Source organism: Pseudomonas putida (assembly GCF_030159595.1).
In the GTDB taxonomy this organism is placed as follows: domain Bacteria; phylum Pseudomonadota; class Gammaproteobacteria; order Pseudomonadales; family Pseudomonadaceae; genus Aquipseudomonas; species Aquipseudomonas putida_AC.
In genome coordinates, this window is the sequence record NZ_BSKJ01000007.1 from 166,586 (window position 1) to 223,353 (window position 56,768).

At 62.6% G+C, this 56,768-nt stretch carries 49 protein-coding genes and 1 pseudogene (1 of these 50 cut by a window edge); 30 read left to right on the plus strand and 20 right to left on the minus strand.

All coding sequences use genetic code 11. The features are described from left to right. Positions 1-129: 129 nt before the first annotated feature. Positions 130-699 (minus strand): DJ-1/PfpI family protein, encoded by a 570-nt coding sequence (locus QQL85_RS17235; protein ID WP_284354675.1) that lies wholly within the window; start codon positions 697-699, stop codon positions 130-132. 89 nt (positions 700-788) lie between these two features. Here QQL85_RS17235 and QQL85_RS17240 point away from each other — a divergent pair. From QQL85_RS17240 to QQL85_RS17250, 3 genes and pseudogenes are all read left to right on the plus strand, one after another. Then, positions 789-1,043: pseudogene (locus QQL85_RS17240) on the plus strand (TonB-dependent siderophore receptor); the annotation flags it as partial. Positions 1,044-1,102: 59 nt separating this feature from the next. Continuing rightward, entirely contained in the window at positions 1,103-1,597 is a 495-nt protein-coding gene (locus tag QQL85_RS17245; protein WP_284354674.1) for an isochorismatase family protein, read from the plus strand. A 70-nt stretch (positions 1,598-1,667) separates the two neighbouring features. Further along, positions 1,668-3,518 carry a DUF3857 domain-containing transglutaminase family protein gene (locus QQL85_RS17250; RefSeq protein WP_284354673.1) on the plus strand — a complete coding sequence of 617 codons (1,851 nt, stop codon included), beginning with the start codon at positions 1,668-1,670 and terminating at the stop codon, positions 3,516-3,518. Positions 3,519-3,569: 51 nt separating this feature from the next. On the opposite strand, the gene QQL85_RS17255 is transcribed toward QQL85_RS17250, so the two are convergent. From QQL85_RS17255 to QQL85_RS17275, 5 genes are all read right to left on the minus strand, one after another. Next, entirely contained in the window at positions 3,570-6,020 is a 2,451-nt protein-coding gene (locus QQL85_RS17255; RefSeq protein ID WP_284354672.1) for a TonB-dependent siderophore receptor, read from the minus strand. A gap of 84 nt (positions 6,021-6,104) precedes the next feature. Next, the gene (locus QQL85_RS17260) at positions 6,105-7,052 is read right to left on the minus strand and encodes a FecR domain-containing protein (protein WP_284354671.1); all 948 of its coding nucleotides are present in this window, start codon (positions 7,050-7,052) and stop codon (positions 6,105-6,107) included. 2 nt (positions 7,053-7,054) lie between these two features. Beyond that, positions 7,055-7,585, minus strand: a complete 531-nt coding sequence (locus QQL85_RS17265; RefSeq protein ID WP_284354670.1) for a sigma-70 family RNA polymerase sigma factor — start codon at positions 7,583-7,585, stop codon at positions 7,055-7,057. A gap of 97 nt (positions 7,586-7,682) precedes the next feature. After that, positions 7,683-10,457 (minus strand): amino acid adenylation domain-containing protein, encoded by a 2,775-nt coding sequence (locus QQL85_RS17270; protein ID WP_284354669.1) that lies wholly within the window; start codon positions 10,455-10,457, stop codon positions 7,683-7,685. A gap of 137 nt (positions 10,458-10,594) precedes the next feature. Continuing rightward, positions 10,595-12,283 (minus strand): sigma-54-dependent Fis family transcriptional regulator, encoded by a 1,689-nt coding sequence (locus QQL85_RS17275; RefSeq protein ID WP_284354668.1) that lies wholly within the window; start codon positions 12,281-12,283, stop codon positions 10,595-10,597. Positions 12,284-12,657: 374 nt separating this feature from the next. Between QQL85_RS17275 and QQL85_RS17280 the strand changes: the two genes are divergently transcribed. The 7 genes from QQL85_RS17280 to QQL85_RS17310 all read left to right on the plus strand — a co-directional run bounded on the left by QQL85_RS17280 (position 12,658) and on the right by QQL85_RS17310 (position 18,253). Next, positions 12,658-12,915: a phenol hydroxylase subunit gene (locus QQL85_RS17280; protein WP_019097312.1), complete on the plus strand. Its 258-nt coding sequence runs from the start codon at positions 12,658-12,660 to the stop codon at positions 12,913-12,915. A 55-nt stretch (positions 12,916-12,970) separates the two neighbouring features. After that, positions 12,971-13,966, plus strand: a complete 996-nt coding sequence (locus tag QQL85_RS17285; protein WP_284354667.1) for an aromatic/alkene monooxygenase hydroxylase subunit beta — start codon at positions 12,971-12,973, stop codon at positions 13,964-13,966. Continuing rightward, on the plus strand, positions 13,963-14,232 hold the full coding sequence (locus tag QQL85_RS17290) for an MmoB/DmpM family protein (protein WP_019097310.1): 270 nt from the start codon (positions 13,963-13,965) through the stop codon (positions 14,230-14,232). Before QQL85_RS17285 ends, QQL85_RS17290 begins: the two co-directional genes overlap by 4 nt. A 32-nt stretch (positions 14,233-14,264) precedes the next feature. Next, positions 14,265-15,779, plus strand: coding sequence for an aromatic/alkene/methane monooxygenase hydroxylase/oxygenase subunit alpha (locus tag QQL85_RS17295; protein WP_284354666.1), 1,515 nt, complete (start codon positions 14,265-14,267; stop codon positions 15,777-15,779). A gap of 65 nt (positions 15,780-15,844) precedes the next feature. Next, the gene (locus QQL85_RS17300; protein ID WP_284354665.1) at positions 15,845-16,204 is read left to right on the plus strand and encodes a phenol hydroxylase subunit P4; all 360 of its coding nucleotides are present in this window, start codon (positions 15,845-15,847) and stop codon (positions 16,202-16,204) included. 11 nt (positions 16,205-16,215) lie between these two features. Beyond that, on the plus strand, positions 16,216-17,277 hold the full coding sequence (locus QQL85_RS17305) for an NADH:ubiquinone reductase (Na(+)-transporting) subunit F (RefSeq protein WP_284354664.1): 1,062 nt from the start codon (positions 16,216-16,218) through the stop codon (positions 17,275-17,277). Positions 17,278-17,353: 76 nt separating this feature from the next. Further along, positions 17,354-18,253 (plus strand): SphA family protein, encoded by a 900-nt coding sequence (locus tag QQL85_RS17310; protein ID WP_284354663.1) that lies wholly within the window; start codon positions 17,354-17,356, stop codon positions 18,251-18,253. 152 nt (positions 18,254-18,405) lie between these two features. On the opposite strand, the gene QQL85_RS17315 is transcribed toward QQL85_RS17310, so the two are convergent. After that, the gene (locus QQL85_RS17315; protein WP_274080585.1) at positions 18,406-19,104 is read right to left on the minus strand and encodes a pirin family protein; all 699 of its coding nucleotides are present in this window, start codon (positions 19,102-19,104) and stop codon (positions 18,406-18,408) included. Between the two features lie 175 nt (positions 19,105-19,279). On the opposite strand from QQL85_RS17315, the gene QQL85_RS17320 reads away from it, so the two are divergent. After that, positions 19,280-21,796: a UvrD-helicase domain-containing protein gene (locus QQL85_RS17320; RefSeq protein WP_284354662.1), complete on the plus strand. Its 2,517-nt coding sequence runs from the start codon at positions 19,280-19,282 to the stop codon at positions 21,794-21,796. A 7-nt stretch (positions 21,797-21,803) separates the two neighbouring features. On the opposite strand, the gene QQL85_RS17325 is transcribed toward QQL85_RS17320, so the two are convergent. After that, positions 21,804-26,678, minus strand: coding sequence for an NEL-type E3 ubiquitin ligase domain-containing protein (locus QQL85_RS17325; protein WP_349816487.1), 4,875 nt, complete (start codon positions 26,676-26,678; stop codon positions 21,804-21,806). Between the two features lie 181 nt (positions 26,679-26,859). Here QQL85_RS17325 and QQL85_RS17330 point away from each other — a divergent pair, with 181 nt between their 5' ends. The 4 genes from QQL85_RS17330 (at position 26,860) to QQL85_RS17345 (ending at position 31,012) form a co-directional block, all read left to right on the plus strand. Next, the gene (locus QQL85_RS17330) at positions 26,860-27,786 is read left to right on the plus strand and encodes an alpha/beta fold hydrolase (RefSeq protein ID WP_284354661.1); all 927 of its coding nucleotides are present in this window, start codon (positions 26,860-26,862) and stop codon (positions 27,784-27,786) included. 75 nt (positions 27,787-27,861) lie between these two features. Further along, positions 27,862-28,281: a VOC family protein gene (locus QQL85_RS17335; protein WP_284354660.1), complete on the plus strand. Its 420-nt coding sequence runs from the start codon at positions 27,862-27,864 to the stop codon at positions 28,279-28,281. Beyond that, on the plus strand, positions 28,278-29,057 hold the full coding sequence (locus QQL85_RS17340; RefSeq protein WP_284354659.1) for an alpha/beta fold hydrolase: 780 nt from the start codon (positions 28,278-28,280) through the stop codon (positions 29,055-29,057). The genes QQL85_RS17335 and QQL85_RS17340 overlap by 4 nt, the downstream gene beginning before the upstream one ends. 275 nt (positions 29,058-29,332) lie before the next feature. Further along, positions 29,333-31,012, plus strand: a complete 1,680-nt coding sequence (locus QQL85_RS17345; RefSeq protein WP_284354658.1) for an MFS transporter — start codon at positions 29,333-29,335, stop codon at positions 31,010-31,012. A 130-nt stretch (positions 31,013-31,142) separates the two neighbouring features. On the opposite strand, the gene QQL85_RS17350 is transcribed toward QQL85_RS17345, so the two are convergent. Next, on the minus strand, positions 31,143-31,712 hold the full coding sequence (locus tag QQL85_RS17350) for a hypothetical protein (RefSeq protein WP_284354657.1): 570 nt from the start codon (positions 31,710-31,712) through the stop codon (positions 31,143-31,145). Positions 31,713-31,747: 35 nt separating this feature from the next. Beyond that, positions 31,748-32,134, minus strand: a complete 387-nt coding sequence (locus tag QQL85_RS17355; RefSeq protein ID WP_284354656.1) for a VOC family protein — start codon at positions 32,132-32,134, stop codon at positions 31,748-31,750. A 146-nt stretch (positions 32,135-32,280) separates the two neighbouring features. Between QQL85_RS17355 and QQL85_RS17360 the strand changes: the two genes are divergently transcribed. Together QQL85_RS17360 and QQL85_RS17365 are read left to right on the plus strand one after the other, a co-directional pair. Further along, a complete protein-coding gene (locus QQL85_RS17360; RefSeq protein WP_284354655.1) occupies positions 32,281-32,466 on the plus strand; it encodes a hypothetical protein in 186 nt (61 codons plus the stop codon). Between the two features lie 149 nt (positions 32,467-32,615). Further along, positions 32,616-33,521, plus strand: a complete 906-nt coding sequence (locus tag QQL85_RS17365; RefSeq protein WP_013972086.1) for a LysR family transcriptional regulator — start codon at positions 32,616-32,618, stop codon at positions 33,519-33,521. A gap of 50 nt (positions 33,522-33,571) precedes the next feature. Here QQL85_RS17365 and QQL85_RS17370 read toward each other — a convergent pair whose 3' ends face one another. Then, positions 33,572-34,045 carry a YMGG-like glycine zipper-containing protein gene (locus QQL85_RS17370; protein ID WP_284354654.1) on the minus strand — a complete coding sequence of 158 codons (474 nt, stop codon included), beginning with the start codon at positions 34,043-34,045 and terminating at the stop codon, positions 33,572-33,574. 145 nt (positions 34,046-34,190) lie between these two features. Between QQL85_RS17370 and QQL85_RS17375 the strand changes: the two genes are divergently transcribed. Genes QQL85_RS17375 through QQL85_RS17390 form a run of 4 tightly spaced genes read left to right on the plus strand, consistent with a single transcriptional unit; the run spans position 34,191 to position 37,601 of the window. Next, a complete protein-coding gene (locus QQL85_RS17375; RefSeq protein WP_284354653.1) occupies positions 34,191-34,787 on the plus strand; it encodes a paraquat-inducible protein A in 597 nt (198 codons plus the stop codon). Further along, positions 34,784-35,413: a paraquat-inducible protein A gene (locus QQL85_RS17380; protein WP_284354652.1), complete on the plus strand. Its 630-nt coding sequence runs from the start codon at positions 34,784-34,786 to the stop codon at positions 35,411-35,413. Before QQL85_RS17375 ends, QQL85_RS17380 begins: the two co-directional genes overlap by 4 nt. Further along, positions 35,413-37,053, plus strand: a complete 1,641-nt coding sequence (locus QQL85_RS17385) for an intermembrane transport protein PqiB (RefSeq protein WP_284354651.1) — start codon at positions 35,413-35,415, stop codon at positions 37,051-37,053. The genes QQL85_RS17380 and QQL85_RS17385 overlap by 1 nt, the downstream gene beginning before the upstream one ends. Positions 37,054-37,064: 11 nt before the next feature. Then, complete coding sequence (locus QQL85_RS17390; RefSeq protein ID WP_284354650.1) at positions 37,065-37,601, plus strand: PqiC family protein; 537 nt, start codon at positions 37,065-37,067, stop codon at positions 37,599-37,601. Positions 37,602-37,619: 18 nt separating this feature from the next. Here the strand turns inward: QQL85_RS17390 and QQL85_RS17395 are convergent, their stop codons facing one another. The 3 genes from QQL85_RS17395 to QQL85_RS17405 form a co-directional block, all read right to left on the minus strand. Continuing rightward, on the minus strand, positions 37,620-39,134 hold the full coding sequence (locus QQL85_RS17395) for an MDR family MFS transporter (RefSeq protein ID WP_284354649.1): 1,515 nt from the start codon (positions 39,132-39,134) through the stop codon (positions 37,620-37,622). Between the two features lie 10 nt (positions 39,135-39,144). After that, positions 39,145-39,813, minus strand: a complete 669-nt coding sequence (locus tag QQL85_RS17400; RefSeq protein ID WP_284354648.1) for a TetR/AcrR family transcriptional regulator — start codon at positions 39,811-39,813, stop codon at positions 39,145-39,147. 141 nt (positions 39,814-39,954) lie between these two features. Beyond that, entirely contained in the window at positions 39,955-41,709 is a 1,755-nt protein-coding gene (locus tag QQL85_RS17405; protein WP_284354647.1) for a phosphoethanolamine transferase CptA, read from the minus strand. 192 nt (positions 41,710-41,901) lie between these two features. On the opposite strand from QQL85_RS17405, the gene QQL85_RS17410 reads away from it, so the two are divergent. The 4 genes from QQL85_RS17410 to QQL85_RS17425 all read left to right on the plus strand — a co-directional run bounded on the left by QQL85_RS17410 (position 41,902) and on the right by QQL85_RS17425 (position 46,094). After that, positions 41,902-42,417 carry a sigma-70 family RNA polymerase sigma factor gene (locus QQL85_RS17410; RefSeq protein WP_284354646.1) on the plus strand — a complete coding sequence of 172 codons (516 nt, stop codon included), beginning with the start codon at positions 41,902-41,904 and terminating at the stop codon, positions 42,415-42,417. Then, positions 42,414-43,337 carry a FecR domain-containing protein gene (locus QQL85_RS17415; protein WP_284354645.1) on the plus strand — a complete coding sequence of 308 codons (924 nt, stop codon included), beginning with the start codon at positions 42,414-42,416 and terminating at the stop codon, positions 43,335-43,337. Before QQL85_RS17410 ends, QQL85_RS17415 begins: the two co-directional genes overlap by 4 nt. A gap of 104 nt (positions 43,338-43,441) precedes the next feature. Next, the gene (locus QQL85_RS17420; protein ID WP_284354644.1) at positions 43,442-45,850 is read left to right on the plus strand and encodes a TonB-dependent siderophore receptor; all 2,409 of its coding nucleotides are present in this window, start codon (positions 43,442-43,444) and stop codon (positions 45,848-45,850) included. A gap of 88 nt (positions 45,851-45,938) precedes the next feature. Continuing rightward, positions 45,939-46,094, plus strand: coding sequence for a DUF2986 domain-containing protein (locus QQL85_RS17425; RefSeq protein ID WP_284354643.1), 156 nt, complete (start codon positions 45,939-45,941; stop codon positions 46,092-46,094). A 63-nt stretch (positions 46,095-46,157) separates the two neighbouring features. On the opposite strand, the gene QQL85_RS17430 is transcribed toward QQL85_RS17425, so the two are convergent. From QQL85_RS17430 to QQL85_RS17440, 3 genes are all read right to left on the minus strand, one after another. Continuing rightward, complete coding sequence (locus QQL85_RS17430; protein ID WP_284354642.1) at positions 46,158-46,514, minus strand: hypothetical protein; 357 nt, start codon at positions 46,512-46,514, stop codon at positions 46,158-46,160. A 183-nt stretch (positions 46,515-46,697) separates the two neighbouring features. After that, positions 46,698-46,889, minus strand: coding sequence for a hypothetical protein (locus QQL85_RS17435; RefSeq protein ID WP_284354641.1), 192 nt, complete (start codon positions 46,887-46,889; stop codon positions 46,698-46,700). A gap of 1 nt (position 46,890) precedes the next feature. Further along, positions 46,891-47,751, minus strand: coding sequence for a hypothetical protein (locus tag QQL85_RS17440; RefSeq protein ID WP_284354640.1), 861 nt, complete (start codon positions 47,749-47,751; stop codon positions 46,891-46,893). Between the two features lie 94 nt (positions 47,752-47,845). On the opposite strand from QQL85_RS17440, the gene QQL85_RS17445 reads away from it, so the two are divergent. After that, a complete protein-coding gene (locus QQL85_RS17445; RefSeq protein ID WP_284354639.1) occupies positions 47,846-48,925 on the plus strand; it encodes a helix-turn-helix transcriptional regulator in 1,080 nt (359 codons plus the stop codon). Positions 48,926-48,965: 40 nt separating this feature from the next. Here QQL85_RS17445 and QQL85_RS17450 read toward each other — a convergent pair whose 3' ends face one another. Next, positions 48,966-50,276, minus strand: a complete 1,311-nt coding sequence (locus tag QQL85_RS17450) for a PLP-dependent aminotransferase family protein (RefSeq protein WP_284354638.1) — start codon at positions 50,274-50,276, stop codon at positions 48,966-48,968. Positions 50,277-50,540: 264 nt separating this feature from the next. Between QQL85_RS17450 and QQL85_RS17455 the strand changes: the two genes are divergently transcribed. Genes QQL85_RS17455 through cydB form a run of 4 tightly spaced genes read left to right on the plus strand, consistent with a single transcriptional unit; the run spans position 50,541 to position 55,462 of the window. Beyond that, complete coding sequence (locus QQL85_RS17455; RefSeq protein ID WP_284354637.1) at positions 50,541-52,550, plus strand: DUF2849 domain-containing protein; 2,010 nt, start codon at positions 50,541-50,543, stop codon at positions 52,548-52,550. Further along, positions 52,540-53,016, plus strand: coding sequence for a DUF934 domain-containing protein (locus QQL85_RS17460; RefSeq protein WP_284354636.1), 477 nt, complete (start codon positions 52,540-52,542; stop codon positions 53,014-53,016). Before QQL85_RS17455 ends, QQL85_RS17460 begins: the two co-directional genes overlap by 11 nt. A gap of 2 nt (positions 53,017-53,018) precedes the next feature. Continuing rightward, positions 53,019-54,440: a cytochrome ubiquinol oxidase subunit I gene (locus QQL85_RS17465; RefSeq protein ID WP_284354635.1), complete on the plus strand. Its 1,422-nt coding sequence runs from the start codon at positions 53,019-53,021 to the stop codon at positions 54,438-54,440. 14 nt (positions 54,441-54,454) lie between these two features. After that, a complete protein-coding gene (cydB, locus tag QQL85_RS17470) occupies positions 54,455-55,462 on the plus strand; it encodes a cytochrome d ubiquinol oxidase subunit II (RefSeq protein ID WP_284354634.1) in 1,008 nt (335 codons plus the stop codon). A gap of 9 nt (positions 55,463-55,471) precedes the next feature. Here cydB and QQL85_RS17475 read toward each other — a convergent pair whose 3' ends face one another. Both QQL85_RS17475 and QQL85_RS17480 read right to left on the minus strand, forming a co-directional pair. After that, positions 55,472-56,062, minus strand: a complete 591-nt coding sequence (locus QQL85_RS17475; RefSeq protein WP_284354633.1) for a biliverdin-producing heme oxygenase — start codon at positions 56,060-56,062, stop codon at positions 55,472-55,474. A gap of 78 nt (positions 56,063-56,140) precedes the next feature. After that, a protein-coding gene (locus QQL85_RS17480) for an MFS transporter (RefSeq protein WP_284354632.1) crosses the window boundary here: on the minus strand, positions 56,141-56,768 show its end. The gene runs 701 nt beyond the window's last position; the window shows 628 of its 1,329 coding nt (coding positions 702-1,329); its start codon lies beyond the right edge, outside the window; it ends in the stop codon at positions 56,141-56,143.

A 56,768-nucleotide genomic window follows, 5' to 3' on the forward strand; every position in this document is an offset into this window, starting at 1 on the left:
AGGTCTCATATGAGAATTTATCGCAATAGTAGGCCAGGCATGACCGCTACGGCAACCAAGGGCGGTTGGTTCAGCCGGGTGGTCGGGCAGGCCTCGCGCTTGTAGGGTGTTGCCCCGGATAACCTCGGCTCAAGCGTGTTCAGCGGCCAGCATTGACCTGAAGTGCGCGACGACTTCCGGGGCTACGCCGGCACTCTGCAACACCGCACAGGTGAAACTGACCGGGGCCGGGCCCGGGGCCGTGATGATGCGTTCGGCAACCACCGCTGCGGGGCTGCTCTGATAATGCGCTTGCCCGGCATAGTTGACGGCGTGCTGTTGCAGGTATTGGGGATTGTTCGACGTGTGCGCCACCGCGTCGAGAAGCCCGGCGCGCGCCAACGCCACGGTGCCACCACAGATACCGGCCAGGGTCGCGCCGCGGGCATGGCAGGCGTGCAGGAAACTGCGCAGGTCGGGGGCTTGCTCACCTTCCCAGAGCATGCCGCCGATCACCGCGACGACGTCGGGTTGCCAGGCCAGGCATTGCTGCAGGTCGCGGTCTACCGTGACTGCCAGCCCGCCTTGGGAGCGAAACTGCCCAGGCGAGGGCGCAAAGAAGTCCACCTCCAGGCCGTAGAATGGCGCGCCGGTGCCGGCAATCAGTGCGTATTCCCAATCGGCAAATCCCGGAGTGAGGAGCAGTGCTACGCGGGCCATGTGTTCAAATCCTCCATGATTGAAAGCGGTGCATGGTAGACGTAAGCCAGGGTAAACGTTAAGCCTCTCAGCGCCACAACACGTTCGCAGGCGCCGGTGCCCGTTACACCGGCCACAAACCGGGTAACTCGGCCAACACGTTCGATGTACCGGCCTTTGCCGTGTACGACGCTACCGTCAGCTACGACCTGGGCAAGCTCGACCCAGGCCTGCGCGGCCTGCAGGCCAGTGTGAATGTGCAGAACATCTTCGACCGCGAATATGTATCGGACTGCAACTACGCGTTCGGCTGCTATTACGGGCAGGAGCGGGTGGCGTCGGTGGAGATGACCTACGACTGGTGATCAAGCCCCCACGCCACGCGTTATACTCCGCGCCATTTTGCCAACGGCCGGAGTACGCTATGCGCCAGGTTTTGCTTATCGTCGATGTCCAGTCCACCTTCAGCCCGCCCGAGTGGTTGGTCGATGGTTTGCGGCGGTTGTCAGCGAATATCCCTACCATTGCTTCGGTCGAGTTGCATGACGAGCGGGTCACACCGTTCGAGCGGCAACTCGGCTGGCACCCGGCGGCTGAGGATGAAAGCCTGATCGAAGCCGACCAAGTGTTCGTCAAGCATGGCTATGGGCAGAGTGCCGAGGCGATCGAGCACATCCGGCAACTGGGCGTGGAGCGGGTGCTGGTGTGCGGCCTGCAGACCGAAACCTGCGTGCTGGCCGCCGGCTTTGCCTTGTTCGATGCGGGGCTGATGCCCACCCTGGTGACGGACATGACGGTGGGCTCTTCGCTGGACCGGTCGGGCAAGCTGGGCATCGAGCTGTGGCAGCATCATTTCCGCCAGGTCACCACCTCGGTCGAGGTGCTGGCCGAACTGTCCAGGCAAGGGCAGCACATGTAATCACTTTGCCATCAGGCGGCGCCAATGCGTATCATTGTCGATTGTAAACCGCTGATCGAGAAGGATCTCCATGCTGAAAATGCGTCGCCTGGCAGTTGTTCTGCTGCCTGCAACAATGACCTGGTGTGGCCTTGCCCACGCCTTCACCGACGGCACCGACCAGTCCGTCACCCTGGAAAAGATCGCGCAGACGTTCGTGGTGCAGAAGGACGGCAGCTTCAGTCTGGATGTCGACAGCGTCTTGCTGATCAACGAAGAACGCGCCATCAAGACCAATGCCGAGCAGCCGCTAAGCTACAACCGTTCGCTGGAAACGCTGGAGGTGCTGGAGGCCTACACGCAAAAGCCCGACGGCCGCAAAGTGCAAGTCGATGCCGCACACATCAAGGAGCAGCAGGAGCTGGCATCTGCCCAGGCGCCGATGTTCCAGGATTCGCTGAGCAAGGTGGTCATATTCCCGGAGGTGGCGGTGGGCGACCGGCTGGTGTTGCGTTATCAGCGCAACCGCTCCACACCCCTGTTCCCGGGGCAGTTCGAAGACATCACCGTGCCGAGATTCCACCCGGTTGGGCAGTTCGCGCTGACCTACGACTTGCCCCAGGGCATGCCGTTGCAGGCCGATACACGCGGCTTCAAGGCGTCACAGCCAGCCACGCGTGATGGCCGCACGGTGTATCGCTGGGAGTATGTGCCGGCGGCGCGGGCACGGATCGAGGCCGGTGCGGTGTCGTATCTGGATTACGGCCATTACCTGGCGGTTTCGACCTTTTCCGGTTTCAAGGACTTCGCCCAGGCCTACCAGGCCAGGGCCACGGTCGAGGTCACCCCACCGATCAGCGAGCTGGCAAAGCGTCTGACTGCCGGTTTGCCCACTGCCCGGGAAAAGGCCCTGACCCTCAGTGACTGGGTGCGCCAGAACATCCGTTATGTGGCGGTGTATGTGGGGGCTGGCGGGGTGGTGCCGCATGCTGCGCAAACCGTGCTGGACAACCGCTACGGTGACTGCAAGGACCATGTGGCGCTACTGGAAGCATTGTTGAGCGCGGCGGGAATCAAGAGCACGCCGGCGATGGTGAACCAGGGCAATGCCTACATGTTCCCCAAAGTGCCGACCTTGGGCGTACTGAACCATGTGATCACCTATGTGCCAAGCCTGGACTTGTACCTGGACTCGACCGACCCGTCGATAGCGGCGGGTTACCTGCCGCTGACCGTGCTGAACAAGCGGGTGCTGCTGACGGCCACTGGCGAGTTTGGCAAAACCCCGGCCATGCAGCTGAACCAGGTATCCAGTGACTTGCTGTTCAAGGTCAAACCCGATGGCGCCGCCGACTTCACCCACGTTTCGACGGTGAAGGGCTGGGCCAGCGAGATGAGCCGCTTTGGCTTGAAACAGATGAAGCCGACAGACCGCGACATGCTGGTGGAAAGAGTGCTGGCCGCATACGGCCAGCGTGGCAGTGGTTCGTTCAAGGTCGCACCGCCTGCAGCCAACGGCGACTTTGTCAGCACCGTGGACGGGCGCACCGAAAACCTGGTCAACCTGCCAGGGCCGGTGGGCGTGGCGACCCTGACCAGCCTGGCGGGCGGTATCTCGCAGAGCGTGTACAGTTTCACGCTGGAGAAGGAACGCAGCCAGCGCTTCGTGTGCATTTCCAACGATGTGGTGGAAACCTCGCGCTTCGAGTTCCCGGCCCAGGTCAACGTGCTGGCGATCCCCAAGCCTGTGAAGTTGCAGGATGGCAATGTCGACTACAGCGCACGCTACACCCAGGATGGCAATGCGGTGGTGGTGGAGCGGCGTTTCAAGTTCAGCCGACCGGACGTGGTGTGTACGCCTGAGGACTTCACGGCCATGAAACCGGCGCTGGAGGCGATGATCCGCGACCTGCAGAGCCAGATCATCGTGCAGGCGGGGTAGGCCATTTGAGCAACTGGGGCCGCAGAGCGGCCCCGAAGTCGATCCTGTGTACTAGAAATCCCAGCGGGTGGTGACCATCAGATTGCGTGGTTCGCCATAGTATGTGGTATCGAAGTTGCCCAGCCCGGTCAGGTAGACCTTGTCGAACACATTGTTGGCATTGACGGTGAAGCTCAAGTGCTCGCTGTACTGGTAGCGGGCCATCAGGTCCACCAGGGTGTAGCCACCTTGCTTGATGCGGGTGTAGTCATTGGCGACCGGGCTGTAGATGTTGCCGTAGAAGCCGCTTTGCCACCTCAACCCACCGCCCACGGTCACCTGGTCGAAAGCGCCAGGCAGGCGGTAGGTATTGAACAACCGCACCACATGCTCAGGCTTGGTGGTTGCCAGCGGGAAGCCGAAAATCCGCTGGTCGTCAGCGTCGCGGGTACGGGCGTAGGTGTAGCCGGCCGTGACGTTCCAGCCAGGGGTCAGCTCGCCCGCCAGTTCCAGTTCGACGCCCTTGGTGGTGGCGCCGTCGATGGCTTTGTAAATGCCTTCATTGGTGTCTCGGTCGGTGCCGATGTTGGAGGCGACGTTGTCTTGCTCGATGCGGAAGAACGCCAGGGTGCCGTTCAGCCGACCATCGAACCAGGCGGCCTTGAAGCCTGCTTCATAGCCATCGCCTTCAACCGGTGCCAGGGTGGCGCCGTTGATGTCCTTGTACACCTGCGGCTGGTAGATCGACGTATAGCTGGCATAGACCGAGTAGGTGTCGTCCAGGTCGTAGACCACGCCCGCATAGGGGGTGACCACACCGTGCTCCTTGTAGCTGGCGTGGGTGTCCTTCAGCGAAGACGTTGGGTAATAGTCTTCATCATCGTTGTACTTGAAGGTGCTGACCCGGGTGCCGACGATGAGCGACAGTTTGTCGGTCGGCTTCAGGCGGGTGGCCACATAGGCGCCGTTCTGGCTTTGCGTGGTGGTGTAGTCGCCGTTTTTCGGGAAGTTCTGTTCCGCCAGATTGCCGTTCCAGTCGAAGATGGAGCCCGGCACCAGGGCGAACGCGCTGCCGTCGTAGGTATCGCCGGTCTGCTTCGAATGCGAGGTCATGAAGCCTGCCACCAGGTCGTGCTCGCGCCCGAACAGGGTGAACGGGCCGGATACATTCACGTCGGCGGTGTTTTGCACACGGTGGCCTTCCCAGCGCCCCCAGTACAGGAACATGCCCTCGCCGGTAACCGGGTCCGGGTTGCCGCCGCTGGCAGACGCCAGGCGCGTGTCATGATCGCTGATCATGTGGTTCAGGCTGAGCTTGACCTTCCAGTCGTTGGCCAGGGCCTGCTCCAGCGAAGTGAAATAGGTGGTCGACTGGAAGTCGCGGCGGCTCCAGTCGGCTGCCGGGTTGTGCGAGCGCGAAAAGTCGGTACGGCTGCCGTCGGAAAAGTACGTCGGGTTACCGGTCCAGGACGATCCGCGCGGGGTAGTGGCCTGGTTGTCGATGCCGAACGTCAGCAGGGTGTCGGGCGTGAGGTCGGCTTCGACAATGCCGTAGTAAACGTCTTTTTTCTGCTTGTAGTGATCCAGGTACGACTTGCGGTCCTGGTAGGCACCCACCAGGCGGCCACGCACACTGCCACTGTCGTTGAGCGAACCGGAAATGTCACCTTCGGTGCGGTAATTGTCCCAGGACCCGGCGCTGGCGGTGATCGAAGCCTTGAAGTCGTGAGTGGGCTTCTTGCGCACCAGGTTGACCGTCGCCGATGGGTCGCCCGAGCCGGTCATCAGCCCGGTCGCCCCTTTGATGACTTCGATGCGGTCGTAGGCGGCCATGTCGACGTGCGTCACGCCCTCGTCGTAGACCCCGTCATAGATGGTGTTGATGCCATCGTATTGGTAGTTGGTAATGGCAAAACCTCGCGCGGAATACTCCATGCGTTCGCTGTCGTAAGCCTGGACTGAAACCCCGGGCGTGTTGCGCAGTACGTCGCCGATGTCCTGCGAACCGTGGTCGTCGATTACCTGGCGGGTGATGATGCTGACCGACTGCGGTGTTTCACGCAGGGTCAGTGGCAACTTGGTTGCAGTGGTGGAACCGCCGGTGGTGTAGGCACCGGTACCCTCGGTGACGTAACCCAGCCCCAGGGCATCGACGCGGCTGGGGGCCAATTCCACCGCATCACCTCCGTGGGTGCTCAACAGCAGCGAATAGCGCCCGTCACTTTCCTGTGTGGCCTGCAGCCCGGTGCCACGCAGCAGAATCTGCAAGGCCTGGCCGACGTCATAGCGCCCGTCAAGCGCAGGCGAACGTTTACCGCGCGTCAACTGGGTGTCGAACGAGAGCACGATGCCAGACTCTGCGGCGAACTGAGTCAGCACTTCGCCCAGGTCGCCCTGTGGCAGGTGGTAATCATGGGCTTGGCTGGCGCAGGCAGCGCCAGGCCCACCGAGCAGGGCGGCCAGCATCAGGCAGGTGCGCAGGCCTGGCGCAGTGAAAGGCCTGGGGTTGAGGCGGCGGGTCATCTTCGCGTTTCTCTTGTAGGTAAGCGTCGGGTTACCTATGAGTCGGATAAGCCGCAGCAAAGTGATCAGGCAGCCGGCTTTTTTTTACGCCGCAGTGAGGGTTATCCAGAAACGGGTGCGGGCCTGTACCTGCACCGGCAGGGAGGTGCTCAGGGCACGGAGGATCTGGTCGGTGTCATCGAGCCTGTAGGTGCCGCTGATGCGCAACCCTGCCACCGAGGGTGCGCAGCGCAGCCAGCCCGACCGGTAGCGCGACAGGTTGTTGATGAACGCGTCGAGGCGCTGGTCATTGGCAATCAGCAAGCCACGGCCCCAGGCATCGGCTGCGTGCGCGACCGCTTCCACTGGGGAGAAGCCCTGCTCGTTGAACCGGCAGCGCTGTCCGCTGTTTACCTGCAGGGTCTGGCCTGAAGCCAATGTCACCCGTGCCTGCTGGCCAAATACCTCAAGGCTGCTGTCGTCATCGAACAGCCGCACGGCAAAACGGCTTTCGCCCGCCTCGATGGTGCCGTTACGCGTAACGACCCTGCAGGTCTGGCGTACCGGCACCGTCACCATCAATTCACCTTGGCGCAGGCGCAGCCACGGCACATCGCGCAGGTCATCCAGATCCACGGCAGACGCGGTATTGAGTACCACGGCAGTGCCGTTTTTCAGCATCAGCGAACGTTGTTCGCCCACGCCGGTATGTACGTCTGCCAGTAAGGGAGACTGCTTGATTTCTTGGTAGCCACCCAGGCCCAGGGCGCTGCCGCCCAGCAGCAGCAAGCCAGCTTTGACCACCTGCCGACGGCTGGCGTGCCGACCATGCGCTGCCAGCGCCAGCACGCGTGCCGACGCAGGGCTTTCGCTTGCTGCCATGCGTGTTTGCAGGCGCTCGGCCTGCTGCCAGGCCCAGGCATTGATGGGGGTCGCATTCAGCCAAAGCTGCCAGGCCGAGTAATCACTGGCCTGCACTTCACCGCTGTTGAGCTGGCTGAACCAGTGCGCGGCCTGGCGCAACGAAGCCCGTTGCTCAGCATTCAGGTTCATGCTCACAGGCCTAGGCCAAGGCTGTAGATCATGCAGTGCTCGGCCGCTTTGGCAACGTAACGGCGCACACTGACTTCGGAAATACCCAGCTGGGTGGCGATTCGCTTGTAGGGCATGCCATCGATCTGCGACAGCAGAAAGGCCTCACGCACCTTGGGCCCGAGCGAGGCCAGCATGGCGTCGAGTTCGAACAAGGTTTGCAGGAGGGCCAGGCGTTGCTCAGGTGAGATGTCCAGCGCTTCGGGCTGTTCGGCCAGCACCTGCAGCCAGGCCCTTTCCAGGTGCACACGGCGCAGGTGGTCGATCATCAAGCGGCGAGCGATGGTGGCCAGGTAGCCTTTGGGTTCGCGCACGGCTTCGAGTTTTACGGCGGCGTCTGCGGCAGACATGACCCGCACGAACACATCCTGGACGAGGTCTGCCGCCAAGTGGCTGCAGTTGACCCGCGGCTTCAGCCAGTTGTGCAGCCATTTACTCTGGGCCCGGTATAGCTGGCTGACTTGAGAAGTGAAAGCTACGTCCGGGGTGCTCATCCATGCCGCCTGAAAAGAGTTGCAAATGTTAATGGTTCGCATTTTATGCAAAGTATTTCAGGGTTTGCAATCACTGCGCCTGTGCCGGCAAGTCTGCTCAGGCGGAGGTGACGCGCTCGGCGGGATCGGCCCCGTGCGCGCGGTTCTGCTTGTTCCAACGCGTCAATAGCAGGCGCAACACGGTATTCCAGCAGTAGCTCACCAGCACCCCGCCGGCGAGCGCCAGGGCTACCTCGAACAGCGGGTGATTGAAAACACGGTCCGCCAGCGACTGGAACTGGAAATGCGTCAGGTAGATATACAAGGTTGACGAGGCGATCACGGCACCTGCCCGCGCAACCAGGGCGGGCACTGGCACCGAGCGGAACCAGATAAGGGCCAGCATCGCCGGCAGGGCGATATCGATATAGTGCGAGAAAGCCTCCCAGCCAACGCCGGCAATCGCCATCAGGTCCAGCTCACCGACCACCAGCACGGCCACCGCGCTGGCCACCCATTTGCGCGCCGTGGTGTCGGCATGGTGCACGGCCATGCCCAGCACCGTGACCGCCAGGAAGTGCTGCGGTACCCGGTTGAACAGCGTACTGGCGTCGAACACCAACCGGTTGAGCACTACATCAAGCGCCACCAATGCACAGGCCGCGATAATCAGGCAGCGGAACGGGTCGGCCACAACGATCTGGCGCACGCGCCTGATCGACAGCACCACACCGATGATCAGGATCATCTGCACCAGCACTTCGATGTACCAGTAGTTGAACAGGCTGACCTCGTTGGCCGGGAACCAGTTGGACACCAGCAGCAGCGATTGCCAGTGCAATTTTTTGTCGAACACCAGCTGGATCAGCGCGGTGTACAACAGCGTCGGCACCACGATGGCCGCCAGCGACCTGAGCAGCGTACGCGCATCGCCACGTTCTTCGATGGCTTTGAGCTGGAACCGCGCCAGGCTGATGCCAGAGACCAGGAACAGCACCGACGTTTCGCCGACGATCAACCAGTGGTCGAACTCGCTCAGGTGGCCGACCACGATCAGGATAATGGCGAGCATGCGTACGAACACCGGCATTTCCATTACCCGCCACGCGCGCTTGGGGGGCGCACTCAACTCTGCCAGCTGGCTCACAGGTAGGGTTTCCCAGCGTTCAGGGAGGTGGCCGATCAGCTCTTCCAGCACGCGTGAGGCCTGCACGAACGACAGTGAATCACCGCCCAGTTCGACGAAGCTCAACCTGGCGTCCAAACGTGGCACCTGGAGGATGCGTGCCCAGGCGGTGCTCAGCTTTTGCGCCAGTGGGGACAGCAGCAGGTTGGCACTGTCGTCAAAGGGCGCAGGTAGGGCGCGTTTGTCGAGCTTGCCGTTTGGGGTGAGCGGCAGGGCATCGAGGAACACGAACAGCGCCGGCACCATGTAGTCCGGCAACTGGCCGCTGAGCGCCTGGCGCAGTTCATCGGCGGTGGTGGGCGTGCGGCTGACGCAATAGGCAACCAGCCGGGGCGAGGCGCTGTCGTGGTTGGCCACGACCACGCATTGCCCGATGTGCGGGTGGCGGGTGAGGGCGTTCTCGATTTCCGCCAGCTCGATGCGATGGCCACGGATTTTAACCTGGCTGTCACCGCGCCCCAGAAAAGTGGCGCTGCCATCGGCCAGATAGGTGCCCAGGTCACCGGTGCGATAACAGCGGTCGCTTGCGGTGCCGGTGAATGGGTTGGCGACGAACTTGGCCTCGGTCAGCGCCGGGTCGCCCCAGTACCCCTGCGACAGGTAGGGGCTGCGGATCAGGATTTCACCGGTCTCACCCTCGCTGGCCAGTTGGTTGGCCGCATTCACGATCAGCAGTTGGGCATTGGCGATGCCCTTGCCCAAAGGGACACGTGCGTTGTCGGCGTGCGGGTCAAGCGTATGGAAGGCCATCGCTTGTGGCGTTTCGGTGGTGCCATAGAAGTTCACACTGACGGCATTGGGCGCAATGGCACGCATCTGCTGGTACAGCGTCGGGCTGAGCGCATCGCCACCCCAGAACAGGTAGCGCAGCCGGTCGAGCACCTGGCCGTTCATGTGTGCGCCGGTTTCGATCAGCTTTCCCAGCGGCGGGGTGAGGTGGATCACGCTCACGTTGTGCTGGTGAATCCAGCCGGCCAGCCGGGCCGGGTCGGTCAGGGTCGACTGGGCAGGGCAGGCGATGGTCGCGCCAATCGACAGTGGCGTGAACACGTCGCGGTACACCGGGTCGTGGCCCAGGCCGGAAAGCAGGGAGAAGGTGTCGGCCTGAGTGAAGCCATGCTGGCGCACATGCCAGTCGATGAAGTGCACCAGCGGCGCGTGGTGGGTGACGATGCCCTTGGGTTCGCCGGTACTGCCCGAGGTGAAGGTGATGTAGGCGGGGTGTTCGGGGTTTACGGCGGGTAGCGCCACAGGCAGGCTGGGGAAGGCTTGCAGTGCGTCAGCGGGGGCTTGCGGCACCGTGACGACAAGCGGGCAGTCGGTGTCGACAGTTGCCTCGCCACAGCGCAGGACCACGGCCGGCCGCAACGTGCGGACAATCTGGCCGATGCGCGCAGCAGGGTAGGCGGCGTCGGCCACGGTAAAGGCCAGGCCGGCGCGCAGGCAGCCGAGCATGGCGTACACCAGCGCGGCGCTACGGCTGGCGACGATGACGACACGATCGGTGCCGCTGGCAGCATTCTCTGCCAAACAGGCGGCAATGCCCTGGCTGATCTGCGCCAGTTGGGCATAGCTGCAGGTGGTGTGCTGGGCAAGGATGGCGGTGGCATCCGGGCAGCGGCCGGCCTGCTCGAGGAAGGCGTGGTGAATGGGCTGCTCGGCACGGTACTCCAGGCTCAGCGTCGGGTTCGGGCGCAGGTCCGGCATGATGGGTGAGGGCTCCGCTTGAACGTTGGGGCTGGCTGGTAGCACAACGCTAGTGCAGGGTGGCCGATGGCGCCAATGCCGCGCGATAGTCGGGGCTGTCTGGCAGCCCCAAAAATCTCAACCTGTTGCGCAAATGCTCAAGGTTTTTCGGGTGCCTTCTTCAGCCTGTAGGCCAGTGCCGGGCGGGTCATGCCGAGCAGGCGTGCGGCTTCAGAAACGTTCTGCCCACAGCGCTGCAGGGCCTCCTGCATCAGCGCTTCCTCGACAGCGTCCAGGCCAGTGCCGCTGTCGAGAATCTGCGAAACCCAGCCGGGCGCGGCCTGGTCACTGGCCGCCACCAGCCGGCCATCGCTGCCCAGGCCAATGCTGTCGATAGCCGGCGGCGCATGCGGGAACAGCGCGTCCAGGCCGATGCTCTGGTTCTCGTCGGTGATGATCACGCCGCGTTCCATGAGGTTTTCCAGCTCGCGGATGTTGCCCGGCCAGTCGTACTGCAGGCATACCTGCAGGGCCTTGTCGCTGAGGCCGCGGGTTTTCTTGCCATAGCTCTGGTGCAGGCGGCCGAGGAAATGTTCAATCAGCAGCGGAATGTCTTCGCGGCGCTCCCGCAGCGCCGGGATGTGTACCGGGAACACGTTCAGACGGTAGAACAGGTCGGCACGGAAGCGCCCGTCCTTCACCGCTTGCTCGAGGTTTTCGTGGGTGGCGGCGATCACCCGCACATCCACCGGCCGCGTGCGGCTGTCACCCACCCGTTCCAGCTCGCCTTCCTGCAGCACACGCAACAGGCTGGCTTGGGCGCGCGGGGTAAGCTCGACGATTTCGTCCAGGAACAGCGTGCCGCCGTTGGCCCGTTCGAAGCGGCCCATGCGTGCCTGCTGGGCGCCGGTGTAGGCGCCTTTCTCGACGCCGAACAGCTCGGCTTCGATCAGGTCTGGCGGGATGGTTGCGCAGTTCAGCGCCACGAACGCTGCACCGGCACGCTCGCTGCGCAGGTGCAGGCTGCGGGCGATCACTTCCTTGCCAACCCCGGTTTCACCCAGCAGCAGTACCGACGCCTTGCCTGGGGCAACCTTGTCGGTGAGCGCGCAGCAGCGCCGGTACACCGCCGACTGGCCAATGCCGTAGAACTGCCCCGACTCGTATTGCAGGCGCTGGCGCAGGTTGGCCACCTGCACCTGCAGCGATTGCAGCTCGTCAATCACAGGGTCGCTCTGGAAGTAGCGCAGGAAGGTTTCGGCATCCTCCCATTGCTCCACCGGCTTGCCGATGATGCGGCATTCGCTGCCACCGCAGCCGCGACAGCTGATCTCCTTGTACAGCACCTGTCGGCCAAGGAAGAACGAGCTGTAGCTGATTGCGTAGCCGAGCAGCATCCAGCACACCGGTTGCTCGGAATGCAGGCCTTCGGATTGGCAGTTTTCCACCTCGAAGGAGTCCTGCCACTCGATATCGGCGTAGAAGTGGCCGTTGTCCAGGTCGATTTCCAGCTGCAGCGGGCGCACCTTGACCATGCCCTTGAGCGAATGCAGCTGCGGGCCGATGAAGAACATGTCCACCGGGCTGCCATTGGGGCGCAGTTTGCGCGCAAGCTCGGCGTCCTTCAGGCCCGACTGGTAGCCCAGGCGCAGGAAAAAGCCCTTGGCCCGCTCCACACCGAGCATTTCGATCAGTTCGCGGCGCATGCTGGCCATGGTCGCGGCCTGCACCAGCAGCATGCGCTGCTCGTCTAGCCAGATCTTGCCTTCGGTGCCTTCGAACCGTACCCGTTCGGTCAGGTCCTTCAGCGCCGGCGCAGGTTCAGGCGCCCTGTACTGGGTAATCATTCGCTTGCGCCCCTTGTTTGTAGTTGTATGGGGAATCGGCGTGCGCCCGCTCAGGCAAGGCGGGTTTGCTGGTCACGCCGGGACGACCGCAGTCTGCAGGCAAGGCCTGGGTCGTTCTCTTTTCTAAACCGCCTGAAAGCGGCGCAAAAGTCAATCGCCGGTGACGTTTGCCATTTGCTCAAACGGCGCTGGCGCATTTGAGCAAATGATCAAACGGGCAGCCTGCAGCGTGCGCATAGCGCTGCCTCAGGGCAACGCGTAAACAAATTAAAAGCCTTTAAAAACAATTGGTTGGGTTTAGTTCTTGGCGATTTCAACGCGCCTGGCACAGCCGTTGCTCTAGCCCATGGCACGTCCAACCAGAGCACCAGCGCATGACTCAAGCCACCACCACCTTCGAGCAAATGCCGCGCTATGTCCGCGTACGTAGCGAGCCGGACGCGGCCTTCGTCGAGTTCGACTTTGCCATCGGTTACCCGGACCTGTTCGTCGAACTGGTCCTGCCGCGCACGGCCTTCGCCAGCTTCTGCGCCAGCAACCGGGTGCGCCACATGGACGCTGCGATGGCCGCTGCCGTCGATGCCGACATGCGCAAGTGGCGCTATGGCGAAAGCCGCGACGCGGACGATTGAAGCGCCGCCTGCCGGCGCATTGCATCCCCACAACAACAAGTACAGGACGCCTTGCATGAGTATCGAGATCAAGACGGCCACGGTCGAGCCGATCCGCCAGACCTTCAGCCACATTCGTCGGCGCTTCGGTGACAAGCCGGCCAGCCGCTACCAAGAAGCCAGCTTCGACATCGAGGCCGCCACCAACTTCCACTACCGTCCGCTGTGGCAGCCCGAGAAACGGCTCAACGACCCCAGCCGCACCGCCGTGCAGATGGCCGACTGGTACGCCGTCAGCGACCCGCGCCAGTACTACTACGGCACCTATGTGCAAGCCCGGGCACGCATGCAGGAAAACGCCGAGCACAGCTTCGCCTTCTGCGAAAAGCGCGAGCTGCTGGCCAGCCTGCCGGCCGAAACCCGGGCCTTGGTCGCTCGCTTGCTGCTGCCGCTGCGTCATGCCGAGCTGGGCGCCAACATGAACAACAGCGGCATCGCTGCTGACGCCTTCGGCACCAGCGTCACCCAGATGCACATGTTTCACGCCATGGACCGCCTGGCCGTTGCCCAGTACCTGTCGCGCATCGGCCTGCTGCTGGAGGACGACGGCCTGGCGCTGCTGGCCGAGGCCAAGCAGCGCTGGCTGGACGAGCCGGCTTGGCAAGGGCTGCGCCGCTATGTGGAGGACAGCCTGGTGGTGCGTGACTGGTTCGAGCTGAGCCTGGCGCAGAACCTGGTCAGCGACGGCCTGCTGTATCCGCTGTTGTTCGAACACTTCGATGCGCAGTTGGTGGCTATCGGGGCAGGGCAACTGGGCATGCTCACCGAGTTCATGCGCCTGTGGTTCGCCGAAAGCCAGCGCTGGGTCGACGCCCTGGTCAAAACCGCTGCTGCCGAAAGCCCGCACAACCGTGAATTGATCGAGGGCTGGGTAAGCCAGTGGCGCAGCCGTGCTGTGCAGGCGCTGTTGCCGTTGGCTGAAGCAGGCCCCGGCCGCGACGCACTGGACGCCATCGACAGCGCCTTTGGTGCACGCCTGAAAAAACTCGGCCTCAGTGGAGATGCCGCATGACTTCCCTCGTGTACATCGCCTTCCAGGACAACGACAGCGCCCGCTACATCGTCGAGGCCATCACCCAGGACAACCCGCATGCCCAGGTGCAGCACCAGCCGGCGATGATCCGCGTGCAGGCCGAAGGGCGCCTGGAAATCCACCGCGCCACGGTGGAGGAAAAGATTGGCCGCGAATGGGACGTGCAGGAAATGCTGATCGACGTGATCACCCTCGGCGGCAACGTCGAGGAAGACGAAGACTGCTTTGCCCTGCACTGGAACTGATCCGCACAACGACAAGAACAACGGAGACCACCATGGCCGCCAAGCGCCTCAACCAGAAAGACAAGTACCGCTGCCTGACCCGTGACCTGGGCTGGGAGCCAAGCTACCAGAGCAAGGACGCCATCTACCCCTACGAGCGGTTCGAAGGCATCAAGATCACTGACTGGGACAAGTGGGAAGACCCGTTCCGCCTGACCATGGACGCCTACTGGAAGTACCAGGCCGAGAAAGAGAAGAAGCTGTACGCCATCTTCGATGCCTTTGCCCAGAACAACGGCCACCAGAACATTTCCGATGCCCGCTACGTCAACGCCCTGAAGCTGTTCCTGAGCGGCGTCACACCCCTGGAGTACCAGGCCTACCAAGGCTTTGCCCGGGTTGGCCGGCACTTTGGCGGCGCCGGCGCGCGCGTGGCCTGCCAGATGCAGGCCATCGACGAGCTGCGCCATGTGCAGACCCAGGTGCACGCCATGAGCCACTACAACAAGCACTTCAACGGCCTGCATGACTTTGCCCACATGCACGACCGGGTGTGGTTCCTGTCGGTGCCCAAGTCGTTCTTCGAGGATGCGCGCACGGCCGGCCCGTTCGAGTTCCTCACCGCCATCTCGTTCTCGTTCGAGTATGTGCTGACCAACTTGCTGTTCGTGCCGTTCATGTCGGGCGCCGCGTTCAACGGCGACATGGCCACGGTCACCTTCGGCTTCTCGGCGCAGTCCGACGAAGCCCGGCACATGACGTTGGGCCTGGAGGTGATCAAGTTCCTGCTGGAGCAACACGAGGACAACGTGCCCATCGTGCAGCGCTGGATCGACAAGTGGTTCTGGCGTGGTTACCGGCTGTTGACCCTGGTCGGGATGATGATGGACTACATGCTGCCGAACAAGGTGATGTCCTGGGCCGAAGCCTGGGAGGTGTACTTCGAGCAGGCCGGTGGCGCGCTGTTCAAGGACCTGGAGCGCTACGGCATCCGCCCGCCGAAGTACGTCGAGCAGACGACCATCGGCAAGGAACACATCAGCCACCAAGCCTGGTCGATTTTCTACCAGTACAGCCAGGCCACCAACTTCCACACCTGGATCCCCACCGACGAGGAACTGGATTGGCTCTCGGCCAAGTACCCGGACACCTTCGACCGCTACTACCGGCCGCGTTACGAGCATTGGCGCGACCTGCAAGCGCGCGGCGAGCGTTTCTACAACCCGACGCTGCCGATGCTGTGCCAGATCTGCCAGATCCCGCTGGCCTTCACCGAGCCGGATGCGCCCACGCAGCTGAGCCACCGTAGCCTGGTGCATGAAGGCGAGCGTTACCACTTCTGCTCCGATGGCTGCTGCGACATTTTCGCCCACGAGCCTGAAAAGTATGTGCAGGCCTGGCTGCCGGTGCATCAGATATTGCAGGGCAACTGCGGTGGCGGCGATGTCGAGTCGGTGGTGCGCGACTACTACAACATCGACCCTGGGCAGGACAACTTCGAATACCAGGGGTCGCCCGAGCAGCAGCGCTGGCAGGCCTTGCAGGGCGCCGGGCGCAAGGCCGGCTGAGCGATCGAACTGCCAGGGCGCCGTTGACGCGCCCTGGTCCTGACAAGAACAAGAGGAACAACGCCATGCCCGTGACCGCCATCGGCACCTACACTGCCCAGCCCCTGGACCGCCAGGCCAACTTCCACGGCGCCCAGCTGGTGTACCTGTGCTGGGAAAACCACCTGCTGTTCTGCGCTCCGTTCACCCTGCCGGTTGACCCGGCGCTGCCCTTTGCCGCTTTCATCGAGCAGGTGGTCAAGCCGGCCATTGCCCTGCACCCGGATGCTGCCCAGGTGGACTTCGCCACTGCACGGTGGCGCCTGGATGACCAGCCCTTCACGCCCGACCTGGCCCGTGGACTGGCAGCCAACGGCATCACCCACAAAAGCCTGCTGCACCTGCACACCCCCGGCCTTGAAGGCCTGGGCGGCAGCCACAACTGAGGAATGCCGCCATGAGCTATCAAGTCACCATCGAACCCACCGGCGAACAGATTGAAGTAGAGGAGGGGCAGACCATCCTCGAAGCCGCCTTGCGCCAAGGCGTGTGGTTGCCGTTTGCCTGTGGCCACGGCACCTGCGCCACCTGCAAGTGCCAGGTACTGGAAGGCGAGGTCGACCTCGGTGCTGCTTCGTCCTTCGCCCTGATGGACATGGAGCGCGACGAGGGCAAGGTGCTGGCTTGTTGCGCCATCCCGCAGAGCGACCTGGTCATCGAGGCCGACATCGACGTCGACCCGGACTTCGCCGGCCTGCCGGTGCAGGACTACCACGCCGTAGTCACTCGGCTGGTCGAACTGTCACCGACCATTCGCGGCGTGCACCTGAAACTCGACCGGCCGATGGCCTTCCAGGCCGGGCAGTATGTGAACCTGCAACTGCCTGGCATTGAAGGCAGTCGCGCATTCTCACTGGCCAACCCGCCCCAGCAGGCGGACGAGGTGGAACTGCATGTGCGCCTGGTGGACGGCGGCGTGGCCACCCGGCACATTCACCAGCAGCTCAAGGTGGGCGATGCGCTGGCGCTGTCCGGCCCATACGGGCAGTTTTTCGTGCGCAGCTCACAACCGGGCGACCTGATTTTCATCGCTGGCGGCTCGGGGCTTTCCAGCCCGCAGTCGATGATTCTCGACTTGCTGGCGCGTGGCGATACCCGCCGCATCACCCTGTTCCAGGGCGCCCGGACCCGTGCCGAGCTGTACAACCGCGAACTGTTCGAAGGGCTGGCCGCCCGCCATGCCAACTTCAGCTATGTGCCAGCCCTCAGCCAGGCTGCCGAAGACGCGCAGTGGCAAGGTGCGCGCGGTTATGTGCATGACGCGGCCAGGCAGCATTTCGATGGCCGCTTCAACGGCCACAAGGCCTACCTGTGCGGCCCACCACCCATGATCGATGCGGCCATCACTTGCCTGATGCAGGGCCGACTGTTCGAACGCGACATCTTCATGGAGCGCTTCTACAGCGCCGCAGACGGTGCCTCCGAAGGCCAGCGTTCGGCCCTGTTCAAACGCATCTGAACCTTTTGGCGTCTGGCTCCCTGGCCACAGGGGGCTGGCGTGCACCCGACCGATAACAACAAGAAAGGTTGACCCGATGACCCCGACCCTTGCAAACCTGCTGCGCCTTGCCGTGTGTGCCTCGTTGTTCGGCGCTGCCAACCTGTCCCATGCCACCGAGGGGGGCGGCACGTCCTACCCGCTCGGTGCCGAAAACTACATGTCTGGCGCCATGCCGCCACCTGGCTTCTACGGCCAGCTGTTCGTCAACCACTACGAAGCCGACAACCTGCGCGGCAACGACGGGCGCAAACTGCCGGTGGACTTTCGGGTGCGCGCCAACGCCCTCGTGCCGCGGCTGATCTGGGTAAGTGATTACACCGTGCTGGGTGGCAGCCTGGCGCTACATGCCATCGTGCCGCTGGTGGATGTGAAGGTCTCGCTCAATGGCCAGTCGCAGCACAACAGCGGCCTGGGCGACGTGATCTTCGGCCCGGCACTGGGCTTTCACCACAGTGACAAGTTTCACAGCATCCTGGCCTTCGACATGATTGCCCCCACCGGCCGCTACGACAAGAACGACCTGGCCAACCCTGGGCGCAATTACTGGGTGTTCGAGCCGGTGTATGCGATGAGCTACATCGACCCGGCCGGGCTCAACCTGGATGCCAAGGTGATGTACGACTTCAACCGGCGCAACCCGGCCACCGATTACCGCTCGGGGCAGGAGTTTCATGTGGACTATGCCGTGGGTTGGGGGCTTGGGAATGGTTGGGTGCTGGGGGTAGGGGGGTATTACTATCGGCAGACGACCGATGACCATCAGGATGGCGAGCGTATCGAAGACAACAAAGGGCGAAGCTTTGCGATTGGCCCGTCGATCAAGTACAGCGGCAAAGATGGCTGGTTCGTGACGGCGAAGTGGTCGAAGGAAACCGAAGTGCGCAACCGCGCCCAGGGTGATGCCTACTGGCTGAAGCTGACCTTGCCCTTCTAAACTACGCGATCCCTGTAGGAGCGGCCTTGTGTCGCGATCGGGCTGCGGAGCAGCCCCTCGAATTCTGCCGTACTACAGATATTGCTGGGGCTGCTCCGCAGCCCGATCGCGACACAAGGCCGCTCCTACAAAGAGCGCATACAGCGCAGGCCTCAGGCCACATCCACCAGCACGATTTCGCTGTCTTCGATGGCGGTCACCCGCAACACCTCTTCCTGCTCGATCGCCACACCATCGCGCGCCTTGGCCCGCAGCCCGTTGACTTCCACCAGGCCCTTGGCCGGCACCAGGTAACCCCGGCGTGCGGTATCGAAGCGGTACTCGGCCGTTTCACCCGCACGCAAGGTGGCAGCCACCAAGCGTGCATCGGTGCGAATCTGCAAGCTGTCTTCATCGCCTGCGCGGCCGCTGGCCAGGGTCACGAAACCTTCGCCACGCTCGCCTTTGGGGAACGGCCGGCTACCCCACTGCGGTGCTTCACCTGTGCGCTCCGGCACGATCCAGATCTGGAAGATGCGTGTGTCGACGTCTTCCAGGTTGTACTCGCTGTGCACGATGCCGGTACCGGCGCTCATCACCTGCACGTCACCGGCTTCGGTACGGCCCTTGTTACCCAGGCTGTCCTGGTGGCTGATCGCGCCTTCACGCACATAGGTGATGATTTCCATGTCGCGGTGCGGGTGCGGCGGGAAGCCGCTGCCAGCCGCAATCAGGTCGTCGTTCCACACCCGCAGGTTGCCCCAGTGCATGCGCGCCGGGTCGTAGTACTCGGCAAACGAGAAATGGTGGTGGGCGTCGAGCCAGCCGTGGTTGGCGTGGCCGAGGCTTTCGAAAGGTCGCAGTTGCAGCATGATCGTGCTCCTTGAATCAGTGGAATGACGCCATGATGCGCTAAAGAAATATCTAAAATAAGCGTAAATATCGGCTTAAAACAATCATATTTATAGATTGATAAGCCTGCGTACAGGGATTCGCTTCATCGCCTAATCCACTGATCCGTAAGCATTCGCTGGCGATTTTTTGCCGATGCGGCGAACATGCCCGCTGATTTTGTTTTTCAACGGAGTGACCGTGGCCCACGAGCAACCCCAGGCCCCCGCCGACCTTACCCCTCCTTCCCAATTGCCCTGGTTTCGCCGCCTGGCTGCCCGTCTGCTGGGACGTGGCCTGACCCGCCTGCAGGCCCAGCATCGCGACTCCTGGTTCCTCGGCCACGCCACCGGCCAGCGCGCTGGGCATGCCGATGGCGTTCATGAAGGGTTCGAGCGCGGTCGGGTGGAGGGGTATGAGGCCGGGCGCCAAGTGCTGGTGATTCGCGATACGCGCCCCGACACTGCCGCTGTGCCTGGACAGGACGACAACCTGTTCGACGATTGGCGCCTGCCGCTGACTGCCGAGCTGAAAAAGCGTTTCAAGGCCGATGTCGCTCAACGCCTGCCCGCCGAGGCCCAGCCCAGTGCTGCGCAATGGAAGCTGATTTTCAGTGACACGCCATCCACCTGCGTGGTGGCCGGGGCCGGGGCGGGCAAGTCCACGTCGCTGGTGCTGCGCATTTTGCTACTGCGCCATTACCTGGGCTACGAGCTGGACGCGATGACCGTGGTCACGTTTACCCGCGAGTCGCGTAAGGACTTCATCAAGCGCCTGTTGCAAGTGTTCGCCCTGTGGCAGATCAACCTGCAACCCGTGCAGGCACGCGAGCTGGTGCGCACCTTCCATTCGCGCATCCTGCCGCTGGTGCGCAGCCTGCCGGGTTTCGACCAGGTGCGCGCATTCGAGACGCTGGGTAACGAGATGCCTGCCGGGCGTGAGGCCGAGGCTGACAGCAACCCGTTCGACCTGCGCCTCAACGATGCCCAGCGTCAGCAGTTGAACCAGTGCTACAGCAGCCTGCTGGGCGAGAACCCGCGTTTTGCCGAGCTGGTAGCCCTGTTGCGCAGCGAAGCCCTGCAACTGAAACCCCTGGACCCGAACAACCCCGAGGTGCAGAAGCGCGCCCAGGTAACCCAACTGGCGGCCCAGCGCGACGAAGAACTGTGCGATGTGATCGAGGACCTGTGGTTCGCTGCTGGCGCCTGGCCGATCAAGGGCATCGAGCCTTGCCGCGAAACCGTCGATATCCGTGGCAGCCGCTTCCATGTGCATGGCCGGCTGCAAGGCCAGGGGCCTTTGGTGGTGCTGGGCTTCGACCCGGCGGAAAGCGCGCAGTACCAGCGCCCTGGCGCCAAGCTGGCCGTGCGTGCCGAGTGGGCGGTCAAGCGCACCTTGTTACAGGCCTTCTGCGACCGGCCGTTGATCTGGCTCGACAACTACGCCATGGCCCGACGCCTGGCCGCATCGTTGGCAGGCGATGCCGTGGCCGGCCCCGGCTTCGAGTACAAGGTCAAAGGCGAACTGGCCCCGGCGCCGTTGCTGGATGCTTTCGTCAGTGCGGCCAACTTCATCGAGAACCTTGGCCTGGACGTGAACAATGCGGTGGCGGCGATGAGCTTCCCGTCGGGCGACAGCGATGCCGTGTTCTTCGAGACACTGGCCCTGTACTGGAAAGCCCTGGAGGCGCACCTGCTGGACCAGTCGCCACCGGTGATGAGCTACAACCGTATGTTCGCCTTGTTTGGGGAGAACAACCCGGAAAACCTGAAACTGCTGCCCGACCCGCTGCTGCGGCCACTGGCGCACCTGATGATCGACGAGTTCCAGGACGTGTCGCCGCAGATCGTCAGCTGGCTGCGCGCCAGCCTCGCCGATATTCGCCGACGCGGCCCGGCCATGCACATCGGGCGCCACGCCCAGCATTCGTCGCTGCTGTGCGTGGGGGACGACTGGCAGTCGATCTACGGCTGGCGCGGCAGTTCGCCCAAGTATTTCATGGAGTTCACCAAGGCCTTCCCGTCACCGGCCAACACGCGGGTGATGCTGGTCGACAACTACCGCTGCCAGCAGCAAGTGATCGACGCGGCCGAGCATCTGGTCAAGGGCACCCCGGCAATTGCTGGCAAGAAAGCCCGGGCCAGTGGCCCGGCAGCCGAACTCCCGGGTTCGCCAGTGAAGGTATTCGACCGTGACGAGGCCGCTCTGGGCGAAACGCTGATGGAGCACTATCAGCGGGGCGAGACAGTGATGATGCTGTACCGCAAGGGCAGCGACAGGGCCTTGATGAACGAGCACCTGCAAAGCGTGCTGCACGCCGAAGCCGCATTGCCGGCCGAACAGCGCCGGCTGCGCCAGCTGACCTACCACAGTGCCAAGGGCTTGCAGGCCGATGCGGTGTTCATGCTGGGCGACTGCCAGTACCTGACGAGCTCGCCCTACAAGAACCAGGTGTATCGCCAGGCCGGGCTGGGCAAGGCCGGTGATGCCCAACCGTTCGATACGGCGCAGAAGGAAGAAGTGCAGCGTCTGGCTTATGTGGCGGTGACCCGTGCGGTGCAGCATTGCTATTGGCATGTGGAGGCCGCCAATGCTGATGCGGCGGCGGCCCCGCGGGCGTCCAGCCAGGTGGATGGCCGGCAGGCCTTCTTTGAAGACCTGCGCGGGCAGTGAGAGCCGCTTAGCCGCCGAGGGTTTGTGCCTGGCGAGTGAGGCTGGTCAGCAGGCCGGTTTCAACCTGTTGCTGCTCGGCAGTCAGCACGTCCACCCCCTGGCGGTACTGCTGCTCGTTGATCGAGACGCGACGCAGTATTCCTTGAGCATTCAATGGGCTTTCAGGCATGACGCCGGCCAGCGCTCGTAGAACAGAACTGTCCAGGGAGGTGACCGGGTCGGCGGTTTCATCCAGGCAGTAGTACAGGTAGTCCAGGCCCGGTCGCCAAAAATCGGTGATCAGGCTGAACTGTGCCGCCTGCTCACGTTTCAGGTACCCAACCCAGCCCGGCTGCTGGTTCAACCATTGTTCCCGAGCGCTGGCATCCGTATCCAGCGCCAGGACCGCAGCTTTCACCCGGTCGATGATGGCCTGGTTGATCCTGGCTGTGTCGCGGTACAACATGCCTCGGCTCGGTTCGGGATAGTCCAGCGCTGTCGCCAAGGACTGGCGCAAGGCCAGGCGCATTTCGATATCGTCCACCAGTCCCGTTTCCAGGTCGATGTCCGGAAAGGCGAAGGGGTCGTCGAGCTCATCGTATGAGGGGAGGTCTTCATCGAAGACACCCTCGAGCAGCGCCTGTTTACGCAAGGACCTTTTCAAGCTGATGCGGTCGGCCAGTTGATTGACCTGATCGCGTCGATACAGCTTGCGATACAGGCTCAGCAGATCGGTCGGTCGGCTACCTGCATAGCCTGCCGCCTCGTGGGCCAGCACTTCTATCTCCAGGGCACTGAAAGCGTCTGCTCCCGCGTCCCCACAGGTTGGGGGGAAGTCGCCGGCCACAGTGGCTAGGCGTTCACGCAGTTCGGTGTCCTGGGCAACTTCTCCCAGCAAGTCCCAGACACGTTCGCTCAGGGTTTCGGCATCGCGCCGCGCTTCTGCCGACTGGGCGAGACGCTCCAGTACCCCTAGCAGCGCCGCGTTTTCACCTTGGTCGAACACGTCGCTCCACAGTTGCTCTTCGGCATTGCTCGCTTCGCCGCGGAAAATGCTTTGCCACTGCGGCACGTCTTCTGCGTGCTCGAATACGTTGACGCCACTGCTGCTCAGGCGTGCTCGTGTTTGGGCTTCCAGCGTGTTGTAGTTGAACAGCCAGCGGCGCTCAGGCAGGCGTGCGGCGACGTCACGGGCGAAGGGGGTACGCAGCACCCCTGGCAGGTCTGGCAGCGTGCGAATGCGGTTGGAGGAGAGGTTGAGATAGCGCAGTCGGTACTGGGGCTGGATCATGAGGGTGGTCAAGCTGTCGGGCCACTGCTCCAGCTCGCAACGCTCGAGGTCCAGGTGGCTGAGGCGGGCCATGAAGCGCAGGTCAGGCGGCAGCTGCAATGGGTTGCCAGGCATGTGCAATACCATGGGGTGAATCATGTCCTGAAAACGGGCTGCGAGGGTTTCATCGAGTGTGATCTGATTGTTGCCCAGGCCCAGTGCATCCAGTGGCAAGCGCGCAAGGAAACTCAAGCTGGCGTCATCGAGTTGCAGACGGTTACGGCTGAGGCCGAGTATTCTCAGGCCGGGCATCGCTTCGATGGCTTGTTGGGCAGTGGCTGTAAGGGCAGTCAAGCCATTGCTTGTCAGGCCCAGCTCGCGTAGCCGTGGCGCAGACTTGAGCGCCTCGAACAGTGTTTCGGCGTCCATGTCAGGGTTGCCGATGATTTCCAGGTTTTCCAGGTTGGGGAAGTTTGACAGCAAGCCGCTGTCCAGGCGCTGCAGTTGCAACCCATCAAACGTGAGTTGCCGGATATGCGGCATGCGAGCAGTGAACGTTGGCAACGCTTGCAACTGCATGCGGTCCAGCACGAGCGCCTCACGCTGCGCGCCGCCTTCACGCCGGGAAGCACTCATCAGTCGCTCGGCGCACTGCTGGCGATCAAAGCGCTCTTCCAGGGAAGCTGAGGCACTGACCCAGCGGTTGAGGTCACGGCTGAGGGTGCGCTGTTCTGCTTCCAGCCGACTGATGGCGATACCCAGGTCGCCCCCTTGGGCAAGATCAGCTTGCAGCGCACTGATTTGTGGGCTGCTGAGTTCGGGGTAGAGTGCCCGGAGGCGGCGCGCGGCTGGCAGGCCCCGACCACTCAAAGGGTAGCCAAGTTGGCCGTTGGCCATGCGCAAGGGTGAGCGGAAGCTCGGCTTGATGGGCTGTTGGCCAAGCAGTGAGGCGCAGCGCTGGCGATCGGCGAGGGCAAGTTGCAGCAACTGGGCCGAGTCAGCCTGTGGGTGCTCGGCTTGCAGGGCCTGTTTCAGGCGTTGGCTGTCATCGCTAGCCAGGCTACGCCTGAACATGCCGAGGATGGCGCGGTCTAGCCGCGCACGGGCTTGCAGACGGCGGGCTTCTTCGGCAATGCGAAGCGGCACCCGTCCGTTTGTCAGGCTTAGCCGTTCGGCGTTGCTGATGTTGGCCAGTAACGCTTCAAGCGCACTGTCCGGCAGGCCGGGAAACTGCCGGGCGAGGGAGTGGGCGGCGGGGGGAAGGACGGAGCGGCGGCTTTGTTGCAGGCTGCTGAACAACGCCTCGCGATGTGCTTCCAGGTGTGTAGCGAGCGTGTTGTTCAAGGCAGAAGGTCGCTGCTCGGGCGGCGTGTCACCCAGCAGTTGCAGCGCGGTCTCTTCATCCATTTGAGCCAACACGGTCTGGCTCAGTTGACCATTGTCCAGGTCGGTGCGGGTGACTTCGATTTCTACCTGCCCTGTCGAATGGGACGGGCCGTAGCGCACAGACTCGCCCCAGGGTTCTGGCCCTTTGTAAACCTTGAGTACAGTCCCCTCAGGCCACCCCGGCAGGCGCAGCAGTTCAGGTAAGGCAAAGTTCTTGTACGCTGCCAGCGGCAGCCCATGGCGTACGCGATCAATGATCTGTTGAGCCTCGTTGTCGAGTTGCAGGCGTTGCAAGGTGTCGATCAACAGGGCGGGTGGGCGTGAGCCTGTTGCCTGGTTACGCCGTAATACACCTTCATCGGTACCGGTACTGCGCATGGCGTAGTCCAGCTCGCTTTCGTCCAGGCCAGTGGTGTAGTTGCCCAGGCGGCTCATGAGTTGCTGGTGGTCCCATTCCAGCGGTTGTTCATGGTCGAGTTGCCAGCGGGCGTTGCCATGATGCAACAAGCGTGGCGCATAGGCCTGGGCATCATCAGGGTGGCGCACGCGCCATTGTTGCTCAGCGTCCTGAAATACTTCGTATAGCGTCCCATCCAGCTTCAGGTAGGTCTTCCCATCGACGTGCACATGGCCGAGCGAATCGGGTTGAGTTCCCTCAGGGATAGCCGCTGGGCTTGCATACGGCTTCATGTCGGGGTGCCAGAGCACTTCCTGATCTTCGTGCCACACACTCGTCAGTGCATCGACGAAGCCTGATGCCTGAACGATCTTGGCGCCCACCGCAAAACCGGCAATGACCGCCGCATTGATGGCCAATGATTCCAGTTGCACCAGCGCTTGCTGGCTATCACCTTCTTCCCAGGCCTCGAACCCGGTGAACACAGAGCTCATCAGTTCGTAGGCGAAAACGCCAAGCATGACGGTGTTCAGCCCGGGCACGAAGAACGCAGCCACGTTGAGCACAGTCATGCCGATGTCGAACCAATGCTTCAGGCGCTCGTTGCGGGCCTTGGCGTCTACGTCGGCAGTGGGGACAGCAATGATTTTCGCGTCGGCCTTCATGCGCGCAAGGTGCGCGTTGTACAAGGTGGCCCAGGGATCGGTGCGGATGGGCGAGGGGGTGAAATGGAGTACAGGCTTGTGTCGGGGTTTGCGTATGCCTGCATCGTCCTTCTCGAACAGCGCGTTCTCCAGCTTGTCGGCCAGTTCCTGTTGCCTGTCCTTGTAGGCGAAATGGACCAAGGCACGACGGAATGTGCTTTGCAGCAAGCGGCTACGCAGGTGCTTGCCGGCTGCCTGGCGTGAGGCAAACTCCCTGACCGGGTGCTCGTTGTCTTCAGGTATGTAAACAATGCACGGGTTTATCTGGCCAGGCTCGTCGGGCCCGATGAACAGGATTTCGTGGATGGGGATACCGAACAGGCTGAAATTCCAGCAGCGCAACGGCTGTTCATCATAGGTGGGCTGGGGCTTGCCATCGCATAACTGAATGAGCGCATTGCCTGCGCGGTCGCTCAACAGGCCTTTGAGCGTTGCGATCAGTGCCTGCACCCTCAAGGCTTCACGGCTGGCGTGTATCGACAGGCGCTGGACTTCAGCGCGGTTGGCGCCTTCGTGGGTTGCCAGCAGGTGGTCTTGATAGCGCTGGCCAAGGTCCAGTGCCCGACAATGCTTGACGAAGTCCGCCATCGTCAGGCCTGGCAAGGGGGTTTCGCTGCCTGCTGCACATGTGAGCCTGCTGTAGGCGCCTACTTCATCCAGGCCCTCGAAGTTGTGCAGGGCCGCTTCCAGCAAGCTACGTGCTTGCGGCTCGCCCACAGGGCGGGTGGCCAGCACATCCACCTTCTGGTCAGGGAACAAAGGCACTTCCAGGTCGGGAACGCCGGTCCAGATATCGGCATCGGCTTCAAAGGGCTGGAAGACATACTGCGCTCTGTCTACGCGCACATTCACCTTCAACCGCTCGGTCAGCAGAGGGGTGCTGAAGGTGATGATGTCTTTGAAGCCCGCAAGCGCTGTCTTGAGTTGCGCCAGGCATTTGTTTCGCACCTTGATGGCGTTGCGCAGCTGCTCGCGCGAGGGCGCATCGGCAGTGGCATACCATGTGTAAGGGGTGCCATCTTCAGCCAGATAGTCCCTGCGCAGGCTTTGCACCACTTTTTGCGTGTGCGCGGGGTGAAGCGCCTTGCTCCATTTCGGCAGTGCGCGGGTTATCTGGCTTTGATGTAGCGGGGTGGGGGTGGTCATGGTCATTACCTCTTGCGTAGAGGGGATAGTCCACGCTCTTCAAGGCGCCGTGGTGCGGTAGATAGTTGTCGGTAACGGTCGGTCTTGCGCATGCGCGGGTCGGTGAGGGGCCAGCAGCGAGGGGAGATCTGCGAGAGGGTGAGGCAGGCCATGGCGCAGGCTTCAGCCAAGGAGAATTGCAATGCGTTCGCTGTGCAGTCCGAAAGATCACCTGCTTGACCTCGATGGTATTGAAATAGCGGTCCGCACCTGGGGCGCCGAAGACGGTATTCCCGTATTGGCCTTGCATGGCTGGCTGGACAACGCGGCCTCGTTCGAACGCCTGGCACCGATGCTGGATGGCTGCTTCGTGGTGGCCCCCGACCTGGTCGGCCATGGCCGCTCGGATCACCGCCGCCACGACAGTGGCTACTACCTGTGGGAGCATGCCGAAGACATGCTGGCGGTGACCGACAGCCTGGGCCTGGCGCAGTTTCATGTGTTGGCCCATGGCATGGGCACCGGGGTGGCATCGCTGCTGGCGGCCATGACCAGTGGCATTGCCAGCATGACCTTCCTCGACGGCATGGGTGCACCGTTCACGGTGGCCGAGGATGACCGCGTGCAGCACCTGGCGCGGGCTTACCGGCTCAAGCGCATGGTGCAGCGCAGCCAGCTACCCGGTTTTGCCGAGCCGGACGTCGGCCGCTTCGACGACCTCGACACCGCCCTGGCGCAACGCCGCGAACGCCTGGACACCGAGCTGTCGGAAGGTGCCGCACGGCTGTTGGCGTTGCGCGACCTGCTGCAACTGGGCGATGGCTACTGCTGGCGCCACGACCCGCGGCTGGTGTTGCCCGAACCCATGCCGCTGACCGAGCGCGAAGCCTGCGAACTGCTCAGCCAGATCCGCTGCCCGTTGTACCTGCTGTTCGGCCGTCAGGGGGCATTTACCGGCGAAGCTTTTACCCGGCGCGAGGCAGCCTTGCCTGGTCAGGCGAAGATTTCGTGGCACCCGGGCGGGCACCACTTCCACCTGGATGCCCCGGACCGGGCGCTGGTCGATCAGTTGTTGCGTATCCTCACGCGCCATGAAGGGGGCGTGCTGCAACGGTTGGTGAACGAGTAGCTGATTCTGGTCACGCCGGGCGAAGCTGGGCTATGGTGGCGAACGTATTCGCACACACGGCACAAGGAGCCTGGCATGCGACCGTTCGCTATCAAGCACATAGACCATCTTGTTCTGCGGGTCAGCGACCTGCCGCGCAGTGTTGCCTTCTACACCGAGCTGCTGGGCTGCACGGTCAGCCGCGTACGCGAAGACCTGGGCATGGTGCACCTGGCCACGGGCACGGCGATGATCGACCTGGTGACCCTGGACGGCCCACTGGGCCAGCCAGGCGGGGCGGCACCGGGGGTGGAGGGACGCAACCTGCACCATTTCTGCCTGCGTATCGATCCGTTCGACGAGGCGGCATTGACGGCCTACCTGGAGGCCGCCGGGGTCAAGGTTGAACCTGCCGAGAGACGTTATGGTGCCGAAGGCGAGGGGCTGTCCCTGTATTGCTACGACCCGGATGGCAACCAGGTCGAGTTGAAGGGGCCGGTGGCGGAGGCGGTATGAGCGAGCTGCACATTCGCGAGCACTGGATCGATACCACGCAAGGCAAGCTTTTCGCCCAGGAGTGGGTGCCACTGCATGTGCAGGGTGCGCCCATTGTCCTGCTGCATGATTCGCTGGGTTGTGTGGCCCTGTGGCGTGACTTCCCGGCACAGTTGGCGCAAATCACCGGTCATCGGGTAATCGCCTACGACCGCTTGGGCTTTGGCCGTTCCGACGCCCACCCAGGCAGGTTGCGCATGGGTTTTGTCGAAGAAGAAGCGCGGCAGGGGTTCACGGCGCTGCGTGAGTACTTTGGCATTGCAGATTTCATCGTCTTTGGCCACAGCGTTGGCGGCGGCATGGCCGTGGCCTGCGCGGCGGCCTTCGCAAGACAGTGTGTGGGGCTGATTACCGAGTCGGCACAGGCGTTTGTCGAAGCACGCACCCTTGAAGGCATTCGTGCAGCCGACCTGCAGTTTGCCGAGCGCGGCCAGCTGCAACGGCTTGAGCGCTACCACGCCAGCAAGGCTGAATGGGTACTGCGTGCCTGGGTGGACAATTGGCTGTCTGAGGATTTTGCCGAGTGGAACCTGGATGCCGTGTTGGCGCAGGTCCGCTGCCCGCTGTTGAGCCTGCATGGCGATAACGACGAGTTCGGCTCGCCAGCGCACCCCGAGCGACTGGTGGCGTTGGCGGGCGGGCCGGCGGCGATGCAGTTGCTGCAAGGGTGTGGGCATGTACCGCATCGGGAACAGGCTGAGGCAGTCCTGACGGAAGTCGCACAGTTTTTGCGGTGATGCCTTCGTGGACCTGGTCGGTCTTGACGGCTGGCACGGCCGCTCCCAAAGCCGTCAGCGATGTGCCGCTACCGCTGCTATATGCGCAGTTCGTTCAGTGGCCAGGCGGGTGGATATCCCGCCAAACCCGATTATGCTTCAGTTACCTTGCTGCGATCCGAGGCGGCCTGCCTCGTCGTGCTTCGCGCAACCAAAGCAAGCCCCAGGGCCTGGGTGCGACGGTGAAGTGGTTGTGAGGTGCTCCGGCCTGCATGACGACATGACGGAGGCAACCCATGGCGGTTCTCGACAGCACATCCACGGGCAGTAGCGCGCCCCAACGCGGCATCACCAAGGAGGAGCGCAAGGTCATCTTCGCTTCGTCCCTGGGTACGGTATTCGAATGGTACGACTTTTACCTGTACGGTTCACTGGCAGCGATCATCGCCAAGCACTTCTTTGCCGGGGTCAATGAAACCACCTCGTTCATCTTCGCCTTGCTCGCCTTTGCCGCCGGGTTTGCCGTGCGGCCATTCGGTGCCATCGTGTTCGGTCGCCTGGGCGACATGATCGGGCGAAAGCATACCTTCCTCATCACCATCGTCATCATGGGCCTGTCCACCGCTATAGTCGGCTTGCTGCCCGGCTACGCGTCGATCGGCGTGGCCGCGCCGATCATCCTGATCACGCTGCGCTTGCTGCAGGGCCTGGCACTGGGGGGCGAGTACGGCGGCGCGGCCACCTATGTGGCCGAACATGCACCGAAGGGGCGGCGCGGCTTTTTCACCGCCTGGATCCAGACCACGGCCACCTTGGGGCTGTTCCTGTCGCTGCTGGTGATCATGGCGTGCCGCACGGCCATGGGTACCGAGGTGTTCGAGGCCTGGGGCTGGCGGGTGCCGTTCCTGCTGTCGATCCTGCTGCTGGCGATTTCGGTGTACATCCGCATGCAGCTCAACGAGTCACCGGTGTTCATGAAGATGAAGGCCGAAGGCAAAGCCTCCAAGGCACCCCTGACGGAGTCGTTCGCCCGTTGGGACAACCTGAAGGTGGTGATCATGGCGTTGCTGGGCGGCACCGCTGGCCAGGCCGTGGTGTGGTACACCGGGCAATTCTATGCGCTGTTCTTCCTGCTGCAGATGCTCAAGATCGAGCCGCAGACGGCCAACCTGCTGATTGCCGGCTCGCTGCTGATCGGCACACCGTTCTTCATCTTCTTCGGCAGCCTGTCAGACCGCATTGGCCGCAAGAAGATCATCATGGCCGGCTGCATTATCGCCGCGCTGACCTACTTCCCGATCTTCAAGGCGCTGACCGAGTACGGCAACCCGGATGTGTTCGTTGCCCAGGAGCAGAACCCGGTGGTGGTGATGGCCGACCCTGGCCAGTGCGCGTTCCAGTTCGACCCGGTGGGCAAGGCCAAATTCACCAGCTCTTGCGACATCGCCAAGAGCCTGCTGGCCAAGCGCGCCATCCCCTATACCAACGAGGCAGCCGAACCTGGCAGCGTGGCGCAGATCCGTATTGGTGAGCGGGTGCTGCCGAGCTTTGACGGCAGCAGCATGGCTGCGGCGGACTTCAAGGTGCAAAGCGAGGCATTTACCGCGACCTTGAGTGGTGCGCTGAAAGAAGCCGGCTACCCGGAAAAGGCTGACCCGGCGAAGATTCACTACCCGATGGTGCTGTTGCTGCTGACCCTCCTGGTGATCTATGTGACCATGGTCTACGGCCCGATTGCCGCCTGGCTGGTGGAGCTGTTCCCGGCCCGTATCCGCTATACCTCGATGTCGCTGCCTTACCATATTGGCAACGGCTGGTTCGGCGGCTTCCTGCCGACCGTGGCGTTTGCCATGGTGGCGGCTACCGGGGATATCTATTACGGCTTGTGGTACCCGATCGTGATTGCCGTGATGACGGCGGTGCTGGGGATCTTCTTCCTGCCGGAGACCAAGGATCGGGATATCAACCACACCTGAGATTAATGGGTCGCCTGCGCGGGCCCTTTCGCGGGCAAGCCCGCTCCCACAGGTACAGCACAGCTTTCAAGTCCTGTGCTGTACCTGTGGGAGCGGGCTTGCCCGCGAAGAGGCCGGGACAGGCTATCAATCAATCGAAATAGCCACGCAAGCCAAAAGCATATCCGGTATCCACATCAGCAGCCTGACCCCGACTCCAGCGCTTCTTCAAGACAAACTCGAACGCCGGCTCGTACAAACCGTCCCGCACCAGCGCCCCCGCCAGCACCTCAACGTCATACCAGCCATTGTCCAGCTCGATGATCGGCCGCCCCGGCACCTGGTAGCGAGCCATCAGGTCACCCAAGGTCTTGGGCGTGAAATGCTGCAGGATGCGCCAGGTGTACAGCATCAGCGCACCGTGCTCGACCCGCAGCACATAGCCATTGCGCCGGTGCTTCAGGCGGCTACCGGGTTCGCGCAGGGCCGGGGTGTAGCCATCGAGGGTGAACAGGATGCGGTAGGGGAGGTTGTCGACCCCGGCCAGTGGCAGCACGATGCCCTCGCGCACAGCCTGGTCACCGCTGTCGTCATGGGTGAATGCATAGGCAAGGTCGTCGGGCAACTCATGTTCTTGTTTGAACTGCTCGAGCAACTGGATATCACCGAGCAAAAAGTAATCGACCAAGTCGTTGAGCACTTCACTGAATTCGTGGCGCATCTGTTTTCCTTGTTGTTGCGCGTGAGGGTGGATTGTCAGTGCTTCTGGGCAATCTGGATCAGGTTGCCACAGGTGTCATCGAACACGGCCACCGTGACGGGGCCCATGTTGGTGGGGGGCTGGGTAAACTGCACGCCCGCCGCGCACAGCCGGGTGTATTCGGCCTGGATATCGCGCACGCCGAATGAAGTGGCGGGAATGCCGTCCTGCTTGAGCGCGGCCTTGTACACCTTGGACGCCGGGTGCGCGTCGGGCTCCAGCAACAGCTCGACGCCATTGGGGTCGTTGGGCGAAGTGAGGGTCAGCCAGCGGTGCCGGCCCATGGGGATGTCATGCTTGGGCTCGAAACCGAGTACATAGTGGTAGAAGGCCAGGGCCTTGGCCTGGTCGTCGACGAGAATGCTGGTGACCACGATTTTCATAGGCGCACTCCGTATGGCTGAGACCGTTGGATATCAGTAAAGACGTTCAGAGATTATTGGCCAGTGGCCGGGTTTCCAGATGGGGTACCGGGTGAGCGGACGATAGAGTCCATCTGGCAAGTTCACCCAACCCAGGAGTAACGTACATGCAAGATGAACCGAACGCCGAATTGCCAGGTAACGATGAACAACAGACGCTGGAGCATGTGGAGTCTGAAGTGAAACTCTCCAGGCGCAAGCGTGGCGCGGCCCCTGTCGTGGGGATGCGATGTGCACCAGGGTACAAACACGTCGGGGATGACTGTGTGATGGTGAATATAGACTTCGAGTGATCCGGTGGGGGGCTTCAGGTGGCCCCCCACAAAAAACCTGCTCAAGCCATAGGTAAATCCTTTATCACCCAGCCCCCATCCTCCAGCGGCCAGGGTTAAAGTGTCAGGCATGTTCCCAGCGCGCCCAGACCGGCGTCAGAGAGGTGCCCGTGGCTGCCTATACCTTGCGACAACTCAAGTACTTCGTCACCACCGTGGAAGCTGGCAGCGTCGCCGAGGCTTCGCGCCAGCTATACATTGCGCAGCCGTCCATCTCCACGGCCATCAAGAGCCTGGAGGAAAGCTTTGGCGTGCAGTTGTTCATCCGGCACCACGCCCAGGGTGTGTCACTGACGCCCAGTGGCAAGCGCTTCTACGCCAAGACCAAGTCGTTGCTGCAGATGGCCCATGAGTTCGAGCAGAACGCCCTGGCCGACAACGACACCGTGGCCGGGCAGATCGACATCGGCTGTTTCGAAACCGTGGCACCGCTGTACCTGCCGCGCCTGATCGCCGGCTTTCGCCAGCGTTACCCGGGCGTGGATATCCGCCTGCGCGACGGCGAGCAGCAGGACCTTATCCAGGGCCTGACGGCCGGCACCTTCGACCTGGCGTTTCTCTACGACCATGATCTGGACGGCACCATCGAGGCCGAACCGCTCATGCCGCCGCAAAAGCCCTATGTGCTGCTGCCGGAAAACCACCGTTTTGCCGGCCAGGCCCAGGTCTCGCTGCGCGACCTGTGCCCGGAGCCGATGATCCTGCTGGACGTGGCCCCCAGTCGCACCTACTTCGTCAGCCTGTTCAACGAGATGGGGCTGACGCCGAACATCGTCTTCAGTTCGCCGTCGATCGAGATGGTGCGTGGCATGGTCGGGCAGGGTTTTGGTTTTTCGCTGCTGGTGACACGGCCGCATTCGGAATACACCTATGACGGCCAGCGCCTGGCCATGCTGGACATTGCCGAGCCGGTGGCGCTGTCGGGGTTGGCGGCGGCGTGGTTGAAGCGGGTGCAGCTGACCAAGCCGGCACAGTTGTTCGTGGAGTTCTGCCGGGAAGAACTGGCGAAGTTCTAAAGGTCGGCACGCCATGCCGGCTCATTCAGCGGTATGGCGTGCCAGGCCAATCAAGGATTGACCTGATAGCCGCGTCCTTGCAGGCAACCGCTGTAGGCACTGGCATGGGCCTGGGTTTGTGCCTCGCCCTGGCTGCGCCGGTCCTGACGGCGGTCCTGACGCTGGCGCATACCACCGACCGCTGCGCCGGCGGCGGCCACTTCGCCGGCACGGTTCTGCCGGTATTGCTGCTTGGCATCGTCACTGGCCCGGTCATACAGCTCTTCATGCTGGTTGCCGCGCACCTGCGCGCCCACCGCGCCGGCTGCAGCCCCCGCCGCCGCGCCACGCACCCGGCCGCCGACATGGGTTTCGCTGGATGTCGCGGTGCTGTTCGCGGCATTGGTAGCGACGGTATTGCAATCGTTGATATCCAGTTGCATCTGCTGGCTGCTCTGGCCCTTTAGCGGCACTACCGACTGCGCCTGGGCGACCGATGCCGCACACAGCAGCACCAGCAGGTAACTCCACGTGAACGTACGCATGGCACACCTCCACCGGGCGAAACGCCCGTTTCACAGGATAGTCCGTCATCGGCTAAAGATGGCGGTTTCGTCTGCATGGTCTACACCGGATATCAGAGTTCGCCATTGCACATGACTCTCAAGCCGGGCTACCTGTGGAATCGCCATGACCCAGTCCCACGATTTGATCATTTGCGAGTACTGCGACACGGTGTACCACCGTGCAGCGCTGCAAAAGCATCAGCGGGCCCTGTGTCAGCGCTGTGGCGGCGTGCTGTACCGGCACACCTCGCTGACTGTGCAACAGCGGCTGGCCCTGAGTGTGACCGGCGGCATCCTGCTGGTGTTCGCCAATGCCTACCCAGTGATGACCATCGGCATGCAGGGGCTCACCCATTCGGCGACCCTGTGGGACGCGGTGCAGATCCTCAGTCACGGCAGCATCACCTTCATTGCCCTGGTGATGGCGCTGTCGATCATTTTTGCCCCGGTGCTGCAGATTGCCGTGTTGTGCTGGCTGCTGAGTTTTGCCTTGGCCGGCCAGCGTGCCCCCGGCTTTGCCCTGTGCATGCGCGGCCTTGAGAGCCTGCGGCCCTGGAGCATGCTGGAAGTATGCCTGCTGGGGGCGATGGTGGCGGTGATCAAGCTGGCCGGGTTGCTCGATGTGATCCCCGGCATCGGCCTGTTGGCTTTGGCCGCGCTGAGCATGTTGATCATCCATATCGCTGGCAAGGACATCCGCGACTTATGGGAGCAGGTATGAATGGCCCGGCCAGCGCCGACGAGCTGGGCTTGCGCCTGTGCCATGGCTGCGGCCAGGCCTGTGACTTGAGCGGTGGCGCGCACACATGCAGCCGCTGCGGTGCTGCCATCCACCGGCGCAAGGCCAACGCTATCAGCCGTGGCTGGGCGTTTCTGATGGCAGCGCTGGTGCTCTACATCCCCGCCAACCTGCTGCCGGTGATGCATACCGAAATGCTCGGCAGTGGCAGCGATAGCACGATTGGCGGTGGCGTGCTGGAGTTCTGGGAGGCAGGTGCCTGGGATATCGCACTGATCATCTTCATCGCCAGCGTGGGTGTGCCCGCCATCAAGTTTTTTTCCCTGGGCCTGCTGCTGTACACCGCCCAACGCGGTTCTAGCTGGGCCTGCCGGCAGCGTTCGCAGCTGTACCGCTTCGTCGAGCTGATCGGCTACTGGTCGATGCTCGATGTCATGGTGGTGGCGCTGGTGGCAGCGCTGGTGCAGCTGCGCGGGCTGGGCACCATCGAGCCACGGGTGGGTATCCTGTTTTTCGGCATGGTGGTGGTGCTGACCATGTTTTCTGCGATGAGCTTCGATCCACGCCTGATCTGGGATAGCCATGCCAACGAAGGGAGGCCGCATTGATGGGGCAGAAGACTGACGAGCATGGGGGCGCGGGGCAGGTTGAAGTGCGCACCCGGCGCTGGAGCGTGTCGCTGGTGTGGATCGTGCCGATACTGGCCATCCTGATCGGCGCTTCGCTGGTGGTGCGCAACTGGATGCAGCAGGGACCGGTCATTGCCATTTCCTTTCACACCGGGGAGGGGCTGGTGGCGCACAAGACGCAGGTCAAGTACCGCAGCGTGGTGATTGGTGAAGTGACCACGGTGGAACTGGCCGATGACAAGAAAAGCGTGATCGCCAATGTGCAGCTGTCCAACGACGCCCGCGGGTTCGCCACCCAGGGTGCAAGGTTCTGGGTGGTGCGCCCGCGTATCGGTGCGGGGGGCGTATCCGGGGTGGACACGTTGCTTTCGGGCAGTTTCATCGGGGCGGACGCCGGCGAATCGAAAGTGCCGGAAAAGTCCTTCGTCGGCCTTGAACTGCCGCCACCGATTACCTTCGACGAAAAAGGCAAGCGCTTTACCCTTGTAGCCAGTGATCTGGGCTCGCTGGATGTCGGGTCGTCCATCTACTACCGCAAGATCCCGGTGGGCGAAGTGGTGTCGTTTACCCTGCAGGACGATGGCAAGGGGGTGGAGATCGGCGTGTTCGTGCAGGCGCCCTACGATACCTTCGTCACTGCCGACACCCGCTTCTGGAATGCCAGTGGCGTCGACATGCAGATTAGTGCCAACGGCCTGAAGGTCGATACCGAATCGCTGTCTTCGATCCTGGTGGGTGGGTTGGCCTTTGGCTCGCCCGACTTCGCCCCGCAGGCTGAACTGGCTGCCGACCAGGCGCGTTTCCAGTTATTTGCCGACCGCGACACCGCGCTGGCCCCCCCCAATGGCCAGGCTCAGTACCTGCAGTTGCGCTTCGATCAGGCCATGCGAGGCCTGTCGGTGGGCGCGCCAGTGGAATTCAAGGGCGTGGAGTTTGGCCGCGTCACCTCGATCAATCTTGACTACGATGCCGCCCGGCAGACCTTCCCGGTGGTGGTGGATGCGGTGATCTACCCGCAGCGGCTGGGGCCGGTGCACCGCAAGATGCTGGCGGTGTTCAAGCACGCCGAGGGCGATATGGACGGGGCTCGGCGACTGATTGGCACCTTCGTCGAACATGGGCTGCGGGCCCAGGCGCGCAGCGGCAACCTGATCACCGGACAGATGTTCATTTCCCTGGACTTTTACCCGGATGCGCCCAAGGTGGCCTTCGACATGGCCGCCAACCCCATCATTATTCCCACGTTGCCGGGTAGCCTGGAACAGTTGCAGGAGCAGCTGCAGCGGGTGGTCGAGCGCATTGCCAAGCTGCCGTTGGAAAGCATCGCTGGCAACCTGGACGGCAGCCTGCAAGCGCTGCGCGCCAGCCTCAAACAGTTCAATGGCCAGACGCTGCCGGACGTGAAGGTGGCGCTGGATGAGGTGCACAAGACCTTGCGCACGGCCAATTCGGCTATTTCCGAGGATTCGCCGCAGCGCGAGCGAATGGGCGAAACGCTGGACGAACTGGAGCGGATGTCGCGTTCGTTACGCGACCTTGCCGATTACCTGGGCCGACACCCCGAGTCGCTGATTCGTGGCCGGCCGAAAGCGGCCGGGGCCGCCGAGCTCGAACCCTGAGGAGACAGCCAATGCAACGACTGCGCAATGTGTGTGTGGCCAGCCTGCTGGTGTGGCTCGGGGGGTGCAGCAGTACGCCGAACAACTACCACACGCTGGTACCGAACGAGCCGATGCGTGACAGCGGCCAACACATCCAGGTCACCCGGGTGGTCGTGCCGCCACAGGTAGACCGCCCGCAACTGGTGGTGCGACAAGGGCAGAGCGGCCTGGCCATCCTGGAGACGGAATGGTGGGGGGCCAACCTGGTGGATGAGTTCCGCAGCGCCTTGCAGGACCAGCTGGGCGGGCCGGCGGCTGGCGCCAAGGCGGCACTGCGGGTAGACGTACAGCGCTTCGACACGGTGCCAGGGCGCTATGCCTCGCTGGATGCGGTGTGGCGCCTGAAGCTCGCGGGGCAGGCCGAGCTGACCTGCCGCACCTCGGTGCAGACTGCGGCTGACAACAGCATCACCAGCCTGGTAAATGCACACCAGGCCAACCTGCGCAAGTTGGCCGAGGCGGTCCGGGGGAGTGCCGGTCGGGGTAGCTGTTCTCCCGCTGCCTGAAGGCCTGCCAACCTCAATTCACGCTTGCGTGGCCTTGCGCAGGGGCACTTCGCGCAGCAGCCAGGACAGTACGAAGGCCAGGCTGGTAATGCCACAAGCCAACAGGAACACACCGTGCATGGCACCGGAAAACGCCTGCAGGTAGCGCTGCTGCAGGACAGCGGGCAGGGCGTGTACGGCGGTTGGCGACAGGCTCGCGGCGCCCCCGGCGCTTGTAGCGAAGTCACTGCCCAGGCCATCGAGCAAGGCATGTGAGAACAACGCGCCGAACAGCGATACGCCAATGGCACCGCCAATCGAGCGGAACAAGGTGGCTCCGGAAGTGGCCACGCCCATGTGGCGCGGTTCGACGCTGTTTTGCACGGCCAGAATCAGCACCTGCATGACCATGCCCAGACCGGCACCCAGCAGGCCCATGTACAGGTTCATCAACGCCATGGAGGTATCCAGCTCCAGTCGGCTGAGCAAGCCCAAGGCAATGACTTGCAGCAGGGTGCCAACGATCGGGAACACCCGGTAACGCCCCCAGCGGCTGATGAGTCGGCCGGTAATCGCCGACACCACCAGCAGGCCACCCATCAGCGGCAGCATCTGCAGCCCCGCACGGGTGGGTGTGGCGTTCTTCACCACCTGCATGTACAGCGGCAGGAAGGTGATCGCGCCGAACAGCGACACCCCGACAATGAAGCCGATCAGCCCGGCAAGCACGAAGGTGCGGTGGCGGAACAGGTGCAACGGCATGATCGGCTCGGCCGCGCGACGTTGCTCCAGGACGAAGCCGACCAGGCCGATCAGGGCGAACAGCGACAGGCACAGCATGTCCAGCGATTGCCACGCCAGCAGGCTGCCGCCGAGGCTGGTGACAAGTACCACGGCGCCCAGCGCCACGGTAAGGAAGAACGCGCCAATGTAGTCCACCGTATGGCGGACCAGGGCCACATGTGGGCGGAACACGCTGCCGATCACCAACAGCGCCAGCAGGCCCAGGGGCAGGTTTATGTAGAAAATCCAGTGCCACGACAGGTGTTCGACCAGAAAGCCGCCGATCAGCGGCCCCACCACCGTGGCCAGGCCGAATACACCGCCGAACAGGCCTTGGTAGCGCCCCCGCTCAGCGGGTGGAATGACATCACCGATGGCCGCCATCGCCACCACCATCAGGCCGCCACCTCCCAGCCCCTGCAGGGTACGGAAGGCGATCAGTTGGGCCATCGTCTGTGCCGCGCCACACAGCGCCGAGCCCAGCAGGAACAGCACGATGGCGACCTGAAGCACGCGCTTGCGGCCGAATTGGTCGCCGAATTTTCCATATAACGGCACCACCACCGTGGACGCCAGCAGATAGGTGGTGACCACCCAGGACAGCCAGCGCAAACCACCGAGGTCGCTGACGATGGTCGGCAGCGCGGTTGAGACGATGGTCTGGTCGAGGGCTGCGAGGAACATCACCAGCATCAGGGCTGCCAGCAGCAGCGGGATGGAGGTTTGCGCGTCCGTTGCGGCGGGGGAGGTATCAGTTGATATAGGTTGCACGCGGCTTACCTCAACTTGGTGCGGCGTTTGCTTGAGCATGCTGTTGGCCGGCGTCCTGCAGGCCCGCCAGGGCAAAGCGGTACAGCTGGGCCGCAACGGTCTCGACGGGCATTTGTAGAATCTCGTGCAGCGCCCCGGAGCCGCCGCGCGGGCCGATCAACAGCATCGCCCAGGGCGCGGTGACGCAGAGGATGCAGCGGGTCAGGGCCGGGTCGTCCACCGGGATGGCGCTGATTTCGCTGAACAACCCCTTGAGCAGTGACAGCCGCAGTGGTGCGGCGGCTTGCAAATGCGCCTGGCCATGTGGGCTGGGGGCGAGGATTTCTGCGGCCAGTACCCGCAAGTGCCAGTTGTCCCGGGCCGAAGTGGCCTTGTGCACCACCAGTTCCACCAGCACGCGCAGCTTTTCGGCGGGTGTCTGGCTGCCTTGGGTGATGCGTTGCAGGTCGCTGAGGTCGAGGAAGCGCTGCCGGGCTTCGTCGAGCACGGCCAGGTACAGGCCATTGCGGCTGCCGAAGTGGTAGTTGATGGAGGCCAGGTCGACCTCAGCCTCGGCCGCGACGGCCTTGTTGCTGGTTTCGGCATAGCCCAGCGCGGCGAACAGTTCGCCGGCGGCTTCGAGGATGCGCGTGCGGGTGACGGCGCCGTCCTTGCGGGGTTCTCGGGGGGCTGCGGACATGGAGGGTGCTCTGCGGGCCAAGGGTATGGGCAAAGCGTGGTGCAAGCTTAATTTAAAATCAATTTAAATTTAATTTATGTGCCGGATGGTCTTTCACCATTCTTGCAGGAGCAGCGCGAGGCTGCTCCTGCAAGTGCCGGGTCATTGCCGGTTGCTGGCTGTTTCCTGTACCCGCTCAGCCTTGTCCAGCGGCAGGCGGTCGAATTCGCGCAAGCCATCCTTGCGGTATGGGTCGCCAATCCAGCGCGGTGCCACCACAAACTGCGGGCTCACCAGGCTCTTGGCCGGCTCATAGCGGTCGTAGCTCAACCCGGCCAGGTCGGACAGGGTATGGATCAGGTGCGAGCTGCTGTACGGGCGGCTGGCCATCGCCTGCAAGTCGCGTGGGTGCTCGGCCTGCCAGCTGGGCGAGGTCCACAGCAGGAACGGGATGGTGTACATCGGCCGGGTGGGTGCGCCTTCGTTGCGCCCCAGGCGGTCGTGGTTGCCGGAGCTGTACACGTCTTCGCCATGGTCGGACAGGTACACCAGGAAGCCATTGGGGTTACCGGCCGAGTAACGCTTGATCAGGCTCGATACCACATAATCGTTGTAGCGCACCGCGTTGTCGTAGAAGTTGTAGGTCGTGACCTGGTCTGGCGTCAGTTTGGCCGGCACGCCCTGGTCGTTGGTGAAGTGCGCGTAATCGTTCGGGTAGCGGAAGCGGTAATCCATGTGCGTGCCAAGCAGGTGCACGATGATGAACTTGTTCGGCGCAGGGTCTTGCAGGGCCTTCTCGAACGGCGCCAGCACCACGTCATCGTACTGGCTGGCATTCTGGTTGCGCTGGTTGTTCAGGTACACCGGCGCGTCCGTCTGCTGCGAGAAGGTGGTGAGCATGGTGTTGCGCTTGGTCATGGTCTGCTGGTTGGTGATCCAGAAGGTCTTGTAGCCTGCCTGTTTCATCAGGTTGATCAGCGACGGGTCGGTGAGGAAGCGGTCCGGGTTCTGCTCGTCGCCGAAGGTGAGGATCTGCTGCATCACTTCAATCGTGTACGGGCGTGGCGATACCACGTCGCGGAACACCGTCAGGCCCTTGTCGCTGGCGGCCAGCGCGTCGAGGTTGGGCGTGGTGTCGCGGTTATAGCCATACAGGTGCATATGCTCGCGGGTGGTGGACTCGCCCAGTACCAGCACCAGGGTACGGGGTGCCGTTCCGCTGTTGTCACGCAGGTTTTGCAGCGGCGGCAACGCGGCGTTCTGGGCAAGCAGTTCCTGCATGTTGTCCAGTTGCTGGCGGTACTGCCGGTAACCGACCAGCAACTGCCAGGGCACGGCGGGTTCCATGCGCTGCTGCACTTTTTCGGCGGCATCGGCGAAGCTGCGTTCCTGGGTGACCATCTGTTTGTAGAACGGATACACCAGGTTGGCTATCAGCAACAGCGCGACCACCGGCAGGCGGCTGCGCAGGGGCAGGGTGACTGGGCGCACGCGCTTCCATAGCAGCACTGCAACCAGCGTGTACAGCAACAACGCCAGGCCCAGCCACACGCTGAAGTACTGGCTGAAGTATTCACCGGCTTCGGCGGTGTTGGACTCGAACATCACGAAGATGACGCTTTGCGAGAACTCCTGGCGATAGATGCCGAAGTAGCTCAAGCCCACCAGCGATGCTCCCCACAGCACCAGGCCGATGACAGCTGCAGTGGCGCGGGTGAAGCGCGGCACCAGCAACACGGGGGCCAGCCACAGGCTACTGAGGAAGAACGCATCACGAAAACCGGCAAAACCGGTAGTCCCGCTGAACAGCAACAACGCCTGGGTTACACCCGAAAAGTACCAGAAAAACAGCAAAAGCCGGCCCAAGCCGGCCCAGTCCACGCGCTTGTGCGCGGCGGGGGATGTAGTGTGTGACACGTATGCCTCGTCGTACCTTGGTAGCCAGCAGATGTGCTGTGGCCAGAAAGGGTGTGACGCTAATCTGCGGACTGTGAAAATAACGTCAACAAGGCGATGAACATGGCGTCAATGCTGGCTTCCCAAGGCGCAGGCTTGTCAATACAATCGAGATGAATTCTTATTTGCATCGCCCGCCAGCAGGGAGAGGGAATGTCCATAACGGCCTCCGACGCAGCACCCCATGAGCATCTGCACGCACTTTATCGTGACCACAACAGCTGGCTACATGGCTGGTTGCGCCATCGGCTGAGTAACTCCGCCGATGCGGCGGACCTTGCCCAGGACACGTTCGTCCGTGTGCTCCTGGCCCGGTCATCCGGCACTTTGCAGGAGCCCCGCCGGTACCTGGCGACCATTGCGCGTGGCTTGGTCATTGATCTGTATCGGCGCCGCAGCCTGGAGCAGGCTTACCTCGATGCGCTCATGTCGCGCCCGGAACTGCATGCGCCTTCGGCGGAGACCCGCGCACTGATCCTCGACAGCCTGCTGGCCATCGACCGTCTGCTCGATGGCCTGGGCGCGCGTACCCGGCAGATTTTTCTCGCCGTGCAACTTGACGGGCTCAGTTACGAAAAAACCGCCGAACGCTGCGGGGTTTCGGTCAGCACGGTTCGCAAGCACCTGGCCAGGGGCCTGATGCACTGCCTGCTGCTGGATGAAACATGAAGCGTGTCCTGGCCCAGGCGGTGGACTGGTATGTGAGGTTGCATGACAGCGCTGCCAGCGATAGCACACGCAGTGAGTGGCGTGCCTGGCTGGCGGCGGACCCGCAGCATGCCCGCGCCTGGCAGCGTATCGAGCAATTGCAACAGCGCCTGGGCCAGGCCCCGGCAGGCCTTGCGGGCGCAACCCTGGAACAGGCGCGGCAACAGCGTCGCGCAGCGATGAAAATGCTGGCCTTGCTGCTGGGGGTGGGGGTAGTCGGTTGGCGGGGCTATCAAGTCTCGCCCTGGCGCGCAGATTACAGCACGGGTGTGGGGCTGCGTCGCCACTTCACCCTGGTCGATGGAAGCCGGCTGGTGCTGGGTACCGATTCGCGGGTGGATGTGCAGTTCGACGGCCTGCAGCGCCTGATCCTGTTGCGACAGGGCGAGGTTCTGGTCGAGACGGCCAAGGATGCGCGTCCGCTCAGCGTGCAAACCGCCGAAGGCCGTGTGCTGGCCTTGGGCACGCGCTTTACCGTGCGCCAGGGCGCAGGCATCTCGCGGGTCACGGTCGAAGCCCATGCGGTCGAGGTGCAGCCGCGACTGGCCACTGGGCAAATCTTGCGTATTGAAGCAGGGCAGGCGTCAAGTTTTACCGCTGACACGCTCGGGCCGTTGTTGCCGGCCGTGGCGCAAGGCTCGGCGTGGACGCAAGGCATGCTGGTGGTGGTCGACTGGCGGTTGGCGGATGTACTGGCCGAACTGTCCCGCTATCGACCGGGTTACCTGGGTTGTGCGCCGGAGGTTGCCGGGTTGCGACTGTCGGGCACGTTCCTGCTGGATGACAGCGAGGGTGTCCTGGCCAACCTTGAAGACTCCCTGCCTGTGCGGGTACGCCGCCTGACCCGCTACTGGGTGCGGGTCGAAGGCAAAGCGGCCTGAAAATTTTCTGCATGGAGGGGTAACAGATTTCATTTCCTGTTTCGGCTCTACCTGCACATGCGCATCAGACGCAGCTATTGCCAACCTTGTACAGGATCCTCTACATGCACATACGCCCCTCTCTTCTTGCCCTGGGCCTGACCGGTTCGTTGTGGGTGGTGACGCCCGCCTGGGCCATCGCCTACGACATCCCGGCGGGTAGCCTGGCGGCTTCACTCAGCCAGTTCGCCGCCGCGAGTGGGGTGATGATCACGTTCAGTTCGCAAGACACTGACGGCCTGCGCTCCCCTGGCCTGCAAGGTGATTACGAACTGGAACAAGGCTTCGCCCGCCTGTTGCAAGGCAGCGGCCTGCGCGTGGTGCAGGCTGGCGAGAAGCGCTATGTGCTGGGCAGGGCAGACAACAGTGGGGCCATGGAGCTGGGCGCTACCACCATCAATGCAGCGGGCCAGGGTGCCACCACGGAAGGGACCGGCGCCTACACCACCGGCTCCAGCAACAGCGCGACCAAGCTGGGGCTGTCGCTGCGCGAGACCCCGCAGACCGTCAGCGTGATGACCCGCCAGCGCATCGAAGACCAGCAGTTGAACACCCTCAGTGACGTGCTCAAGCAAACCCCTGGCCTGAACGTGCAGAACATCGACAGCGAGCGGGTCAACATCTACTCGCGTGGCTATTCGATCGACAGCTACCAGTTCGACGGTATTCCCACCACCTTGATCGTGCAAACCAGCGCCAGCCCGCAAAGCATGATCGACACGTCCATCTATGACCGGGTCGAGATCGTTCGGGGCGCCACCGGCCTGATGACCGGGGCCGGCGACCCCTCGGGCAGTGTCAACCTGATCCGCAAGCGGCCGACGGCGGACTTCCACGGCTCGGTCAGCGCCGGGGCGGGGTCTTGGGACACCTATCGCAGCGAAGTCGATGTATCCGGCCCGTTGACCGCCGATGCCCGCCTGCGTGGCCGTGCCGTGGTGGCTTACCAGCAAGGCAACAGCTACATCGACCATTACCAGCAGGAAAAGCAGACCTACTACGGCATCCTTGAAGCGGACCTCACCGACAGTACCCTGCTGACGGTTGGTTTCGATTACCAGAAGAACGACCCTAGAGGGGTTTCGTTCGCCAGCTTCCCGTTGTTCTACGATGACGGCGAGCAGACCGACTTTTCCCGCTCGACCAATGCCGCCTCGCGCTGGAGCTATCGCCAGCAAAACACCCTCAATACCTTCGCCACCCTGGAGCAGGGCCTGGTCAACGACTGGAAGCTGAAGGTGTCGGTAAACAACATGTACAGCACCCGTGATTACTCGCTGGCGTCTGCCAGTGGCGGTTTCCCCAACAAGCAAACCGGGGAGGGGGCTTACCTGTATGGCGGTGATGGCTATGGCTCGCAACGTCAGTTGGGTATAGATGCCATCGTTCAGGGGCCGTTCCAGTTGCTGGGGCGCCAGCACGAACTGTTGGTCGGCGTGAGCGGCTCGGAGTTTCACGACTACAGCAACCCGGACGACGATGACCTGGAATTGAAGCCGGTCAATATCTACGACTGGGACAACAACACCGACCGCCCGGTCTCGGTGGGCAAGCTGATGAACGATGACACCACCATCCGCCAGGATGCCGCGTACATGGTGGCGCGTTTCAAGCCGACCGACGACCTGTCACTGATATTGGGCGCGCGTGTCGGCGATTACAGCTACAAGAAAAAAGCCATCTACAACGCGCCCTACACCCGTTCGACCAACCATCAGGCAACGCGTGAGTCCGGTTTTGTCACGCCCTACGCGGGCGTGGTTTACGACCTGAATGCGCAGCATTCGGTGTATGCCAGCTACACCAAGATCTACAAACCACAGTCGCTGCGCGACAGCAGTGGCGCCACGCTGGAGCCGCGCGAAGGCGACAACTATGAAATCGGCCTGAAAAGCGAGCTGCTGGACGGGCGTGTCAACACGGCCATTGCCCTTTACCAGATCAAGCAGGACAACCTGGGCGTGCTCAGTGGCGGTTTCGTCGAGGGGACTGATCGTGAGCGCGCCTACAAGGCGGTGTCCGGTGCCACCACACGCGGTATCGACCTGGAAATCTTCGGCGAGATCACGCCCGGCTGGAACGTCACCGCAAGCTACAGCCACAGCCTGACCAAGGATGCGGACCACGAGCGCATCAACACCATCGCACCGGCGAACATGGTCAAACTGTGGACCACCTACCGCCTGCCGGGCGAACTCAATCGCCTGACGGTCGGTGGCGGCATGAACTGGCAAAGCGGCCTGAGCCTGACCGATGCACCGTGGCAGATCGGCCATACGGTCAAGGCGACCCAGGACGATTACGCAGTGTTCAACCTGATGGCGCGCTACGACGTGAGCCAGAACCTGACCGCGACCGTGAACGTCAACAACCTGTTCGACAAGCAATACCTCAGCGCGCTGGACCCGACCTTCTACACCGGGTTCTATGGCGAGCCGCGCAATGTGATGTTCAGTACCAAGTACAGTTTCTGAGCCAGGAATTGACGCAAGGTGCGCAATGCGCAGCCTGCACGGGTATGATGTTGTCAGTAAAAACCGCACTGACAGGCCGCGTGGATAAATGAACCGTCGCAAGAAGATCAAGCAGCTATTGGAAGCGCATGCCAAAAAGGCCAATGCCAAACTGGCGCCGCGCAAGCCCAAGTACATCTGCAAGGCAGACCGCCTGAAGATGGAGGCCGAGGCGGCGGGGGACAGCCCTCAGCTGGCCGACTGAAACGGACGTGTAGGCGCGGCCTTGTGTCGCGAGCGGGCCGCTCCTACAGGGATCGCGTCGGCTTTAGCGGCGGTAGTAACGGTGGTCGTCATAGTGACGCTGGTGCATCGCCCGTTCATGGCGACGCTCCCAGTCACGGCGGCGTTCCCAGTCCCGTCGGGCTTGTTCACGCCGCCACTGCTCACGGCGCCAGTCGCTTCGGTGGTCATGCCAGCGGTCGTCATCGTGCGCCAGCAGCGTGGCCGGCTGTTCGACGGCTACATTGGCCACGCTCGACCAGGGGTTGCCGACAGGTTGCAACGGTGACTGAACCGCCGGGGTCGCCACCACCGGTGCTTTCATTTGTGTTGCCGATGCCGAACCCACTGCCGCGAACGAGAACAGGCCGAGCAGCACCAACCTTGCGACATGTATTTTCATGAGCGAAGCCAACCTCTGATAACAATTGAGCCATCTGGCCAGCAGGTGTGGGGCGAACCTTGTTTCGCGAGCCGCTACCTTTCTGTGCCTGCGAAATAGACCCGCCATCGAGAAAAAGTTCGCTGCGGCAACAACTTGTAGAACATTTGCACACACCTGACGCGCCTGCGCTGCTTACCCCCGTCACTTGGCGCGGGCGTTCTGCAGCATTTGCTCAAGCAGCATGATCAGCGCGTCTGGATCCATCTCGGTAAAGGTGTCATGGGAGGTTTCAATGATCATGCGTGCAAAGGCGGGGCTGTACTCGGGCGCTTCCTCCTGATCATCGCCGTGAGCCATCCGCTGTTCTTCACCTGCCGGCTCCTTGTCGTCCATGTCACGCCCCCAGGTCATATCCGATCATGAAAAGGCCGGCTTCCAGTGCACGCAATGGGGCATGTTCACCTATTTGGCAATTGAATGGGCTGGTCGCGGCCTTGGGGTGAGCCAGGACTGCGCCAAGTAGCCAACTGGCCTGGAGGTTCCATTTCACATGGTGGGTGCCCGTGCGCAGGCGCTTGAACGTGAGTGCACCCACGCCAGGATTGCGGCGCTTCGGTGCGCTGGCACCTTTACCTTCTTTTGCTGCAGCCCAAGGGAAGCACAAGGCTTCAGGCACGCTGGCAATCCTGTGAGCGTCGCAATATTTGACCACCAGCCAGCCAAGTGCGGCAGCGACGCGCGAGTCGTAGATCAGAAAGTTATCGCAGAGCAGCGCGTAAACCTTGGTCATGCCCGAGTTGAAGCGAAAGTGCCGAGCGCGAAACACAGGTTGCCCATGATCGCCATTGTCGATCGCCTGCTGCACACTGTTGATCATGCTGCTCAATCCGGCACGATTGGCTTCAAGCCATTTGCCGTTGCCAGCCGTAACGCCACCCCAGGCCATCACATCGCGCGTTGCTTGCAGCATCAGTGCATCATCGTGAGTTGCAGCGAGCAGGTCTTGGCGCAGCGCCGCCAGTGCAATGCCATTGCTGGTGGGGCAGCCACCCGCTGCGAAGCCCAGGCGCTCATTGCCAGGGTGGTTCCACCGGTAGGCTTCAAAGGCGTTGTACAGCGACTGACACTGCCATCTCTCTCTCGAGCGGCGCTCGACATACTGGTGGCGGAACAGTGTTTGCGAGTCGAGTTCGGTGGCCAGCCAGTTGATGAAGGAAGCAACGTGGGGAAGGTTGAGGTAGTCTTGGCGCTTCATGTAATGCTCCTGTGGTTCAGGCTTTTTGCAGTTTACCCTGCCGACCAGACGATCATTACAGCCGATAGGCCCATTTCCTGTCCTTATCTAAGCCATGACTCAACTTTTTCATCGCCGCGACTACCTGCGTCAGATTCTCAGGCAGGCTGATACCAGCCTGTCCACAAAAAAGCTTCACCAGACACTGCTGCAATGGCTTGAAATGAACAGTGAGGATGTCGGGCATGATTTAAAGGTTACCCGGCGCGACCTGGAGGCGCTGGAGCGTGGGGGATATGTGGTATCCAAGCCAGATCCCGACGATAAACGAGGGTTGCTATGGTGCCCTGTGGGGCGAAGCCATGAGGTGACAATGCCTCCGGCGGATGCAATGACCCTTACCGCGATATTTCAGCATGCCGAGCGGTTCGGCCTGCATTCGCGTTCTGGCACCCTCGCGAAGCTGCGCGGTTACGCTGAGCAGGTCATGCAGGACCGCGCCAGGCGCCACATCGATTTCGCCAGGCGAATCACTACCGGTACGCGTTTCACCGTGTTACTGCCTGGTAAGGTCGATGAGGAGCATTTGAAGCGGCTTCAACTCGCTATCCTCGATAACGCGCCAATGGAGGTCGGCTACCGTCCGCGTGATGCTGGAGGCGTCGAGTGTACCTACCAGCTCAAACCCTTGGCCCTTTCGCATCAGGATTCGAACATCTACCTCTCGGCGTATGTGCTGGAGGAAGCCTGGCCAGAGGGCGCAGAGCCTTCGCCGGGTAGCAAGCGCGGCAAATACAGCAGCAACGGGCCCGGCACGATGTGCGCGTTGATGCTTCATCGCGTGACCCGGGTCGAGCCGGGCAGCCGCGTTATCGAGGGACCGGAGGATTACGATGTTCATTCGTATGCCGCACAGAAGGACCTGATGACCATTCACACCGACCGGCCCGAGACAATCAGCTTGCGTCTGAGCGCCAATCTGCACAACAGGCTCAGTGAGAACCCGCTCGCGCACGATCAGCAAATCGTCGCCGATGGTGAGAAATGGCTGCTGACCTGCACGCTTCACGACACACAGGGGCTGAGGCTGTTCCTGATGGCCAATGCGGCCGATATCGAAGTGCTCGGGCCGTTGGCGTTGAGGGCTCACATTCGTGAAACGCTGCACGCGGCCATGGGGTTGTACGCAGGCTGATGGGGGCAGGTCGCCCCCACAACCTCACCTGACCTGCCGTTTACACAAAAGCCCGCCCCCCACGGCGGCGGTCTTCCTTCAGTAACCCCTCCACCTTGCGCAACGCTTGCCCCAGCACGGCCTGGTCCGCTGCCCCGCCCAGCGAAATACGCACGGCATCCGGCCCCTGCGGGGCAACGCTGAACGAATCCGCCCCGGCCACACTCACCCCCACATCATCCAGCGCTTGGGTAAACCGTTCCTGGTGCCAGTGCGCCGGCAACGGCAACCACAGGTGCAGCCCGGTTGGGTGGGCCTGGAATTCATGGCTCAGCAGTGTGCGTGCCAGGTGCTGGCGGGCGCGGGCTTCGCGCTGGATTTCCTGTACCAGCGCCTTGGCGGTACCGCCGCGTATCCACTGCTCGACCAGTGCCAGCAACAGGGCCGAACAGCCCATGCTCGATGCGCGCAGGCCCCTTAGCAGGCCCTGGCCGTCATCACCTCGCGGTGGCAGCACAAAAGCGGTGCGCAGGCTTGGCCACAAGCACTTGGACAGCGACGCCAAGTAATAGGTATTGGCCCCCCCGGTCAGGCAGGTGATGGGCGTAGGCGCATCGTCAAGCAGATAGCGGTAGGGGTCGTCCTCGATCAACGTGATGCCGCACTTTAGCAGCACCTCGGCAATCGCCTGGCGCCGGGCCACGGGCATGGTGTGCGCTGTAGGGTTCTGGAAGGTGGGGTTGAGGTACAGCAGGCGTGCACCGCTCTCTTGGCAGGCCTGTTCCAGGTGGTCGGGGCGCATGCCGTCGGCGTCACTGGCCACCGCGACAATGCGCAGCCCTAATTGCTGGGCGGCCAGTAGCAGGCCAGGGTAGGTCAGTGGGTCGCACAGCACGGCGTCACCCACGCGGGCATGGGCGCCGAGGATGGCGAAGATGGCCGCTTGCGACCCCGAGCACAGGGCCAAGTTGCGGCTGTCCAGATCACCCAGCGCCGGCTTCAACCAACCCTGCGCGGCCTGCAGCAGCGAGCGGGTGCCCGGTTCATCCTGGTAAGGCGATAGCGCTTCAATGCGGTTGCATCGCAGTACCTGCTCAAGCCCGGTGCTTACCCATTGAGCCATCGAGCCATTGGCCGGCTGCGGCGGGATGTTCATGGTCAGGTCAACGCCTGCCGGGGTGGATGTTTCCCGGGCACCCAGAATGAACGACCCGCGCCCACCGTAGGAGGCAATCAGGCCGCGGTCGCGGGCTTCGGCGTAGGCCCGGGTCACTGTGGTCAGGTCGACACCCAAGTGCGCCGCCAGCGCACGCTGCGGTGGGATTTGCTCGCCATCTTGCAAAATCCCAGACTGTATGGATTCTGAGAGCATGTCTGCAATCTGTATGTATCTTGGCCCTGCCTTTGGCTTGAAAGGTCTAGTCCAGCCTATTTGAACGTCTTCTCTTGGCGTTTCGGCAAGAGGCATGAGTATATCCCCCGGTTGTAAGTCCATACACATAGGAATATCATGGCATACGGTTGTTAATAAAGCCATACAGATGGAATGCGTATGGGTATTTTTGATGTGCACCGGAACGGCGCCGCAGGGTTGCAACGATAAGCGCTTCCGGGCTGCCAGTCATGGAGATGTTCGATGAATGACTGTCATCTGATCTGCGCCAACCGCCTAGGCGATGGGGCTGTGGTCTGGCTTGATGCCGGGCATGAGTGGGTAGAGACACTGGAACAGGCCGGCACCTTCGATGCGCAAGCCCTGATAGCGGCAACCGTCACCGCCGAAGCTGCCGTGCGGGCCAACCAGGTGGTTGCGCCGACGCCTTGTGAAGCCTGGCTGGTCGATGGCCAGCCCGAGCCCAAAAGCCTGCGTGAGCGGTTGCGCGCGCGTGGACCGTCGGTACGCAGCGACCTTGGCAAGCAGGCTGCCGGGATCTCGCCACAAGGCGGCAAGGACGCGCGGCCGGTGCTGCCGGTTGCGGCAGGGCAGGCTGGGGTGTACCGCTACGACCCGTTCGAGCGTGAGTTCCTCAAGGACCGCGCCCGCCATTTCGAGCAGCAGGTTGCCCGCCGCCTGAGCGGCGAACTGGATGAAGAGGCGTTCAAGGTTTACCGGCTGATGAACGGCCTGTATCTGCAACTCCACGGCTACATGCTGCGCGTGGCCATCCCCTATGGCACCTTGAGCGCGGTGCAGTTGCGTCAGCTGGCTTATGTGGCACGCACCTATGACAAAGGCTACGGTCACCTCACCACCCGGCAGAACATCCAGTTCAACTGGCCGCGCCTGGCGGATACGCCGGAAATTCTGTCGGTACTGGCCGATGCTGATCTGCATTGCATCCAGACCAGCGGCAACTGCATCCGTAACGTGACCACCGACCATTTTGCCGGTGCCGCCGAAGATGAAGTGCTCGACCCGAGGGTACATGCCGAGATCCTCCGTCAGTGGTCAACCGACCACCCGGAATTCACTTACCTCCCGCGCAAGTTCAAGATTGCCATCACCGGCAGCCCCAAAGACCGTGCGGCTGTGCGCTTCCATGATATCGGCATACTTGCGCAGCGCAACGAACAGGGTGAGGTGGGCTTCCAGGTGTATGCCGGTGGTGGTCTGGGGCGTACCCCGATCGTCGGCACCCGGGTGCGCGAGTGGTTGCCGGAGCGTGAACTGTTGCGCTACGTCGAAGCCATCTTGCGGGTGTACAACGCCCTGGGGCGGCGCGACAACCTGTACAAGGCACGCATCAAGATCCTGGTTCGCGAGCTCAAGCCTGGTCGTTTCATCGAGATGATCGAGCAGGAATTCGCCAGCCTGCCGGCCGACCACCAATACCTGGAGCCGGCCATCGTCCAAGGCATTCATGCGCGCTTCGTGCAACCGGCTTTCGAGGCATTGCCCGGGTTGTGTGACAGCTTCATGCGCGCACGGGCAGACGACAACGCGTTCGCCAGCTGGGTACGCACCAACACCCACCCGCACAAGCAGCGTGGGTATATCAGCGCGGTGATCTCGCTGAAACCACCTGGCGGCATCCCTGGTGACATCAGCGCCGACGAAATGCTCACCTTGGCAGACCTTGCCGAGGCCTACTCGCTGAACGAAATTCGTGTCTCTCACGAGCAGAACCTGGTGTTGCCGCATATCCGCCAGGGCGACCTGTACGGCGTCTGGCAGGCACTGCGTCAAGCCGGCCTGGCGACCAGCAACATCGGCTTGTTGTCCGACGCCATCGCCTGCCCTGGCATGGACTACTGCAGCCTGGCCACCGCCCGCTCGGTGCCGGTTGCCCAGCGCATCGCCCAGCGTTTCGACGCAGCCCGGCAACAGGAAATCGGCGAGCTCAAGCTCAATGTCTCCGGCTGCATCAATGCCTGTGCGCACCACCATGTGGCGCATATCGGCATCCTCGGTCTGGACAAGGCCGGCCACGAAAATTACCAGATCACGCTGGGCGGCAGTGCCGAAGAGGACGCGGCGGTCGGGACCATCCTCGGCCGCTCGGTGCCCTTTGAGGAGGTGCCCGACATCGTCGAGGCAATCATTGCCATTTACCTGCAGTTACGCGAGGACGGCGAGCGCTTTCTCGACACCTACCGCCGCGTCGGTATCGAGCCATTCAAGGAGGTGCTACGTGATGCTCGTTGATCGTGAAGGCCAGGTGCAGCCCGATAGCTGGCGCTACCTGAGCAGCGAAGCGCTGCCGACCTACGCCCCGCACACCGTGCTGCAGCCGCAGCAGTGGGACGACTACCACATGCGTTTCGGTCAGTCGGCCGAGGGCCTGTGGCTGAGCGCCGACCAGGACCCGGCGCAAGTGCTGGCGTTGCTTGGCCACCTGGCGTTGATCGTGATCGAGTTCGCCAAGTCACGCGATGGCCGTGGCTTCACCTTGGCCAGGCTGCTGCGCGAGCGCCATGGGTTCACCGGCGACCTGCGTGCCGCCGGGCCATTGCTGCCTGACCAGTTCGCCATGTTGCTGCAGTGCGGCTTCACCAGCGCCCTGGTTTCGCCCAGCGTGCCCGCGCAGCGCTGGCAGGATGCCGCAGCTGCCCATCGGCAGGCCCGGCCACGCACGCTGCTGCAACGTCTTTCCCAACGGAGCGAGGCATAGCCATGTTTAGCCTTACAGCCTTGGAGCTGGCCCGTATACAGTTTGGTTTCACCATTACCTTTCACATCATTTTCCCGGCCATCACCATTGGCCTGGCGGCGTTTCTGGCGGTGCTGGAAGGCCTGTGGCTGTGGAAGAAGGAAAACGCCTACCTCGACCTTTACCACTTCTGGTCGAAGATCTTCGCCGTCAACTTCGCCATGGGCGTGGTCTCGGGGCTGGTCATGGCCTACCAGTTCGGCACCAACTGGAGCTTCTACTCGCAGTTTGCCGGCAGTATCACTGGCCCGTTGCTGACTTACGAGGTGCTGACGGCCTTCTTCCTTGAAGCGGGCTTTCTCGGGGTGATGCTGTTCGGCTGGCACAAGGTCGGCCGTGGTCTGCACTTCTTCGCCACACTGATGGTGGCCGTGGGCACGATGATTTCCGCCACCTGGATTCTGGCGTCCAACAGTTGGATGCAGACCCCGCAAGGCCACGAAGTGATCAATGGCGTGGTGGTGCCCGTGGACTGGTTCGCCATCATTTTCAACCCGTCGTTCCCGTACCGCCTGGCGCACATGGTAACTGCCGCCATGCTGTCGACCGCGTTGTTCGTCGGCGCCTCGGCGGCGTGGCACCTGTTGCGAGGCAACCGCACCCCGGCAGTACAGAAGATGTTTTCGATGGCGTTGTGGATGCTGCTGTTCACCGCGCCGCTGCAGGTGCTGATTGGTGACGTGCATGGCTTGAACACGCTCAAGTACCAGCCGGCGAAGATCGCCGCAGTAGAGGGCCACTGGAGCAACACGCCGGGGCAGGGTGTGCCGCTGATTCTGTTCGGTATACCCGACATGGAAGCAGAAACCACCCGCTACAAGGTCGAGATCCCTAACCTGGCCAGCCTGATTCTGACTCACAGTCTGCACGGGCAGATCCCGGCGTTGAAAGACTTCCCGAAAGAAGACCGACCCAACGCGACCATCCTGTTCTGGTGCTTCCGGGTCATGGTTGGCCTGGGGTTGCTGATGGTCGTGCTCGGCCTGGTTGGTACCTGGCAGCGCTGGCGTGGGCGGTTGTACGCGTCGCGGGGGCTGGCACGGTTTGCCCTGTGGATGGGGCCTTCGGGGCTGGTGGCCCTGCTGGCCGGCTGGTACGTCACCGAAATCGGCCGTCAGCCCTGGGTGGTGTACGGCCTGATGCGAACCAAGGACGCTGTTTCCGACCACTCGGCGCTGACCTTGTCGGTGGGCCTGGTGGTGCTGGTGGTGATGTACATGGCGGTGTTCGGCACCGGCGTCGTCTACATGCTGCGCATGGTCGGCAAGGGGCCGCAGGCACACGACGACCACGAACAGCCGGTGTCCGACAACCAGCGGCCGGCCCGCCCGTTGTCGGCAGTGGATGACCCGCTGTATCCGCATTCGCCCAATTACACTGACTGACCGGAGACGCTGTCATGGGTATTGATCTTCCGCTGATCTGGTTCCTGATCATCGGCTTTGGCGTGATGATGTACGTCATCATGGACGGTTTCGACCTGGGTATCGGCATCCTGTTCCCGTTCATCACCGACCGCGACCACCGCGACACCATGGTCAACACTGTGGCGCCGGTGTGGGATGGCAACGAAACCTGGCTGGTGCTGGGTGGGGCAGGGTTGATGGCGGCGTTCCCCAAGGTCTACGCCATTTTGCTCAGTGCGTTATATATCCCTGCGCTCGGCCTGCTGGTGGGGTTGATCTGGCGCGGCGTGTCGTTCGAGTTTCGTTTCAAGGCCGATGATGCGCACAAACCGTTCTGGGACCGGGCGTTCATTGGAGGGTCCTACGCGGCGGCGTTTTTCCAAGGGGTGATGCTGGGGGCATTCATCGACGGGCACTCGATTGTCGATGGCGTGGCTACCAATGGCCTGATGAGCTGGTTGACGCCGTTCAACGTGTTCTGCGGGATCGGTGTGGTCGTGGCGTATGCGTTGCTGGGCGCCACCTGGCTGGTGTTGAAGACCGAGGGCCGGCTGCAGGCCAGTATCATTCGCGCCTGTTCGCCGATCACCCTGGCGACGGTGGCGGTGATGCTGATCGTCAGCATCTGGACGCCACTGACCCACCCGGCCATTTTCGAGCGTTGGTTCAGCTTGCCCAACTTCTGGTTCTTCCTGCCGGTACCGGTGCTGGTGTTGGTGGCCACATGGGCGATCCTCCGGTCGTTACGCGGTGCGCCCCACGCCGGGCCCTTCGTCTGGTCGCTGGTGTTGGTGTTCCTCGGTTATACCGGTTTGGTGATCAGCATCTGGCCGTATGTGCTGCCGCCCAGCCTGACCCTCTGGGAAGCTGCGGCGCCACCGCAGAGCCTGGGCTTCGCCCTGGTCGGGGCGTTGCTGATCATCCCGTTCATCCTGGGGTATTCGGCCTGGTCGTATTATGTGTTTCGCGGCAAGGTGAAGGACGGCGAGGGTTATCACTGAGCCGCAAGGTCATAAACCCGCAAATATCACACGCAAATGCGCCCGGTAACTGTCGAACGCGGCAATCGCGCCAGCGACCACTGCGGCCTCGTCCTGGTCATCCAGCATCAGGCCGTCGAGCCGGGCAACGAACTCGCGCCAATGCAGCGCACGGCCATCCGGGTGTGGCGCCAGGTGGCGGGCGCCTTGGTCGCCATTCAGTCCCAGGCGCTGGGTTTGCTTGAACAGAAACGCCGCGCCCAGATTCGAACCTTCGCTGCAATATAGCCAGCCCAAGGCCTCGGCCGGGCCGACGCAGACTTGTTGAGGACGCGTTGGCAGAGGCAGGCCGAGATCACGCAGGTCGGTCTCGACCGCAGCAAAGCGAGACAGCCCATCCAGTCCTGGCAGGCGCTGGTTGAGCTGTTCATCGTTGTACAACGTCATCAGGCTGCCATGAAAGCGGTGCTGCACCTGCAGGAAGCGGCCATAGCGCTCATGGTTTTCGAAAGGCCGCGCCGCCATCACCAGTTGATCGACGCTGTCATGGTCCCGGCTGCTGGCCGCTTTCAAGCGTTTGCAGCGGCCGGGCTCCGCGAGGGGGGAGGGTGCAGCGGTCATAGGCGTGTCCGAGGTGTGAGGGCTATGCGCCCATGATGCTTGTCATCCTTGGCAAGCATCAAGCACCACGCGGCGGACCTAGCCGAGGGCCGCGGCCTGCTGCAGGTTCAGCGCGCGGGTTTCCGGGGCCAGCGCCCAGGACAACAGCAAGCCGAAGAAGGTAATGGCCGCAGCCACATACATGGTCTGCGCGATGCCCAGCACGTCGAGGGACATTGGCACCAGGTAGGTGCCCACCGCCGCACCGATGCGCGAGATGGAGGTGCCCATGCCGACGGCGAAGGCACGGATTTCGGTGGGGAAGATTTCGTTCGGATACACCAGCGTGAGCACCTGCGCACCGCCGATGAACAATGCATACAGCGCGAAGAACACCAGGATCCAGATGCCCGCGCTGCTGTGAAACGCACCCAGACACAGCAGGGCCAGGCCCGACACCAGGAAGCTGTAGAGCAGCAGGTTGCGCCGACCCACGACGTTGATCAACCGAGTAGCGGCGATGCAACCGACCACGAAGAACAGCGTGATCAGCACCGAGCCGATCGAGGCGCTGTCGCCCTTCACGTCAAGCGCCGCCAGCACCTTGGGCGCAAATGCGTACACCGAGAACAGCGGGATGATGCAACAGGTCCAGAACACGATGACGAATAGCATGCGCTTGCCGTACCCGGCATACAGCAGGCTCCAGATGTTCACCTTGTAGCTG

Bases quoted from the DNA above. Each gene is read 5' to 3' on its own strand.
- QQL85_RS17315 (WP_274080585.1), bottom strand. From the start codon at position 19,104: ATGCTGCAACTGCGACCTTTCGAAAGCCTCGGCCACGCCAACCACGGC.
- QQL85_RS17375 (WP_284354653.1), top strand. From the start codon at position 34,191: ATGACCCAGTCCCACGATTTGATCATTTGCGAGTACTGCGACACGGTG.
- QQL85_RS17295 (WP_284354666.1), top strand. From the start codon at position 14,265: ATGGCCGCCAAGCGCCTCAACCAGAAAGACAAGTACCGCTGCCTGACC.
- QQL85_RS17250 (WP_284354673.1), top strand. From the start codon at position 1,668: ATGCTGAAAATGCGTCGCCTGGCAGTTGTTCTGCTGCCTGCAACAATG.
- QQL85_RS17310 (WP_284354663.1), top strand. From the start codon at position 17,354: ATGACCCCGACCCTTGCAAACCTGCTGCGCCTTGCCGTGTGTGCCTCG.
- QQL85_RS17420 (WP_284354644.1), top strand. From the start codon at position 43,442: ATGCACATACGCCCCTCTCTTCTTGCCCTGGGCCTGACCGGTTCGTTG.
- QQL85_RS17340 (WP_284354659.1), top strand. From the start codon at position 28,278: ATGAGCGAGCTGCACATTCGCGAGCACTGGATCGATACCACGCAAGGC.
- QQL85_RS17410 (WP_284354646.1), top strand. From the start codon at position 41,902: ATGTCCATAACGGCCTCCGACGCAGCACCCCATGAGCATCTGCACGCA.
- QQL85_RS17280 (WP_019097312.1), top strand. From the start codon at position 12,658: ATGACTCAAGCCACCACCACCTTCGAGCAAATGCCGCGCTATGTCCGC.
- QQL85_RS17370 (WP_284354654.1), bottom strand. From the start codon at position 34,045: ATGCGTACGTTCACGTGGAGTTACCTGCTGGTGCTGCTGTGTGCGGCA.
- QQL85_RS17380 (WP_284354652.1), top strand. From the start codon at position 34,784: ATGAATGGCCCGGCCAGCGCCGACGAGCTGGGCTTGCGCCTGTGCCAT.
- QQL85_RS17245 (WP_284354674.1), top strand. From the start codon at position 1,103: ATGCGCCAGGTTTTGCTTATCGTCGATGTCCAGTCCACCTTCAGCCCG.
- QQL85_RS17235 (WP_284354675.1), bottom strand. From the start codon at position 699: ATGGCCCGCGTAGCACTGCTCCTCACTCCGGGATTTGCCGATTGGGAA.
- QQL85_RS17415 (WP_284354645.1), top strand. From the start codon at position 42,414: ATGAAGCGTGTCCTGGCCCAGGCGGTGGACTGGTATGTGAGGTTGCAT.
- QQL85_RS17440 (WP_284354640.1), bottom strand. From the start codon at position 47,751: ATGAAGCGCCAAGACTACCTCAACCTTCCCCACGTTGCTTCCTTCATC.
- QQL85_RS17400 (WP_284354648.1), bottom strand. From the start codon at position 39,813: ATGTCCGCAGCCCCCCGAGAACCCCGCAAGGACGGCGCCGTCACCCGC.
- QQL85_RS17390 (WP_284354650.1), top strand. From the start codon at position 37,065: ATGCAACGACTGCGCAATGTGTGTGTGGCCAGCCTGCTGGTGTGGCTC.
- QQL85_RS17320 (WP_284354662.1), top strand. From the start codon at position 19,280: ATGCGGCGAACATGCCCGCTGATTTTGTTTTTCAACGGAGTGACCGTG.
- QQL85_RS17355 (WP_284354656.1), bottom strand. From the start codon at position 32,134: ATGAAAATCGTGGTCACCAGCATTCTCGTCGACGACCAGGCCAAGGCC.
- QQL85_RS17465 (WP_284354635.1), top strand. From the start codon at position 53,019: ATGTTTAGCCTTACAGCCTTGGAGCTGGCCCGTATACAGTTTGGTTTC.
- QQL85_RS17425 (WP_284354643.1), top strand. From the start codon at position 45,939: ATGAACCGTCGCAAGAAGATCAAGCAGCTATTGGAAGCGCATGCCAAA.
- QQL85_RS17345 (WP_284354658.1), top strand. From the start codon at position 29,333: ATGGCGGTTCTCGACAGCACATCCACGGGCAGTAGCGCGCCCCAACGC.
- QQL85_RS17475 (WP_284354633.1), bottom strand. From the start codon at position 56,062: ATGACCGCTGCACCCTCCCCCCTCGCGGAGCCCGGCCGCTGCAAACGC.
- QQL85_RS17330 (WP_284354661.1), top strand. From the start codon at position 26,860: ATGCGTTCGCTGTGCAGTCCGAAAGATCACCTGCTTGACCTCGATGGT.
- QQL85_RS17270 (WP_284354669.1), bottom strand. From the start codon at position 10,457: ATGCCGGACCTGCGCCCGAACCCGACGCTGAGCCTGGAGTACCGTGCC.
- QQL85_RS17350 (WP_284354657.1), bottom strand. From the start codon at position 31,712: ATGCGCCACGAATTCAGTGAAGTGCTCAACGACTTGGTCGATTACTTT.
- cydB (WP_284354634.1), top strand. From the start codon at position 54,455: ATGGGTATTGATCTTCCGCTGATCTGGTTCCTGATCATCGGCTTTGGC.
- QQL85_RS17430 (WP_284354642.1), bottom strand. From the start codon at position 46,514: ATGAAAATACATGTCGCAAGGTTGGTGCTGCTCGGCCTGTTCTCGTTC.
- QQL85_RS17285 (WP_284354667.1), top strand. From the start codon at position 12,971: ATGAGTATCGAGATCAAGACGGCCACGGTCGAGCCGATCCGCCAGACC.
- QQL85_RS17335 (WP_284354660.1), top strand. From the start codon at position 27,862: ATGCGACCGTTCGCTATCAAGCACATAGACCATCTTGTTCTGCGGGTC.
- QQL85_RS17455 (WP_284354637.1), top strand. From the start codon at position 50,541: ATGAATGACTGTCATCTGATCTGCGCCAACCGCCTAGGCGATGGGGCT.
- QQL85_RS17255 (WP_284354672.1), bottom strand. From the start codon at position 6,020: ATGACCCGCCGCCTCAACCCCAGGCCTTTCACTGCGCCAGGCCTGCGC.
- QQL85_RS17265 (WP_284354670.1), bottom strand. From the start codon at position 7,585: ATGAGCACCCCGGACGTAGCTTTCACTTCTCAAGTCAGCCAGCTATAC.
- QQL85_RS17435 (WP_284354641.1), bottom strand. From the start codon at position 46,889: ATGGACGACAAGGAGCCGGCAGGTGAAGAACAGCGGATGGCTCACGGC.
- QQL85_RS17360 (WP_284354655.1), top strand. From the start codon at position 32,281: ATGCAAGATGAACCGAACGCCGAATTGCCAGGTAACGATGAACAACAG.
- QQL85_RS17290 (WP_019097310.1), top strand. From the start codon at position 13,963: ATGACTTCCCTCGTGTACATCGCCTTCCAGGACAACGACAGCGCCCGC.
- QQL85_RS17445 (WP_284354639.1), top strand. From the start codon at position 47,846: ATGACTCAACTTTTTCATCGCCGCGACTACCTGCGTCAGATTCTCAGG.
- QQL85_RS17305 (WP_284354664.1), top strand. From the start codon at position 16,216: ATGAGCTATCAAGTCACCATCGAACCCACCGGCGAACAGATTGAAGTA.
- QQL85_RS17385 (WP_284354651.1), top strand. From the start codon at position 35,413: ATGGGGCAGAAGACTGACGAGCATGGGGGCGCGGGGCAGGTTGAAGTG.
- QQL85_RS17325 (WP_349816487.1), bottom strand. From the start codon at position 26,678: ATGACCACCCCCACCCCGCTACATCAAAGCCAGATAACCCGCGCACTG.
- QQL85_RS17300 (WP_284354665.1), top strand. From the start codon at position 15,845: ATGCCCGTGACCGCCATCGGCACCTACACTGCCCAGCCCCTGGACCGC.
- QQL85_RS17275 (WP_284354668.1), bottom strand. From the start codon at position 12,283: ATGATTACCCAGTACAGGGCGCCTGAACCTGCGCCGGCGCTGAAGGAC.
- QQL85_RS17450 (WP_284354638.1), bottom strand. From the start codon at position 50,276: ATGCTCTCAGAATCCATACAGTCTGGGATTTTGCAAGATGGCGAGCAA.
- QQL85_RS17460 (WP_284354636.1), top strand. From the start codon at position 52,540: ATGCTCGTTGATCGTGAAGGCCAGGTGCAGCCCGATAGCTGGCGCTAC.
- QQL85_RS17260 (WP_284354671.1), bottom strand. From the start codon at position 7,052: ATGAACCTGAATGCTGAGCAACGGGCTTCGTTGCGCCAGGCCGCGCAC.